38 protein-coding genes are annotated in these 41,713 nt (G+C 67.2%); 28 read left to right on the top strand and 10 right to left on the bottom strand.

The window, feature by feature from the left end:
- Positions 1 to 38: 38 nt before the first annotated feature.
- Positions 39 to 2,090, bottom strand: coding sequence for a glycoside hydrolase family 97 protein (locus tag QRO93_RS12185; RefSeq protein WP_180880530.1), 2,052 nt, complete (start codon positions 2,088 to 2,090; stop codon positions 39 to 41).
- A 237-nt stretch (positions 2,091 to 2,327) separates the two neighbouring features.
- On the opposite strand from QRO93_RS12185, the gene QRO93_RS12190 reads away from it, so the two are divergent.
- From QRO93_RS12190 to QRO93_RS12215, 6 genes are all read left to right on the top strand, one after another.
- Complete coding sequence (locus tag QRO93_RS12190; protein WP_180880531.1) at positions 2,328 to 4,520, top strand: Six-hairpin glycosidase-like protein; 2,193 nt, start codon at positions 2,328 to 2,330, stop codon at positions 4,518 to 4,520.
- Positions 4,517 to 6,004, top strand: a complete 1,488-nt coding sequence (locus QRO93_RS12195) for an MFS transporter (RefSeq protein WP_180880532.1) — start codon at positions 4,517 to 4,519, stop codon at positions 6,002 to 6,004. The genes QRO93_RS12190 and QRO93_RS12195 overlap by 4 nt, the downstream gene beginning before the upstream one ends.
- Entirely contained in the window at positions 6,004 to 7,719 is a 1,716-nt protein-coding gene (locus QRO93_RS12200; RefSeq protein WP_180880533.1) for an alpha-amylase family glycosyl hydrolase, read from the top strand. Before QRO93_RS12195 ends, QRO93_RS12200 begins: the two co-directional genes overlap by 1 nt.
- A gap of 140 nt (positions 7,720 to 7,859) precedes the next feature.
- A complete protein-coding gene (locus QRO93_RS12205; protein WP_049458914.1) occupies positions 7,860 to 8,246 on the top strand; it encodes an SseB family protein in 387 nt (128 codons plus the stop codon).
- Positions 8,247 to 8,359: 113 nt separating this feature from the next.
- Entirely contained in the window at positions 8,360 to 8,824 is a 465-nt protein-coding gene (locus QRO93_RS12210; RefSeq protein ID WP_053449057.1) for a GNAT family N-acetyltransferase, read from the top strand.
- Positions 8,821 to 9,114, top strand: a complete 294-nt coding sequence (locus QRO93_RS12215; RefSeq protein WP_180880534.1) for a hypothetical protein — start codon at positions 8,821 to 8,823, stop codon at positions 9,112 to 9,114. Before QRO93_RS12210 ends, QRO93_RS12215 begins: the two co-directional genes overlap by 4 nt.
- A gap of 84 nt (positions 9,115 to 9,198) precedes the next feature.
- Here the strand turns inward: QRO93_RS12215 and QRO93_RS12220 are convergent, their stop codons facing one another.
- The 3 genes from QRO93_RS12220 to QRO93_RS12230 form a co-directional block, all read right to left on the bottom strand.
- Positions 9,199 to 12,783 carry an ABC transporter permease subunit gene (locus tag QRO93_RS12220; protein ID WP_285304236.1) on the bottom strand — a complete coding sequence of 1,195 codons (3,585 nt, stop codon included), beginning with the start codon at positions 12,781 to 12,783 and terminating at the stop codon, positions 9,199 to 9,201.
- Between the two features lie 12 nt (positions 12,784 to 12,795).
- Entirely contained in the window at positions 12,796 to 13,698 is a 903-nt protein-coding gene (locus QRO93_RS12225; protein WP_049458910.1) for an ABC transporter ATP-binding protein, read from the bottom strand.
- A gap of 129 nt (positions 13,699 to 13,827) precedes the next feature.
- Positions 13,828 to 14,859, bottom strand: a complete 1,032-nt coding sequence (locus QRO93_RS12230; protein ID WP_180880537.1) for a LacI family DNA-binding transcriptional regulator — start codon at positions 14,857 to 14,859, stop codon at positions 13,828 to 13,830.
- Between the two features lie 292 nt (positions 14,860 to 15,151).
- Between QRO93_RS12230 and QRO93_RS12235 the strand changes: the two genes are divergently transcribed.
- From QRO93_RS12235 to QRO93_RS12255, 5 genes are all read left to right on the top strand, one after another.
- The gene (locus QRO93_RS12235; RefSeq protein WP_133934055.1) at positions 15,152 to 15,733 is read left to right on the top strand and encodes a single-stranded DNA-binding protein; all 582 of its coding nucleotides are present in this window, start codon (positions 15,152 to 15,154) and stop codon (positions 15,731 to 15,733) included.
- Positions 15,734 to 15,933: 200 nt separating this feature from the next.
- On the top strand, positions 15,934 to 16,830 hold the full coding sequence (locus tag QRO93_RS12240) for a hydroxypyruvate isomerase family protein (RefSeq protein ID WP_180880546.1): 897 nt from the start codon (positions 15,934 to 15,936) through the stop codon (positions 16,828 to 16,830).
- A 27-nt stretch (positions 16,831 to 16,857) separates the two neighbouring features.
- Complete coding sequence (locus QRO93_RS12245) at positions 16,858 to 18,543, top strand: GMC oxidoreductase (protein ID WP_285304237.1); 1,686 nt, start codon at positions 16,858 to 16,860, stop codon at positions 18,541 to 18,543.
- Positions 18,543 to 19,118: a gluconate 2-dehydrogenase subunit 3 family protein gene (locus QRO93_RS12250; RefSeq protein WP_053449063.1), complete on the top strand. Its 576-nt coding sequence runs from the start codon at positions 18,543 to 18,545 to the stop codon at positions 19,116 to 19,118. Before QRO93_RS12245 ends, QRO93_RS12250 begins: the two co-directional genes overlap by 1 nt.
- A gap of 14 nt (positions 19,119 to 19,132) precedes the next feature.
- On the top strand, positions 19,133 to 19,876 hold the full coding sequence (locus QRO93_RS12255; RefSeq protein WP_404830600.1) for a DUF1080 domain-containing protein: 744 nt from the start codon (positions 19,133 to 19,135) through the stop codon (positions 19,874 to 19,876).
- A gap of 30 nt (positions 19,877 to 19,906) precedes the next feature.
- Here the strand turns inward: QRO93_RS12255 and QRO93_RS12260 are convergent, their stop codons facing one another.
- The 5 genes from QRO93_RS12260 to QRO93_RS12280 are packed head-to-tail and all read right to left on the bottom strand — an operon-like array spanning position 19,907 to position 24,542.
- Positions 19,907 to 20,203 (bottom strand): cytochrome c, encoded by a 297-nt coding sequence (locus QRO93_RS12260; protein ID WP_040008546.1) that lies wholly within the window; start codon positions 20,201 to 20,203, stop codon positions 19,907 to 19,909.
- 18 nt (positions 20,204 to 20,221) lie between these two features.
- Complete coding sequence (locus QRO93_RS12265) at positions 20,222 to 21,088, bottom strand: sugar phosphate isomerase/epimerase (protein WP_053449065.1); 867 nt, start codon at positions 21,086 to 21,088, stop codon at positions 20,222 to 20,224.
- 19 nt (positions 21,089 to 21,107) lie between these two features.
- Positions 21,108 to 22,232 (bottom strand): Gfo/Idh/MocA family protein, encoded by a 1,125-nt coding sequence (locus QRO93_RS12270; protein ID WP_053449066.1) that lies wholly within the window; start codon positions 22,230 to 22,232, stop codon positions 21,108 to 21,110.
- Between the two features lie 12 nt (positions 22,233 to 22,244).
- Entirely contained in the window at positions 22,245 to 23,462 is a 1,218-nt protein-coding gene (locus QRO93_RS12275) for a nucleoside permease (RefSeq protein ID WP_180880548.1), read from the bottom strand.
- Positions 23,463 to 23,489: 27 nt separating this feature from the next.
- Positions 23,490 to 24,542 (bottom strand): sugar phosphate isomerase/epimerase, encoded by a 1,053-nt coding sequence (locus tag QRO93_RS12280; RefSeq protein ID WP_180880550.1) that lies wholly within the window; start codon positions 24,540 to 24,542, stop codon positions 23,490 to 23,492.
- Between the two features lie 95 nt (positions 24,543 to 24,637).
- Here QRO93_RS12280 and QRO93_RS12285 point away from each other — a divergent pair, with 95 nt between their 5' ends.
- The 6 genes from QRO93_RS12285 (at position 24,638) to QRO93_RS12310 (ending at position 30,888) form a co-directional block, all read left to right on the top strand.
- Positions 24,638 to 25,672 (top strand): LacI family DNA-binding transcriptional regulator, encoded by a 1,035-nt coding sequence (locus QRO93_RS12285; RefSeq protein ID WP_285304238.1) that lies wholly within the window; start codon positions 24,638 to 24,640, stop codon positions 25,670 to 25,672.
- Between the two features lie 116 nt (positions 25,673 to 25,788).
- A complete protein-coding gene (locus QRO93_RS12290; protein WP_180880555.1) occupies positions 25,789 to 26,856 on the top strand; it encodes a sensor domain-containing diguanylate cyclase in 1,068 nt (355 codons plus the stop codon).
- A gap of 81 nt (positions 26,857 to 26,937) precedes the next feature.
- Positions 26,938 to 27,963: an AI-2E family transporter gene (locus QRO93_RS12295; protein ID WP_053508333.1), complete on the top strand. Its 1,026-nt coding sequence runs from the start codon at positions 26,938 to 26,940 to the stop codon at positions 27,961 to 27,963.
- A gap of 160 nt (positions 27,964 to 28,123) precedes the next feature.
- Positions 28,124 to 29,866, top strand: a complete 1,743-nt coding sequence (locus tag QRO93_RS12300; RefSeq protein WP_180880562.1) for a diguanylate cyclase — start codon at positions 28,124 to 28,126, stop codon at positions 29,864 to 29,866.
- 70 nt (positions 29,867 to 29,936) lie between these two features.
- The gene (locus QRO93_RS12305) at positions 29,937 to 30,374 is read left to right on the top strand and encodes a hypothetical protein (RefSeq protein ID WP_049458897.1); all 438 of its coding nucleotides are present in this window, start codon (positions 29,937 to 29,939) and stop codon (positions 30,372 to 30,374) included.
- Between the two features lie 13 nt (positions 30,375 to 30,387).
- The gene (locus tag QRO93_RS12310) at positions 30,388 to 30,888 is read left to right on the top strand and encodes a GNAT family N-acetyltransferase (RefSeq protein WP_049458896.1); all 501 of its coding nucleotides are present in this window, start codon (positions 30,388 to 30,390) and stop codon (positions 30,886 to 30,888) included.
- A gap of 3 nt (positions 30,889 to 30,891) precedes the next feature.
- Here QRO93_RS12310 and QRO93_RS12315 read toward each other — a convergent pair whose 3' ends face one another.
- Positions 30,892 to 31,866 (bottom strand): LysR family transcriptional regulator, encoded by a 975-nt coding sequence (locus QRO93_RS12315; RefSeq protein ID WP_180880564.1) that lies wholly within the window; start codon positions 31,864 to 31,866, stop codon positions 30,892 to 30,894.
- 151 nt (positions 31,867 to 32,017) lie between these two features.
- Between QRO93_RS12315 and QRO93_RS12320 the strand changes: the two genes are divergently transcribed.
- The 11 genes from QRO93_RS12320 to QRO93_RS12370 all read left to right on the top strand — a co-directional run.
- Complete coding sequence (locus QRO93_RS12320) at positions 32,018 to 32,941, top strand: alpha/beta hydrolase (protein WP_164085654.1); 924 nt, start codon at positions 32,018 to 32,020, stop codon at positions 32,939 to 32,941.
- Between the two features lie 250 nt (positions 32,942 to 33,191).
- Positions 33,192 to 33,659 carry a DUF2975 domain-containing protein gene (locus QRO93_RS12325; protein WP_180880574.1) on the top strand — a complete coding sequence of 156 codons (468 nt, stop codon included), beginning with the start codon at positions 33,192 to 33,194 and terminating at the stop codon, positions 33,657 to 33,659.
- A 13-nt stretch (positions 33,660 to 33,672) separates the two neighbouring features.
- Positions 33,673 to 33,897 carry a helix-turn-helix transcriptional regulator gene (locus QRO93_RS12330; protein WP_133934070.1) on the top strand — a complete coding sequence of 75 codons (225 nt, stop codon included), beginning with the start codon at positions 33,673 to 33,675 and terminating at the stop codon, positions 33,895 to 33,897.
- 43 nt (positions 33,898 to 33,940) lie between these two features.
- Entirely contained in the window at positions 33,941 to 35,479 is a 1,539-nt protein-coding gene (locus QRO93_RS12335; RefSeq protein WP_180880566.1) for a TerC family protein, read from the top strand.
- A gap of 61 nt (positions 35,480 to 35,540) precedes the next feature.
- A complete protein-coding gene (locus QRO93_RS12340) occupies positions 35,541 to 36,677 on the top strand; it encodes a metallophosphoesterase (RefSeq protein WP_180880568.1) in 1,137 nt (378 codons plus the stop codon).
- A 31-nt stretch (positions 36,678 to 36,708) separates the two neighbouring features.
- On the top strand, positions 36,709 to 37,119 hold the full coding sequence (locus QRO93_RS12345; protein WP_180880570.1) for a hypothetical protein: 411 nt from the start codon (positions 36,709 to 36,711) through the stop codon (positions 37,117 to 37,119).
- Positions 37,120 to 37,216: 97 nt separating this feature from the next.
- Positions 37,217 to 38,230 (top strand): hypothetical protein, encoded by a 1,014-nt coding sequence (locus QRO93_RS12350; protein WP_180880571.1) that lies wholly within the window; start codon positions 37,217 to 37,219, stop codon positions 38,228 to 38,230.
- A 134-nt stretch (positions 38,231 to 38,364) separates the two neighbouring features.
- A complete protein-coding gene (locus tag QRO93_RS12355) occupies positions 38,365 to 39,225 on the top strand; it encodes a DUF2306 domain-containing protein (RefSeq protein WP_180880572.1) in 861 nt (286 codons plus the stop codon).
- 34 nt (positions 39,226 to 39,259) lie between these two features.
- On the top strand, positions 39,260 to 40,321 hold the full coding sequence (locus tag QRO93_RS12360) for a sensor histidine kinase (RefSeq protein WP_238581858.1): 1,062 nt from the start codon (positions 39,260 to 39,262) through the stop codon (positions 40,319 to 40,321).
- Positions 40,318 to 41,091, top strand: a complete 774-nt coding sequence (locus tag QRO93_RS12365; protein ID WP_053449082.1) for a LytTR family DNA-binding domain-containing protein — start codon at positions 40,318 to 40,320, stop codon at positions 41,089 to 41,091. The genes QRO93_RS12360 and QRO93_RS12365 overlap by 4 nt, the downstream gene beginning before the upstream one ends.
- A gap of 55 nt (positions 41,092 to 41,146) precedes the next feature.
- On the top strand, positions 41,147 to 41,713 hold a 567-nt coding region (locus QRO93_RS12370; RefSeq protein ID WP_285304239.1), incomplete at its 3' end, for an MFS transporter.

Here is a 41,713-nt window from a genome sequence, read left to right on the forward strand (position 1 = left end):
ACCGGTTTGCCGGCCAGCGGCCGGCACTACCGGTGCATTCAAAGCGGAGTGAATCGGATGGCCTGCCCACCCCCCGGTGCCAGCACCAGCGTCAGTGCGTCGGCGCTGGTCACCTCGCGGGTTTCGCGCACGAACGCGAACGGATTGGCGCGGAAGTCGGCGCCCTCGCCATCGCGGTAGATCTCGGCGCGATAGCGCACGCCTGGCTCGAGGAAGCCCAGCGACACCGGCAGCACGCGGCCGTGCTCGTCGGTGATGCTGCCGAGGAACCAGTCGCGGCTGTTGCGGTCGAGGCGCACGATCGTCACGTAGTCGCCCACTTCGCCATCAAGCACGCGGCTCTGCTCCCAGTCCACCGCCACGTCTTCGATGAAGCGGAACGCCTCGCGGTGCTGCAGGTAGTGCTCGGGCAGGTCGGCGGCCATCTGGATCGGGCTGTACAGCACCACGTACAGCGCCAGCTGCCGCGCCAGCGTGCTGGGAATGGCCTGGCCGTGGCGGCCCTTCAGGCTGAGGATGCCGGGGGTGTAGTCCATCGGACCGGCCAGCATGCGGGTGAACACCAGGTTGACCTCATGCTCGGGCGGGTTCGGTGGCTGGCCCCAGGCGTTGTACTCCATGCCGCGCGCGCCTTCGCGCGAGATCCAGTTCGGGTAGGTGCGGCGCAGGCCGGTGTCCTTGATCGGCTCATGCGGGTTCACCGACAGGTGCCGGCGCGCCGCCTCCTGCACCACCTTCAGGTGGTGGCGGGCCATGAACTGCCCGTCGTGCCACTCGCGCCACAGCGGGCCGCCGCTCGGATTGCGACGGTCAACCTGGCCGTCGTCGCAGACGTAACCGGTCTTGAACTGGTCTACGCCCAACCGTGCGTACAGGTCCAGCGCAGCATCCAGCTGGTCCTCGTAGTGTTCGATGGCACAGCCGGTTTCGTGGTGGCCGATCAGGTGCACCCCCTTCTTCAGGCCATATGCCGACAGTACCTCGATATCGAAATCGGGCGTGGCGCGGGTGAAATCGAAGTCGTAACCGTTGCCCACCCACATACCGTCCCAGCCGGGATTCCAGCCTTCCACCAGCACGCCGCGGAAGCCATGCGCAGCGGCGAAGTCGATCACCTTCTTCGTTTTCGCGGTGGTGGCCGCGTGCTTCGGGCCGCTCGCCCAGCTCTCGTTGTCCAGGTGCATCGACCACCACACGCCCAGGTATTTGGCCGGCTTCACCCAGCTCACATCGCCCAGCGCATTGGGTTCGTTGAGGTTGAGGATCAGGTCCGATTCGACCAGCCCGCCGGCACGGTCGGCGATCTGCAGCGTGCGCCACGGCGTGGCAAAGGGCAGGGCGCGGCGCACCTTCCAGCCTTCGGCCGAGGGCGAAAGCTGCGCGCGCAGGCGCTGGCCCTCGGTGCGGCGCAGCCACATGCCGGCATAGTCCACCAGCGCCGCCTCATGGATCGCCACGTGCAGGCCATCGCGGCTGCGCAGGGTCATCGGCGTATGCACCAGCGGCACCTCACGCAGCGGCGTGCGCTGGTACAGGTATTCGTAGTGGATCGGCTCGCCGGCGGGAATCCACCAGGCGGTCGATTCCGGCGCAATGGCGAACTCGGTCAGCTCGTCATCGATGATCGCCTCGCGCAGGCTCGGCTGCTCGGGGAACACGTAGCGGAAGCCCAGGCCATCGTCGTAGACGCGGAACACCACATCCAGCCGGCGCTTGCTGCCGCTGGTCTCGGCCAGCTGCACGGTCAGCTCGTTGAAGTGGTTGCGGGTGACCCGGCGTTCGCCCCAGGGTTGTTCCCAGCTGTCATCGACGCTGCGCCGCTGCTGGCCGAGTACGGTGAAATCACGGTCCAGGCGGCCGTCGCGCAGGGCGAAGCCGAGCTTCGAATCCTCCACCACGGTCTCGCCGAAACGCTCGACGCGGTAGCGGGCGGTGCCGCCGTCCAGTACCAGGCTGGCCTTGAGCACCTTGCCCGGCGATTCGACACTGACGACCTGCGGCGCGGCCTGCGCCAACGCGGCCATTGCCAGCAACGCCAGGCCGAACACGAGCGCGAGCATGGGCCGTACAGCAGTGGGTGACATCGGCATTTCCCCTCCCAAGGCGCCGTTGGCAGACCCGGACCATAAGCCAGTGCGACAGGTGCGCTACCGCACGACGCCATGAATACGTATGCAGCCGGACGCAGCCGACAGCCCCGCGTCTACCATGGGGCCAAGGCACCTTGAGGGAGGAGCCGTGCCCGCCCGTCGGCAACGATGGTGCGGACCTACAACGCGTGCAGAGAGGGAGGGAGGCCGACGGGCGCAAGCCGGTCCGCCGCTTCGATGCTGAAGATCATTTGCCTGACCGCTGCCCTGGGGGCAGCGCTGGGTTCGACCGCGCAGGCGGCCGACCTGCAATTCGACGGCCGCCGGGCGCGCGCCGAAGCCGCTGCCGGCGGCAGCTTCGCGCTGCATGCGCCGAAGGGCGCAGTGCAGATCGCAGCCGCACCGATGCGCAGCCAGACCGGCAGCGTGATGTTCGATGCGCTGTTCGCGCTGGCCCAGCAGGAGATGGACCAGGATCGCGTGGATGCGATCCGCGATCCTGCATTCGACGAGGGCCGACCGGTACCGTGCGAATGCTTCCAGACCGGCGCGCGCTGGCCCTATGTGTGGACCCGCGATGTCAGCTTCGCCGCCGACCTGGCGTTGGCACGGCTGGATCCGCAGCGCACCCGGCAATCGCTGCAGTTCAAGCTGTCGGCCGCGCGCGATGGGCATACGCCCGGCCTGTTCGTCGCGCAGGACACCGGGTCCGGCGGCAGCTGGCCGATCAGCAGCGACCGCGTGGTGTGGTTCCTGGCCGCACGCCACCTGCTGGATGATCCGGCGTTTGCCGACCAGGTCTGGCAGGCGCTGCAGGGCACGCTGGCGCAGGACCGTGCGATGGTGTTCGACGCGCAGATGGGCCTGTACCGCGGCGAGACCTCGTTCCTCGATTGGCGCGAGCAGACCTATCCGGACTGGACGCGCGAGGACGTGCGCTTCATCGGTGACTCGTACGCACTGTCCACCAACGTGCTGCACTACCAGGCGCTGCGCCTGGCCGAACGCCTGGCCGGCCAGCAGGGCGATGCCCGCGCGGCGGACTACAAGGGGTGGGCCGATGCGTTGGCGAAGCAGATCGATGCGCGCTTCTGGCGCGAGGATATCGGCCAGTACATGAGCTACATCGGCGAAGCCGCGCACCCGGTGCCGTACGCCAAGGTCGATCTGCTGGGCCTGTCGCTCGGCATCCTCGCCGAGGTGTTGCCGGCCGAGCGCGCGCGGCGCGCGCTGGCGACGTACCCGATGGGGCCGGCCGGCAGCCCGGTGGTCTGGCCGCAGGAAGCGCAGCAGCCGATCTACCACAACCGCGCGATCTGGCCATTCGTCAGCGCCTACTCGCTGCGTGCCGCGCGCCAGCTGGACGATGCGCCACGCATTGCCGCCGAGATCCGTTCGCTGATGCAGGGCGCGGCGCTGGCCGGTTCCAACATGGAGAACTATGAGCTGGTCAGCCTGGCCGTGCATGTCGATGAAGGCAAGCTCAGTGGGCCGGTGGTCAACTCCGAGCGCCAGCTGTGGTCGGTGGCGGGGTACCTGTCGATGGTGATCGAGGGCGTGTTCGGCGTGCAGGACGATGGTCGTGTGCAGCCCAAGCTGCCGGCGGTGCTGGTGCCGGAGTTGTTCGGCACGCAGCGTCGCATCAGCCTGGAAGCCGGCGGCAAGCGCTACGTGCTGGAGCGCCCGGCGTCGCTGGGGGCTGGCCTGCTGGTAGCCGGCAGCACGCAGACCCACGGCAACACGACCACGGTGCAGCTGGTGGCCGCACCGGCCGCGGCGGGAGGCCGCGGCATGACCGCCGACGCCAATGCCCGTGCGCCGGCCACGCCGCCTGCACCGCAGGCCACGCGCACTGGCGCCGGCTGGACCGTGCCGGTGGCGGCCGGTCAGCGGCTGTGGAAGGACGGCAAGCAGGTCGCCGCCAGCAGTGGCCAGGTGCACGTCAGCGACGATGGCCTGCAGCATTGCCTCAGCCTGACCCGGCGCGAGGGCGCATTGGAATCACTGCACGGCCCGACGGTCTGCGTCGGGCCGCAGCAGCTGTTGCAGGGCGAGCAGCGCTGGCAGTTCGCTACGGCCAACGCCGGGCGGGTGCGCCTGCGCCTGCAGTACAGCAACCCGAACGGGCCGATCAACACCGGCGTCACCGCGGTGGTGAAGCAGGTGGTGCTGCAGTGCCCGGGCCAGCCTATGCAGAAGCAGACGGTCACGATGCCGCACAGCGTGGGCGTACAGGACTCGACCTCGGCAACGTTCACGGTGCCCAAGGGGCAGTGCATGGTCACGCTTGAAGAGGGCTTCAACATGAGCGTGCTGCAGCACTTCGCGCACTACACCGGGGGCAAGGGCGGCCGCGAGGGCGTGCTCAACCAGGCCCAGGTGCAGGCGCTGAAGGTCGCCCAGGTGGCAACGGAAGAGGACGCACGATGAACCGTCCTGCCAAGCCGCAGCTGTCGTTCTGGCAGATCTGGAACATGTGTTTCGGCTTCCTCGGCATCCAGTTCGGGTTCGCCCTGCAGAACGCCAATGCCAGCCGCATCTTCGAGACCCTGGGCGCGGACATGGACGCGGTGCCAGGGCTGTGGATCGCTGCGCCGCTGACCGGCCTGCTGGTGCAGCCGGTGATCGGCTACCTGTCCGACCGCACCTGGACGCGCTGGGGCCGCCGCCGTCCGTTCTTCATGATCGGTGCGGTGCTGACCACGCTGGCGCTGCTGGTGATGCCGAATTCGCCCGCGCTGTGGATCGCCGCCGGCACGTTGTGGGTGCTGGACGCGTCCATCAACGTATCGATGGAGCCGTTCCGCGCCTTCGTCGGCGACCAGCTGGCGCCGCGCCAGCGTCCCGCCGGCTACGCGATGCAGAGCTTCTTCATCGGCGTCGGCGCCATCGTGGCCAGCTTCCTGCCGTTCCTCCTGGCCCACTTCGGCGTGGCCAACACCGCTGCTGCCGGCGAGGTGCCGGATACGGTGCGCTATGCGTTCTACTTCGGTGCGGTGGTGCTGCTGGCGGCGATCACCTGGACGGTGCTCAGCACCCGCGAGTATTCCCCGGCGGAACTGGCCGGCTTCGAGGATGCCGAGCCACCGGCGCACCATGCCGGCACCGCAGTCATCGGGCCCGCATCGTGGGGCCAGGTGGCCCTGTGGCTGGGAATCGGCGTGCTGCTGGCGCTGCTGATTGCCTGGCGCCAGGGCGACAAGATGCTGTACGTGCTGGCCGGCCTGTGCGCCGGCTACGGCCTGCTGCTGGCACTGGCGCGCGCGTTGCCGGGCACGCACATGCTGGCGGCCATCGTCGGCGACCTGCGCGCGATGCCGGTGACCATGCGTCGGCTGGCGTGGGTGCAGTTCTTCTCGTGGTTCGCGTTGTTTGCGATGTGGATCTACACCACCGCCGCGGTGGCCGGTACCCACTTCGGTTCGACCGATCCGCAGTCGGTGGCCTACAACGAAGGCGCCAACTGGGTGGGCGTGCTGTTTGGTGCCTACAACGGTTTCGCCGCGCTGGCTGCGGTACTGATCCCGCCGATGGTGCGGATGATCGGCCTGCGCTGGAGCCACCTGGTCAATCTGTGGCTGGGCGGTGCCGGGCTGGTCTCGCTGATGTTCATCCGCGATCCACACTGGCTGCTGCTGTCGATGGTCGGCGTCGGCTTCGCCTGGGCATCGATCCTGTCGCTGCCCTATGCGTTGCTGTCCGACAGTGTGCCCGCGTCGAAGATGGGCGTGTACATGGGCATCTTCAATTTCTTCATCGTGATCCCGCAGCTGGTCGCGGCCAGTGCGCTCGGCTTTGCCCTGCGTACCTGGCTGGGTGGCCAGCCAATGCATGTGCTGGTGCTGGGTGGCTGCAGCCTGTTCGTCGCCGGCCTGTGCGTGCTGCGGGTCCCGTCCCGTCCGGAGGTGGTGTGATGCGTAGTGCGCTGTCTGTTGCTGTTTCCCTGGTGCTGCTGGCCGGCCATGCGGCGGCTGCGCCGCGCCCGGATTACGTGGGTACCACCGAGCCGTTCGCCAGCGATGCGGTGTACTTCGTGGTCACCGACCGTTTCGTCAACGGCGACCCGTCCAACGATCATCGCGACCAGGGCGGCACGCATCGTACCTTCGATATCCCGGTGCCATGCCCGGACAAGGTGGACGGCAACATCGGCTACCTTGGCGGTGATTTCCGCGGCGTGCTCGACAATGCGCAGTACATCCGCAATCTTGGCTTCGGCGCGGTGTGGATCACGCCGATCGTCGACAACCCCGATGAAGCCTTCACCGGCAGCAAGCCGATCAGCTGCACCAGCACGCTGACCGACCGTGGCAAGACCGGCTACCACGGCTACTGGGGCATCAACTTCTACAAGCTCGATGAGCACCTCCCCAGCAAGGACCTGGATTTCGCCGGGCTGACCAAGGGCCTGCACGGCGCCGGCCTGAAGGTGGTGCTGGACATCGTCGGCAACCATGGCTCGCCGGCCTGGACCATGCCGACGCGGCAGCCGCAGTTCGGCCAGATCTTCGACAAGGACGGAAAGCTGATCGCCGACCACCAGAACCTGCCGCCGCAGAAGCTGGACCCGAAGCACAATCCGCTGCATGCGTTCTACAACAGCATCGGCCCGGTCGACAGCAAGGACGGTTCGATCTTCGATGGCAATCTCGCCGAGCTGTCCGACTTCAACCAGGACAACCCGGCGGTGATGGACTACCTGGTCGGCGCCTACCTGCAGTGGACCGCGCAGGGCGTGGACGCGCTGCGCATCGACACCATCGGCTGGCTGCCGCATCCGTGGTGGCATGCCTTCGTCAAGCGCATCCGCGCCGAGCATCCTGGCATGTTCATGTTCGGCGAAGCGTTCGATTACGATGCCGCGCGCATTGCCGAGCACACCTGGCCGGCCAACGCCAATGTGAGCGTGCTGGACTTCCCGCTGCGCGGTGCCCTGGAACAGACCTTCGGCACCGCAGGAAAGGGCTTTGAGACCCTGGCCGAGCCGCTGCACCTGAGCGGTGGGCCGTACGCCAACCCGTACGAGCTGATGAGCTTCTACGACAACCATGACATGCCACGCCTGCAGGCCAGCGACACCGGCTTCATCGATGCGCACAACTGGCTGTTCACCGCGCGCGGCATCCCCGTGGTCTATTACGGTTCGGAAACCGGATTCATGCGCGGCCGCGCCGAGCATGCCGGCAACCGCGCCTTCTTCGGCCAGCCGCGCGTGGATGCCGCGCCGCAGAGCCCGATCTTCGCGCCGCTGCAGCGCATCGCCCGGCTGCGTGAGGCCACCCCGGCGCTGCAGCGCGGCCTGCAGGTCAACGAGCGCCTGCAAGGCGACGAGGCGGTGTTCTTCCGGGTGCTGCAGCACAGCGATGTGGCACAGACCGCGCTGGTGCTGCTGAACAAGGGCGACCGGGCCAAGGCCTTCAGCGTGACGCGCTTCGTTCAGGCCGGTCGCTGGCGCGATGCGCTGGACGGCGGCGAGCTGAAGGTGAAGGAGGCGCTGACGGCGGAAGTGCCGGCGCACGGGGTGAAGGTCTATGTGCTGGAGGCTGCCGTACAGCAGCCGGCGCTGCAGGCCGAGCTGGACAAGGCGATGGCCGACCAACGGGCACGGGACCAGCGGCTGGGGCGGTAGTGCCGGCCGGCTGGCCGACCCCCGGATTCCTGGCGCCTGCCTACCGCTCTGGTGGGTGCCAACCTTGGTTGGCACGTTTCTCGAGCAGTCGAGCAAGCTCGACTCTACAATAGCCCCCTCCCGCAGCCTGCCGTACCGCCATGACCGACCTCGCCCCGCAGACCCCGATCGAAACCCTGCTGAAGGCGGCGATGGACGGGGCGGTGCCGATCCGCGCTTTCATGGAGGCCTTCGTCGCCTCCGAGGTGGTGCTGTTGACCGGCAGCCTGGTCACCCCCGACGGCAGCGGCTTCGACCCGCTGCTGTTCGACAAGCAGGGCACCCTGCACGTGGCCGTGTTCACCGATCCGTCGCGGGTCGGCATCTACAGCCAACAGGCCCCGCACCAGATCCGCTGGCTCATGCTGGACGTGCTGCGCCGCGTGCCGGGTGGCTACGGCGTGGTGATCAACCCGGGTACCCCGCTGGGCTTCGAAATTTCGCCCAGCGGCGTCGGCGAGATCCTGAAGGATTTCGCGCAGGGCTGAACCGCCGCCGCGCATTCTGTAGAGTCGAGCCCTGCTCGACTGCATTTCGCGAAATACCGGATGAGTCGAGCATGGCTCGACACTACAGAACGCTTCCCCATCAAGGCATGGCCATGGAATTCAGGGTATTACCCGCCGGGGCACCGGAACGGCAGCAGTTGGCGCAGTGGTATCACGCGCAATGGGGCCGCGACGCCGGCCTGTCTCTGGAACAGGAACTGCAACGGCTCAACCCAGTGCAGGATGCCGACGGCTTCCCGCATCTGATCGCCGCCTTCGATGGCGGCCAGTTGGTCGGCGCAGTGCAGCTCAAGCGCCGCGAGATGCAGGCCTTTCCGCAGTACGAGCACTGGCTGGGCAGCGTGTTCGTGGCCGATAGTCATCGCGGGCGTGGGCTGGCTGGCGCGCTGGTGGAACAGGCGGCGGCGCGGGCGGCGCGGATGGGGGTTACCGACCTGTACCTGCAGACCGAAGCGCTGGATGGCGGCCTTTACGCCCGGCTGGGCTGGAAGCCGCTGCAGGAAGCCGACAACCGCAGCCATCGCGTACTGGTGATGGTGCGCAGGATTTCCGCATGAACACGCTCGCACCGGGCCATTCCCGCTCTGCGCTGATCTTCCTGATCGCGGCGATCGTCGTCGCGCTGGTGTCCATGCCCGTGCTGCGCGCGGTGGGCATGGTGCTATGGCCGGTGTTCGTCATTGCCTGGTTGATCAACCTGGGCGCGGCCTGGCATCTGGCGCAATGGGCGCGCCAGCAGGGGCGCTCGGCCTGGGCGTTCGGCTTGCCGGCGGCGCTCGGCACCGTTGCCTCGATCGTGGTCTTCGTGCTGCTGGCGGTGCTGGGGCCGAAGCCCCCGGTGCGCTGAACCTTCGCGGCTCTCGTCGACAGCATGCCTCGGCACTAAAGGTTCCACGCGGAGCGCCGGCAAGGGGGCCGGCGCTCGATCACCTCACATCGTCACCTTGCGCCGGTTGTCACTGCTCACCCGGTCGATCAGCTTGTTGTACGGGTCGAAGCCCGCCTCATCCGGCTTCTCGTCCACGGTCACGGTGATTTTCGGCGCGGCGCCGGTGATGTGGTGGCGCTGCAGGTACAGCACTTTCTGGTCGCGTTCCTTGCCCGAAGGCCCGTTGGCGAACACGCCGATCTCGACCCAGTCATCCATCGTGCCGTCGCTTTCCTTGCCCTTGCCATCGGCGTACTGCTTGGCCGCGTGCAGGTCCAGGGTCACGTCGTAGCGACCGTCATCGCGCTTGCGCGCGCTGGCGGCCATCACCCGGTTGTCGTAGAAACTGATCTTCTCGAACAGGTCGGTGACCAGCTGCTGGCGATCGGCCGGGGTCTCTGCACGGATGTAGCCCAGCAGTTCGCGCGAGGTGGTGTAGGGCGGCTGCTGGAACCCCTTGTCCTGCAGGAAACGCTTCAACGCGCGGTTCAGCGCCTGCTCGCCGATTTCCTCGCGCAGCCGGTAGAACACCAGCGAACCCTTCTGGTAATGGATGTACTGCTGGTTCTCCACGCGCTCCAGCGGCTGCTCTTCGATGGCTTCGCCACCACGCCCGGACAGGTAGCCATCCAGTTCGCGCTTGAGGAACTGGCGCATGTGCTGGCGGCCATACTCCTGCTCCATCACCATCAGCGCCGAGTACTGCGACAGCGATTCGGAAAGGACCGTTGCGCCCTGCACGTTGGCACCGATCACCTGGTGCGCCCACCACTGGTGGGCGATCTCGTGCGCGGTGACGTAGAACACGTAGTCCACCTTGTCCGGATCACGCAGGTCGGCGATGAAGCCGATGGCCTCGGAGTAGGGGATGGTGTTGGCGAACGACTGCGCGAAGCGGGCATAGCCCGGGAACTCGATGATGCGTACCTGGCGGTGCTGGTAGGGCGTGAAGTTGGCCTCGTAGTAGGCCAGCGATTTCTGCACCGCTTCGATCATCCGGTCCACGTTGTAGCCGTGCGCCGGGTCGAAGTAGACCTCCACCGGGATGCCCTTGTACGTCGCCTTGCGCACCTCCCAGCGTGCCGACAGGTAGGCATAGAAGTTCAGCATCGGCCGGTCCATGGCATAGCTGAAGCAGCGCCGGCCGTTCACTGAGGTCTCATGCTTCAGGTAGCCCGGCGCCAGCGCGATCTGGTCCGGCGCGGTGCAGACCGTGGTACGGAAGTCGAGCCAGTCGGCATCATTGGAGATGTAGGTGTTGGCACGTGCGGCTTGGTCTTCCAGCTTGGGCATGCGCCGCGGTTCGCCGAGGTCGCGTTTGCGGCGCTCGTTGCGATCGCTGATCTCGGCACCTTCGTTGTAACCGAACGAGGGCAGTACGCGGCTGTTGAAGAAAGTTCCGTTGTCGACGATGTTGCTCGGCGCCTGGCCGGCAGTGATGCCGTTGGGTTTCTGCACCACCCGGAAGTGGACGTTGCGGCTTTCACCCGGTTGCAGTGGCGTGGCCAGACGGTAGATGCGGTAGCCAAGATCGGCGTCGTGCATCGACAAGGTCTGCCCACCCAGGTCAACCGCGACCAGCTGCTTGTCATCGCCCATCGAGACATGCACGTCCTGGATCGGCACGGCATGCGTGTTGCGCACCGTCCAGTTCGCATCGATCACCATCGACTGCGATTCCGGGAACAGGTCCACGCGGTTGTCCACCGCCACGATGCGCGGCTGCGGCAGGTTCCGGTACTTCGACAGTTCACGCTCATAGCGCGCCTGCAGGTCCAGCTGCTGGTCGGGCGATATGAATTCGTTGCGGATGTTGGTGCTCCAGTACAGCCAGCCGCCCACGCCGATGAAGGCCAGCGCCGCCAGCCCGGCAAGGGCGCCGGTGGGCCCGCGCAGGCGACGACCAGCCAGGGCCAGGCGCTGGCGCAGGCCCTGGCTGACGCCGCGCACCCAGAACGCAGAGGCCAGGCACATCAGGGTCAGCAGGAACAGTGCCCAGTAGCCCTGGAACGCCAGCTGGCCGGTCAGGAAGTGGCCGTAGCCATTCATGTCCGAATAGGGGGCGATCGGCCAGCTGCCGAAGTTGTAGATGTTCTGCGTGTAGTCGAGCATGCCCAGCACGCCCTGGCCGATCATCACCACGATCAGCAGCGCGTAGCCGACGAACTTGTTGTTGGTCAGTACCTGGAGCACCAGCGCCAGGCCTCCCATCAGGATGTAGACCACCGAATCCAGCGCCAGGCTGCGCAGGTACAGCAATGGCTCCAGATGGGTGTAGCCCTTGGCCAGCTGCACGCCCATCGCGGCCAGTGCGCCGGCTGCCTGGAAGCAGATGATCACCGCCAGCAGCGCAGTGAACTTGGCCAGCAGCGGCACCCAGTTCGGCACCGGCATGGCATCGGTCACTTCGTTGATGCGCGCACTGCGTTCCTTCCAGACCAGTTCGCCGGCGAAGAACAGCACGATGATCACCAGCAGCCAGCTGAAGGCACCCTGCAGGCCCATGATCATCTGCGAGGTGACCGGCCAGATCGAGGTGCCGTACAGGGTTTGCCGGAACAGCGCACTGGGCAGGAAGTTGGCCAGGCCCAGCACCAGCAGCACGATGAACGGCACGCTGCGCAGCACGCCGCCCGTGTCGAAACGCACCTGGCGCAGGAACTGCTGCCAGGCCGTGGTCGCGGTGAATGCCGGAACCACGCGTGGCAGGTCCGCGCGGGCAGGACGGACCGCGACGGCATCCGCAGCGGGCAGGGTAGGCTTGCGGCCCCATCGACGGCGGCCGCTGCCGCTGCGCTCGGTGCGGAACAGGGCAAACGTGGCGGCAAACAGCAGCGCGGCCACGCCCAGCCACAGCGCGCGGTTGGCCAGCAGGTAGCCAGCCAGTTCCGGAATGCCGCTGTTGCGTTCAGCGGTGGACCAGTAGCGGATGGTGCGGCCCAGCGCGCGCATGCCCAACGGCTCGCTCAGCACCGCGATCCACGTATTGTCGATGTCTCGCAGCAGGGCGGCGCTGGCGCCGAACAGCACCAGGTAGGCGACCAGGCCGATGTACACCCACAGGATCGAGCGGGTCAGTGCCGCCAGCAGTGAAAGCAGTGCGGTGGTGAACAGCAGGTTGGGAATGACGATGACCGCGAAGGTCCAGGCATAGCCCCGCCAGCTGATCGGCCCCATGCGCTCAGGATCGACCCAGGGCATGAACGGTGCCAGCCACAGGCCGAACGCGATCACGACGTAGACCAGCAACCCCGCAGCCAGGGCTGCCGCGATGCGGCCGGCCAGGTAGTCGCGACGCTTCACCGGGCTGGCGAAGATCAGTTCGGCGGTGCCGAGTTCGAAGTCACGCAGCAGCGCGTTGCTGACGAACAGGGCGGTGACCAGCATGCCGAGCAGGGTGAAGATGCCCAGCATCTGCGCGATCACCGTCGGCGCATTGCTGTGCACGTTGCCGGTGCCACCCCCTATCTGTACGGCATCGCTGGAGGCGGCGGCGAAGGCGAGCAGGGCGAACAGCCCGGCCAGCAGCCACAGCAGCGGAGAACGCAGCTGCTCGCGCAGCTCGAACCGGAAGAAGTTGAGGATCATGGCGCGCTCCGCTCAGGCCGCCGCGCGGGCACGGGCCTGCAGGCGCAGGCGCTGGAAGTACACGTCCTCGAGGTCGGGCGCCACCGCCGCGAAGCCGTCGCCGGGGTCGTTGGCGCTGTGCACGTGGATCACCGGGCGGCCACCCACCAGTCGCGTGGACAGCACCACGTAGCGCGCCTCATGGTCGGCCAGTTCCGAAGGATCGACCTGCTTGCGCCAGACCTGGTGCTGCAGCGCGTCGATCGCTTCGGCCGGGCGCCCGGTCAACAGCACCTGGCCCTTGTTCATGATCGCCATCGTCGGGCACAGGTCAGTCACGTCCTCGACGATGTGGGTGGACAGGATCACCGCCACGTTCTCGCCGATCGCCGCCAGCAGGTTGAGGAATCGGTTGCGCTCCTCCGGGTCGAGGCCGGCGGTGGGTTCATCGACGATCACCAGCCGCGGGTCGCCCAGCAGCGCCTGGGCAATGCCGAAGCGCTGGCGCATGCCGCCGGAGAACGTGCCGAGCTTGCGCTTGCGCGCATCCCACAGGTTCACCTGCTGCAGCAGCCCATCGACCACTTCGCGGCGCTGCGCACGCTGGGTCAGCCCCTTGAGTACTGCGAAATGCTCCAGCAGGTCCAGCGCGCTGACCTTTGGATACACGCCAAAATCCTGCGGCAGGTAGCCCAGCCGGCGGCGCACGGCGTCCTTGTCGCGCAGCACGTCGATTGGCGCTTCGCCGGGGATGCTGAGCGTGGCCGTACCACTGTCGGCCTCCTGCAGGGTGGACAGTGTGCGCATCAGCGAGGACTTGCCCGCGCCGTTCGGGCCGAGCAGGCCGAACATGCCGCGCGGGATGTCCAGGCTGACGTTGTTGAGTGCGTGCACGCCGTTGGCGTACGTCTTGGACAGCGAATCGATCTTCAGCATGCGACGTACACCTTTCCCTGGGCGATGTCTGCGCGTTATCCGCGCATCCGCGTCCGTGCGCATCCGCCGTTGGTCATGGGGGGGGAATCCGGCTGTCGCGCGTTGGCAGGGCCAGTGGCCCTTCGCTGCCTACCCGCGCTGCGACGAATCGCGTACCACCAGCTTCACCGGGATGCTCTGGCTGTCCACCGGCTGCCGGCCGATCAGTGCCAGCAGGCGCTCCACCAGCAGCTGGCCGGCCTGCTTGGTGTCCTGCTGCACGGTGGTCAGCGCCGGCGACACCGAAGCCGCCAGCGGAATGTCGTCGAAGCCGGTGACCGCCACGTCCTGCGGCACCCGCAGCCCGGCCCCGCGCAGGGCCCGCATCGCACCGATGGCGATCAGGTCGCTGGCCGCGCAGATCGCATCGATCGGTTCGCCGCGCGCCAGCAGCGCCTGGCAGGCCTGCTGGCCGGAAGCCTCGGTGGTGATGGCATCGTGCTGCAGCGCTGGCTCGGCGCTCAGGCCGCGCTCCTGCAGCGCCGCCACATGGCCGCGGTAGCGCTCCTGGAATTCGGGGTAATGGCTGGAGGCATGGCCGAGGAAGGCGATCCGGCGGCAGCCCTGCTGCAGCAGGTGGGTGGTGATGTCGTGCCCGCCCTGGAAGTTGTCGCTGCCGATCGACACGCCGGGCTGGCCGGGCAGGGCGGCGCCCCAGCGCACGAAGTGCGTACCCTGTTCGACCAGCCGCTGCAGGCGGTCGCGCGATTCGTGGTAGTCGCCGTAGCCCAGCAGGATGATGCCGTCGGCCTTGTTGCTGTCTTCGTAATCGGCCTGCCAGTCGGTGGAGAGCTGCTGGAACGAGACCAGCAGGTCCTGCCCGTGCAGGGCGCAGGCGCGGGTGATCGAGCCCAGCATCGAATGGAAGAACGGGTTGATCAGCGAATCGTCGTTGGTCGGGTCCTCGAAGAACAGCAGGGCCAGGGTGCCGGCATTGCGCAGGCGCAGGCTGGAGGCGTTCTTGTCGACCTTGTAGTTCAGCTCGCGGGCGATGCGCAGGATGCGCTCGCGGGTCTCGGCGTTGACCATCGGGCTGCCACGCAGGGCCCGCGACACGGTGGGCTGGGAGACCCCGGCCAGGTGGGCGATGTCCAGGGAGGTGGCTTTGCCTTTGATGATCATGGGGCGCGGAAGGGGCCAGGTGGAAGGTGCCTGGGCATGATGCCATGGGCAGACGCGAATGCCCCTGCGGTAGGTCGACGGGATGGCGGTAAGTCATTGCCGGACAAGGAAATCAGCCCGAATCTCAGGTGCCGCCGGGGTCTTCCGGCCGGGCGGATGGCGGCGGCAATGCTAAGATGCCTCGTTCTCGCATTCCCCCAAATTTCAACAGGGGCGGCCCAGCGTACTGCACCCCCGCCCGGGGCTGTGCTATCACTGGCGGTCTGCCCCTGGACAACGGACGAAGGTACCTATGGCGCGCGGCATCAACAAAGTCATCCTGGTCGGCAATCTCGGCAACGACCCGGACGTGAAGTACACCCAGGGCGGCATGGCGATCACCCGCATCAGCCTGGCCACCACCAGCGTCCGCAAGGACAAGGATGGCAACCAGCAGGAGCGCACCGAATGGCACCGCGTGGTGTTCTTCGGCAAGCTCGGCGAGATCGCCGGCGAGTACCTGCGCAAGGGCAGCTCGGTCTACGTCGAAGGCAGCCTGCGCTACGACAAGTACACCGGCCAGGACGGCGTGGAGAAGTACTCCACCGATATCATCGCCGATGAAATGCAGATGCTGGGCGGCCGCGGTGAAGGCGGCGGCGGTGGTGGCGGTGGTGGCAACTACGGCGGCGATCGTCCGCAGCGCCAGCAGGCGCCGCGCCAGGAGTACGGCGGCGGCGGTGGCGGTGGCCAGCGTGGCGGCCAGGGCGGTGGCTATGGCAACCAGGGCGGCAACCAGGGCGGCGGCTACGGCAACCAGGGTGGCAACCAGCGCCCGCAGCCGCAGCAGGCGCCGCCGATGGACGACTTCGCTGACGACGATATTCCGTTCTGATCGGGCGCTCGCCTGTTGCAGAAAAGAAAGCCCCGCCATGCGGGGCTTTTCTTTTTTCACCTGTACTTGCGGTCGTGCTCCCGCAGCATTGAATTTCTTGCAGCGCAACTTGCAAACCGGCAATTCCCTCCCCTATGGTGCAATCGATTGCATTGCTGTGAATCGTTGCGTTTGATACCGGTTGGGAGGCCGGCAGGTGGATGTCCATCCATTCGATCAGACCGGCCCCGGCGACGGGCCTCACGCGGCGCGATGCGTTGCGCCTTGCGGTTGCCGGTGGCATTGGCCTGGGGGCGGCAGGCGTGCTCCCTGCGTTCGCCGCCGATGCACCGCTCAAGGGCCAGCTGAAGCACTCCGTCGCGCGCTGGACCTTCCCGCAGTTGTCGGTGGCCCAGCTCTGCAGCACGGTGAAGGACATCGGCTTCGCCGCCATCGACCTGGTCGGCCCGGAGGACTGGCCGACGCTGAAGGCCCATGACGTGTACAGCTCGATGTGCAACGGCGCAGAGCTGGGCCTGACCCAGGGCTTTGCCGGCCGCCAGTTCCACGATCAACTGGTGGAGCGCTACACGCGGCACATCGATCTGGTCGCCGATGCGGGCTATCGCAATCTCATCTGCTTCTCCGGAAATCGCAACGGCATGGACCCGCAGGACGGCATGGCCAATGCCGAGGCCGGCCTCAAGCGCATCCTCGGCCATGCCGAGAAGCGCGGCGTGGTGCTGGTGATGGAGCTGCTGAATTCCAGGGTCGATCATCACGACTACCTGTGCGACCACTCCGCCTGGGGCGTAGAGCTGTGCCAGCGGCTGGGCTCGGACAACTTCGGCCTGCTGTACGACATCTACCACATGCAGATCATGGAGGGCGACATCATCGCCACCATCGGCAGGCATCACGCCTGGTTCAAGCATTACCACACCGCAGGCGTGCCCGGCCGGAATGAGATCGGAGACCAGCAGGAACTCCAGTATCCGGCCATCTGTCGCGCGATCCGCGATACCGGTTTTGAGGGCTATCTGGCGCAGGAATTCATGCCTGCGGCGCCAGACCCCATCAACTCTCTGCGCGAGGCGATCCGCCTCTGCGACGTCTGAAACGATATCCACCCAGGTGAGAAACCCATGGCAGATAATCACTACGACGCCATCGTTGTTGGCTCGGGAATCAGTGGCGGTTGGGCGGCGAAGGAGCTGACCGAGAAGGGACTGAAGGTCCTGATGCTGGAACGTGGCCGCAACATCGAGCACGTCAAGGACTATGTGAACGCGATGAAGGAAGCGTGGGACTTCCCGCATCGCAACCGGCCCACCCAGGCGATGAAGGCCGACTTTCCTGTGCTGATGCGCGACTACGGCCTGGCCGAAAACCTGGAAGGGATGTGGGCCAACGAACAGGACTCGCCCTACATCGAGACCCAGCGCTTCGACTGGTTTCGTGGCTATCACGTCGGTGGCCGCTCATTGCTGTGGGGGCGGCAGAGCTATCGCTTCTCCGATCTGGATTTCGAGGCGAACCTGAAGGACGGCATCGCCACCGACTGGCCGATCCGCTACGCCGACATCGCGCCGTGGTACGACCATGTGGAGAAGTTCGCCGGCATCGCCGGCACGCGCGAAGGCCTGGACGTGTTGCCGGACGGCGAATTCCTGCCGCCGATCCCGTTGAACATCGTCGAGAAGGACGTGGCCGCACGGATCAAGAAAGCCTTCGGCGGCACCCGCCACATGATCCACTCGCGCACCGCCAACATCACCCAGCCGATGCCCGAGCAGGGTCGCGTCAACTGCCAGTACCGCAACAAGTGCATTCTGGGTTGTCCTTTCGGTGCCTATTTCTCGACCCAGGCGGCGACGCTGCCGGCGGCGGTGAAAACCGGCAACCTGACGCTGCGGCCGTTCTCGATCGTCAAGGAAGTGCTCTATGACAAGGATCGCAAGCGTGCGCGCGGCGTGGAGGTCATCGATGCCGAGACTGGCCAGACCTACCAGTACACCGCCAAGGTGATCTTCCTCAACGCCTCCTCCTTCAACTCGACCTGGCTGCTGATGAACTCGGCCACCGATGTCTGGGAGGGCGGCCTGGGTTCCTCGTCCGGCGAGCTGGGGCATAACGTGATGGACCATCATTTCGGAGCGGGTGCTTCCGGCCGCGTCGAGGGCTACGAAGACAAGTACTACTTCGGCCGTCGACCCTGCGGTTTCTATATTCCGCGGTTCCGTAACGTCGCCGCCGACAAGCGCGGTTACCTGCGCGGGTTCGGCTACCAGGGCGGTGCCAGCCGCACAGGCTGGTCGCGCGAGATCGCCGAGCTGAACATTGGTGCCGACCTGAAGGATGCGCTGACCGTGCCCGGCGACTGGCGCATCGGCATGACCGGGTTCGGTGAAATGCTGCCGCACCACGACAATACGATCCGCCTGGACCGCGAGCGCAAGGACAAGTGGGGACTGCCGGTGCTGGCGATGGACGTTGCCATGCGCGCCAATGAACTGGCGATGCGCAAGGACATGGCCGCCGATGCCGCCGAGATGCTGGAGGCGGCCGGGGTCAAGGACGTGAAGATGCACGACAACGACTACGCGCCGGGCAAGGGCATCCATGAAATGGGAACCGCGCGCATGGGCCGTGATCGGAAGAGCTCGGTATTGAACCAGCACAATCAGGTGTGGGATGCACCCAACGTCTATGTCACCGACGGTGCCTGCATGACCTCCAGCGCGTGCGTGAATCCGTCGCTGACCTACATGGCGCTGACCGCCCGCGCCGCCGACCATGCCGTGCGTGAACTGAAAGCGGGGAACCTCTGATGGATCGTCGCGAACTGTTGAAGATGATCGTTGCTGCCACGGGTGCGGCCATGGTCGGTCTGCCGGCGCTGGTACAGGGCAAGGCACCGGCTGCCGGGGCGATGCCTGCCTTCTCCGACGCCGATATCGCCTTGCTGGACGAGATCGCCGAGACCATCCTGCCACGGACGAAAACACCGGGAGCGAAGGATGCCGGTGCGGGTCCGTTCATGGCGACCTTCGTTGCCGACTGCTACACCGCCCGGCAGCAGGCGACGTTCCGCGCCGGCCTCTCCGACATCGACGCGCGCTCCGGTGGCCGCTTCGCATCGCTCACGCCAGACGCCCGTAACACGCTGCTGCGCACGCTGGATGCAGAAGCAAAGGCACGCACGGCCGAGGTGACCGAGACGGGCACTCCGGAAGAGGGCGAGGCGATGCCGCATTACTTCACGATGCTCAAGCAGCTGGCCATCTTCGGCTTCTTCACTTCGAAGGTGGGCGCGACTGAAGTGCTGCACTACGTTGCGGTACCGGGTCGCTACGATGGCGACCTGGCCTATGTTGCCGGCACGCCTGCATGGGGGACCAGCTGATGGAGCGCTGCATGATGATCAAGCCGCTGCTGATCGCGGCCGGTGTACTGGCCGCCGGTTCCGCGTTCGCACAGGAGGGCGCCGACCCTGCGCGCGATCCGAAGAAGACCGAGGTGTGGACGCCGGTGCCTGCAACCGTGGCCACGCCGCCAGGCAAGGCGCCGTCCGACGCCATCGTATTGTTCGATGGCAAGGATGTCTCGGCCTGGGAATCGGAGCAGGGTGGGCAAGTGCCCTGGAAAGTTGCCGATGGCGCCATGACTGTTGTGCCGGGCAGCAAGGGCATTCGCACAAAGCAACGTTTCTGCGACGTGCAGCTGCATGTCGAGTGGCGCACGCCCACCGATACGAAGGGCTTCGATGGACAGAACCGCGGCAACAGCGGCATCTTCCTGCAGGAGCTGTATGAGCTGCAGGTGCTGGACAGCTACAACAATCCGACTTATGCCAACGGCCAGGCGGGCTCGATCTACAAGCAGGCCATGCCGCTGGTGAATGCCTCGCGCGCGCCGGGCCAGTGGCAGGCCTACGACATCCTCTGGAAGGCACCGCGCTTCTCGGCGGGCGGAGGGCTGGTGTCGCCCGCGCGCATCACGGTGCTGCACAACGGCGTGCTGGTGCAGGACGACACCGTGCTGGCGGGCAGGACCGAATACATCGGTGCACCTTCCTATGCGCCACACGCGTGCGCACCGCTCTATCTGCAGGAACATGATTCCAGGGTCAGCTACCGCAACATCTGGGTGCGCGAACTGTAGTGGCATACGGCCGGCGTGGTCGCCGGCCGCTTACTTCGCCAGGTAGCTGGCGATGTCGTTGATTTCCTGCTGCGAGAGCTGGGAGAAGGGCGGCATCAGCCCACCGCCCTTGCTGATCTTTTCCTTGATCTGCGCCGGTGCCATGCGCTTGCCGATGTCGGTGAGCGCCGGGAAAGCGCCCGGCATGCCCGCACGATCGGCGCCGTGGCAGGCCACGCAGTTCGCGGTGTAGAGCTTTGCACCTGCAGCCGGGTCGTCCTTGCACCAGGCGGCCGTTGCGGAGCCCAGGCCGCCCAGGGCCACGGCCATTGCCAGGATCATTTTCATGTGGGGCTCCTTCATGCGTCAGGGCTGCGCAGGGGCGGGCGCATTGACGGTCAGGTGTTCACGCAGATAGTCCGCGCCGGTCTGGATGACCTTGGCCGGATCGCGCGGCTGGTCATGTTCGACGATGTACCAGTGCACGCCAGCGGCCGCTGCGGCCGGCAGGATCGCGTTCCAGTCCAGCACGCCCTGGCCGACCGCGGCGAATCCGCCCTCGTCTTCGGCCCGGCCCTTGGGGGCATTGTCCTTGGCGTGAACCGCGAAGACATGCCCGCGGAACCTGCCCAGCATCACCGCAGGGTCCAGGCCGGCACGCGCGACCCAGGCCAGGTCCAGCTCGGTCTGCAGGTCGGGACCGGCGGCGGCGAACAGCAGTTCCAGCCCCGTCCTGCCGTTGAAGTCGACCAGCTCGAAGTCGTGGTTGTGGTAGGCCAGGTACATGCCCTTGGCCCGCACCTGTTTGGCGATGCGGCCCAGTTCCTGGCCCAGTGCGGTCCAGCCTGCGGCATCGGCCGGCCGGTCCTTCTGGTCCAGGTAGGGCACCACCAGCGTGCTGTTGCCGATCGCGCGGTTGAAGGTCACTACGCCGTCCAGGTTGTTGCGCAGCTCGGCCAATGGCACGTGCGACGAAATGGCCCTGATCGAATAGCGGTCCAGCAGCTGCTTGAGGTCCGCCGCGCTGGTGTTCTGCGTGCCGACCGTTTCCACCGCATGCACGCCCGCGTCGTGGACGATCTTCAACTGCTGCTCGAGCGAGCCGGCGTTGCGCAGGGTGTACATCTGCACCGCGATCGGCTTCTGCGTGCCTGCCACTTCGCCCGCGAAGGCGGGCAGGGCAGCGAGCAGCAGCAGGACGAGGCCTGCGGTTCTACGGACAGGGGCTTTCATCAAGAGATCCTCCCGGGTTTCAAGCGATGGTGGTCCAGGCGCGTGTCCTGGCCGATGTGATGACACGGTCGACGATCAGCGCCGAGCGCAGGCCATCGTCGAAGGTAGGCAGCCCCTCGGGCCGCTCGCCGTCGATGGCGCGATAGGTGTCGGCGACAAAGGCCTCGAAGCACTGGGCGTAACCCTGTGCGTGCCCGGCCGGCAACACCGACAACCGGCGCTGTTCGGCACTGCCGGCTCCCGGCCCACGCACGAAGGTTTCTTCGCGCTGGTCGGGCCACCCGATCCACAGCCGCTCGGCATCTTCCTGGTTGAACGCCACGCTGGCCCGGGCGCCATCGATCTCGAACCAGAGACGGTTGCGGCGTCCGGCAGAGACCTGGCTGACCGTCAGTGATGCCAGCGTGCCGTTGCCGGTGCGGAACATCGCCGCCGCCACGTCCTCGCTGGCGACCGCCTGCATCGCACCGCCGGCTGCCGGGGTGCTGAAACTCTGCGCGCCGGAGGCGCTGCGCTCGGCGATCACCGTGTCGAACGCCGCGCTGACCTCGGCGAAGCGTTCACCGCTGACCCATTCCACCAGGTCACACCAGTGCGAACCGATGTCGGCGAACACACGCGAAGCGCCGCCCAGCGCCGGATCGACGCGCCAGTTGTTGCTGGCCGGGTCCAGCAGCCAGTCCTGCAGGTAACTGCCATGGATGAGGTGCAGGGGGCCGATGTCGCCTGCGGCGATGCGCGCGCGTGCTTCCCGCACCACCGGGTGGTAGCGGTAGACGAAGGGAACCGTGGCGACCAGGCCGCTCGAGCTGGCCAGTGCGGCCAGCGCCTGCGCGTCTTCCAGCGTGGTCGCCAGTGGCTTCTCGCAGACCACGTGCTTGCCGGCCCGCAGTGCAGCTTCGGCCATGGGCCGGTGCAGGTGGTTGGGCGTGCAGACGTGCACGACCTGCACCTGCGGGTCGGCCACCACCTCCTCGATATCGCGATAGCCGCGCGGGACACCCCACGCCTGCGCTACCTCGGCGGCGCGCTGCGCGGAAGAGGCGGCCACGCCACGGATGTCGGCACCGGCCAGCAAGGCGGCGCGACGATGCACGGCCGCGATCATGCCGGTACCGATGATGGCGATTCCAGGCTTGGGCATCGGCTGCAGTCCTCAGGGCGTGGACGCTGCGGCCGCAACCACCGGCCGGTCGCGGAACAGCAGCAGGAAGGCGATCAGCACGATGAGTGCGACGCCGGCCGGGAACAGCCAGATCTGCTGCCAGTCGGGCCCTGCGGCGGTGGTGTAGTGCTCCACCACCGCGCCGGACAGGAAGGTGCCGATCAGCATGCCCACGCCATAGGTGGCCAGGGTGATGAAGCCCTGCGCACTGCTGCGTGCGTCGGGACCGGCATGGGCATCGGTGTAGATCTGGCCGGTGACGAAGAAGAAGTCGTAGCAGATGCCATGCAGCACGATGCCGATCACCAGCAGCGAGAAGCCACTGCCGGCATCGCCAAAGGCGAACATGCCGTAGCGCACGACCCACGCTGCCATGCCCACCGCCAGCATCGTCTTGACCCCCAGCCGCACGAACAGAAACGGCATGGCCAGCATCAGCAGCACTTCCGAAACCTGGCCCAGCGACTGCAGGCCCGCGGCGCCGCGCACGCCCAGATCGTTGAGATAGGGGTTGGTGAAGTTGTAGTAGAACGACAGCGGGATGCAGATGGCGATGGAGGCCAGGAAGAACACCAGATAGGACCGCGACTTCAGCAACCGCAGTGAATCCAGCCCGAGGATCTGACCCAGCCCGGCGTCACGTTGCCGGGCCAGCGGCGGCGTGTGCGGCAGAGTGAAGGCATACAGGCCGAGCAGCAGCGATGCCAGCGCGGCCATCTGGAAGGTCAGCTCGAGCCGGTGTGCCTGCTCCCAGCCCATCCAGCCGATCAGCACGCCGGCGATGATCCAGCCGATGCTGCCGGCGACCCGCACCAGCGGGAACTGTTTTTCAGGCGATTGCATGTGCCGCATCGCCACGCTGTTGGCCAGTGCCAGCGTCGGCATGAACAGCAGCATGTAGCCCAGCACGCAGGCGGAGAATGTGGTGAAGTCCGTCGCGGTGGACGCCAGCCACAGCAGCACCGCACCGGCCAGGTGCAGGACCGCGAGGATGCGCTGCGCCGCGAAGTAGCGATCGGCGATCAGCCCGACCAGGAAGGGCGCGACGATGGCCCCGATCGACTGGCTGAGGAAGGCGGTCGCGACCTGGCTCGCGCTGGCCTGCAACGGGCCCTGCACCAGGTACGTGCCCAGGGTGACGAACCACGCTCCCCAGATGAAGAACTGCAGAAACATCATCGCGCCCAAGCGCGACATGGCGTGCGTCATGGCTTGCCCTCCCGGGGCGGTAATGACTCAGATTCCCAGCATGCGATGCAGTGAAGCGGCGTGGGTGCCGCTGTCGGCGAAATCATCGAAGGCGCGTTCGGTCACGCGGATGATGTGGTCGCGGATGAAGGCAGCGCCTTCGCGCGCGCCGTCCTCGGGGTGTTTCAGGCAGCACTCCCACTCCAGCACCGCCCAGCCCGGAAAGTCGTACTGCGCCATCTTCGAAAAGATCGCCTTGAAGTCGATCTGGCCATCGCCGAGCGAGCGGAACCGGCCCGGACGATCGATCCAGTCCTGGTAGCCGCCATACACGCCGCTGCGGGCGCTCGCACGGTACTCGGCGTCCTTGACGTGGAAGATGCCGATGCGGTCGTGATAGCGGTCGATGAAGCCCAGGTAGTCCATCTGCTGCAGCAGCAGGTGGCTGGGGTCATACAGGATCTTCGCCCGCGGGTGATGATCCACCACGTCGAGGAAGCGCTCGAAGGTGGCGCCGTCGTGCAGGTCTTCGCCGGGGTGGATCTCGAAGCACAGGTCCACGCCGCAGGCGTCGAACGCATCCAGGATCGGGCGCCAGCGGCGGCCGAGTTCGGCGAAGGCTTCGTCCACCAGGCCGGGCGGGCGCTGCGGCCAGGGATAGAAGTACGGCCAGGCCAGCGCACCGGAAAAGGTCGCGTGCGCGGTCAGTCCCAGATGCTGGCTGGCTTTGGCCGCCAGCATCAGCTGATCGACCGCCCAGGCCTGGCGGGCGGCGGGGTTGCCGTGCACCGCAGGCGGTGCGAAGCCGTCAAAGAGGCTGTCATAGGCGGGGTGGACGGCGACCAGCTGTCCCTGCAGATGGGTCGACAGTTCGGTGATCTGCACACCGTGTCCGGCCAGCATGCCGGCAACATCATCGCAGTAGGCCTGGCTGTGTGCTGCTTGGGCCAGATCGAACAGGTGGGGCGCCGTGGTGGGTACTTGTACGCCAGAATAGCCCAGCCCCGCGGCCCATCCGGCCAACGTGTCCAGCCGATCAAAAGGAGCTTTGTCGCCGATGAACTGCGCCAGGAACAGCGCTGGACCCTTGAGCGTCTTCAAGATGATTCGCCCTCGATGCAATCGATTGCATTACCCTAGCATGGGCCTCCCGCAGACCCGTTGTGCAGTGCACAGCGGAAACAAGAGCTGAAACCATGGCAACCATCTACGACATCGCCAAGCACGTGGGCGTCTCTGCCGGTACGGTGTCGCGGGCACTTTCCCGGCCGGACAAGGTGCTGCCCGCCACGCGCGCGCGCATCGAGCAGGCGGCTGCCGCGCTCGGCTACGTGCCCAATACGGTGGCCAGGACGCTCAAGACCCAGCGCAGCGGCAAGATCCTGGTCACCGTGCCGGATATCGCCAATCCATTTTTCGCCCAGATCCTGCAAGGCGCAGAAGAGGCGGCACAGGCGGTTGGCTACGCGGTGCTGCTGGGCGATACCCAGCACCAGCCCGACCGCGAGGAGCGCTATGCGCAGATGCTCCGGCGCAACGAGGCCGACGGCATGATCGTGCTGGGGCATCGATTGCCGCCGACGGCGCGCGAGATCGTGCAGCAGCGCGGCGCCGCCGCACCGGTGGTCAATGGATGCGAGTTCGATCCTGCGCTGGGCATTCCCAGCGTCCACATCGACAACGCGGCGGCTGCACGCGCGGTGATGGAACACCTCTACGGATTGGGTCACGAGCAGATCGCCGTGGTCGGCGGGCCGCCCGACAACCCCCTGCACCAGCATCGGCTGCAGGGCGTCCGGGCCGCGGGCAAGGCGCGCGGAAGGCTGCGCCAGCAGCGCATCGTGCCAGGCGACTTTTCCGTGGAATCCGGCCACGCGGCGGCAATGGCGTTGCTGGACGTGGCACCGGCACCGACCGCGATCTTCTGCTTCAGCGACCAGATGGCGCTGGGCGCCCTGGCGGCCTGCCGTGAGCGGGGTATCCGCGTGCCGGATGACCTGTCCATCGTGGGGTTCGACGACCTGGCGTCCTCCCGTTACCTCACGCCGCCGTTGACGACCATCCGGCAGCCGATGCGCGAGATCGGCGAGCGCGCGGTCAAGCTGCTGCTGGCGATCATCGAGCATGCCGATGTGCCGCTCCAGCAGACGCTGGATTTCAGCCTGATGCTGCGGGGCTCGACGGCGGCGCCCAGGCCAGGTCGCAACCTTGATCCCTTGATCCCGAATTGACGCGAAGCTGTCAGACTCACGCCAGGCAGCCCGGCACGCGTCGAGGTGGAGTGCCGGGCTGGAGTGCTGAGGTGGAGTTCTGAGATGGAACGTGCGATCGCGCAAGGGGGTCGGCAATGCCGTTCTTGACTGACTCGACCGAGGTCGCGGTCGAGGGCATCGGCGCGGCGCGGCGCATCGGCTGGATGCGCTTCGTGGGCAATGGCCTGGGCGCGATCCCGATCGCCTCGATCATCCTGGAACGCCATGACGGTGCGCTGGCCTGGGTTCTGCTGCTGCTCAATGCACTGGCCTGGCCCGCGCTCGCGCTGCTGCTGACCCACCGGTCCCGGCAGCCTGCCGTGGTCCAGTTCCGCTGCATGGTGGCCGATTCGTTGTTCGGCGGTGGCTGGATCGCCTTCATGGGGTTGAGCGCGGTGCCCAGTGCACTGTTCGCGGCGCTGCTGGTCGCCGACAAGATCGCTGCCGGCGGCGTGCGCCTGGCGATGCGCGCCACGCTGGCACTGGTGCTGGGTTTTGCGATCACCTGGTGGGCCCTCGGGTTTCCCTATCAGCCGCTGACCTCGCAACGCACGATCGTGCTCAGCGTGCCGTTCCTGTTCGTCTACGGCATCGGTCTGAGCATCCTCAGCTGGCAGCTGGCGCGTCGGGTGAAATCGCAGAACCGGCAGCTGCAGCGCTTGAGCCGGATGGACCCGCTGGTCGAGCTGGCCAACCGCGGCTTCCTGATCCTGCGCGCGCAACAGGCGCTGGACAAGGCGCAGCGGCAGGGCGGCTTTGCCTGCCTGCTGATGCTGGACGTGGATGATTTCAAGCGAATCAATGACTCGCATGGCCACCGCGCCGGTGATGAGGTCCTGCGGCACATCGCCTCGACCCTGCGCGCGTTTGCCCGGCCGGGTGATACCCCGGCCCGCCTCGGTGGCGATGAGTTCGTCGTGCTGCTGCACGACTGCGCGCCGGTGGATGCGATGCATGTGGCCGAGCGGGTGCGCCTGCACCTGCTCGAGGCCGCCCGCCAGGCCACCCCGGGCGTGGAGTTCAGCGTCAGCATCGGCATTGCCGCCACGCCGCGCGGCGGTAGCGTGGAGGACTGGCTGGCGCAGGCCGACCGGGCGCTGTACCACGCCAAGCGGCAGGGCAAGAACAACGCCAGCTATGGCGAACACGGCGCCGCCCAATGACGGCGTAACGGCCGTTCATCCTGCACACGGAATCGCACGGCCAATCCTCTACCATGGGCCACCCCGCCCGGACGTGCCCCCATGCAAGACGCCCTCGTTGTGCAGCCCAAGCCCCCCGTTCCGAGGATCGCGGCCTGGCTGATGATGCTGCTGGGCATGTGGCTGGCGCTGAAGCTGGGGCTGGTGGTGACGCTGCTGTCGGGCCTGCTGGTGTTCCAGCTGACCCACCTGCTGGCCTCCACCGTGGAAGGCCGGTTGCCACCGGGGCGGGCACGGGCGATCGCGGTGATCGTGCTGTCGGCGGTCATCATCAGCGCGCTGGTACTGGCCGGGATCGGCGTGGCCTCGTTCTTCCGCAACGAGACCGGCGGGCCAGACGCGCTGCTGGCACGGCTGATGGAGATCCTCAATTCGTCGCGGCACCAGGTGCCGGCGCTGTTGCAGCCCTACATTCCCGAAGACATGCCGGCGCTGCGCGCAGCGCTGAACGACTGGGCCGCCGAGCACCAGCGCCAGCTGGGCGTGGCCGGTACATCGGTGGTGCAGGTGGGCGTGCGCGTGCTGATCGGCATGGTGCTGGGCGCGATGATCGCGCTGTATGACGAACTGCCGCTGCCGAAAATGGGGCCGCTGGCGCAGGAACTGATCGGCCGCACCAGCCGCCTGGCCACTGCGTTCCGCCAGGTGGTGTTCGCGCAGGTGAAGATCTCGCTGCTCAACACCGTGTTCACCGCCATTTTCCTGCTGGGTGTGCTGCCCTTGTTCGGCGTGCACCTGCCGTTGTCGAAGACGCTGGTGCTGATCACCTTCGTCGCCGGGCTGCTGCCGGTGGTGGGCAACATCATCTCCAATACCATCATCACCATCGTCGCGTTGTCGGTCTCGTTCTACGTGGCGGTGGCGGCGCTGCTGTACCTGATCGTCATCCACAAGCTGGAGTATTTCCTCAATGCGCGCATCGTCGGCGGCGAGATCCAGGCGCGCGCCTGGGAACTGCTGCTGGCCATGCTGGTGATGGAGGCGGCGTTCGGCCTGCCGGGGCTGGTGGCCGCGCCGGTGTTCTACGCCTATGTGAAGCGGGAACTGGTGGATCAACGCTGGATCTGACCCCGCTGACGTGACGGATTTGTTTCGGCGAGCCGGATGCCGCCTCTTGGCGGCACGTTCGCGATGACTGGGGTATACGCAGGGGCAGGGGCTGCGTAGCGCTGGCTTGGCACTGCCGGGGCCGCTCAGTACAGTGATCCGCACGTCAGGGGAAAGTTGAATGGCCGGCAAGGTATCGCCCATCGGGTTGCGGACCTGGGTCTGGATCCTGGCGGGACTGTTCGTGGTCTGCACCCTGCCGCTGATGGTCATCGCCCTGGTCCAGGGCACGATGCGCTATGCCGCCGCCGAGGACAATCTGGTCAGCCTTCGCCAGCTGCGGCAGACGTTTGATCTGGCCAACCTGGTCTCCTCCGAACGCGGCCCGGCCAACAGCCTGCTGGGCGCGCGCGCGGACGAAAGCGCCGAGCAGGCGCGGCTGGCCATGCAGCTGGCCGTGGTGCGGCGGCGGGTCGACGCCGCCATGCTGCAGCTGGACACCGCGTTCAAGGCCCATCCGGGCGAGGTGGATGCGCATGCGATGCTGGCCGATGCGCAACGCCGCCTGAAGTTGGCACGTGCCAGCGTGGACCGGGTAGCGGCGCAGCCGCAGGACGCACGCCGGGTCGAAGACGTGGAGCGCGCGATCAGCAGCATGTTCGCGGTGGTCGACCGCCTGCATCTGCTGACGTCCGCACAGATCAACGTGCTGGTCCGCGCCGATCGCGAGGCAGCGATTCCGGCGATGCAGGGCCAGGTGCTGATCGACCTGCGCGAGCACGGCGGGCGTTTGGCCTCCAACGTGATGGCGCCGGTGGCGGTGCCGGGTGCGTGGCGCAACGAGCAGGTGCGCGCGGCGCTGCAGACCGAGGGCCGCCTGCTGGAGCTGTGGCGGCTGGCCGGCAGCCACGAGGCGGTGTTCCGCAGTGACCCGGCGTTGTCCTGGCACTGGGACATGGCGCGGCGGCAGTTTTTCGGTGAATCGCTGCCGATGGTCGAGCAGTTGATCGAAGGCGGTCGTCGTGGTGTACCTCCGCCGTGGACCGCTGCCAAGTTCACCCGGCGCTATGTGCCGACGCTGCAGTCGCTGGAGGCGCTGCGCGATGGCTACCTGAGTGTGTCCATTGCCCGCTTCGAACATACCCGCAACCGCGCGGCCATGCGCCTGGCAGTGCTGGTAGCGACGGTCGTGGGTACGCTGCTGGTGCTGGGCGTGGCCCTGCGCATTGCCCATGTGCAGATCCTGCGCCCGCTGTTGCAGGCACAGCGGCAGGTGATCCAGATCGCCTCCGACGCGCCGGGGCCGGAGCAGCACGTCACCCATCCGCTGGCGGAAATGCAGCGCCTGTTCGATGCGATCGAGGTCCTGCGCGAAACCTCGCGCGAACGCTCGGCGCTGACCAGTGAGCTGCGGCAGCTTGCGGGTACCGATGAACTGACCGGGCTGTTGAACCGCCGCGCGCTGGACCAGCGGGTGCAGCAGCGCCATGCCGAGGGCGCTGCGGCGGCGGTGGTGATCCTGCTGGACGTGGACCGCTTCAAGTCGATCAATGACGGCCATGGGCATGATGCCGGCGACAAGGTGCTGGTGCAGGTCGCGCAGCTGCTGCAGCGCCACCTGCGCCGCAGCGACAGCATCGCCCGCTACGGTGGCGAAGAGTTCCTGGTGCTGCTGGCCGATGGCGATCTGGATGCCGGTCGCCGGCTGGCCGAATCGCTGCGGTTGGCGCTGCAGCAGCTGGACATCGTGGTGGGCGGCGATAGCACGCTGCGCGTGACCGCCAGCTTCGGCGTGGCCGAGGGCGGTACCGACGCACTGGGCTGGCGCACCCTGCTGCGCGCGGCCGATGCGGCGATGTACCAGGCCAAGGCACAGGGCCGCGACCGCGTGCGGGTTGCCGGTGGGGGACGCACCTCACGTTGACCGGTCATGTTCATCGCCGGCGCACGTGGCGCGCCCTACACTGGCGGCCCGATCGCTGCAGGAGCCCACCATGACCGTGCATCCCCTTGCCTTCGCCGCGCTGCTTGCGGGCCTGCTGGCCGGCTGCGCCAGCCCCGCATCGAAGACCACGGCCGATGAGCCGCGCCCTCCCTCGATCGCGGCCGGCATGAGCCCGGTGCCTGCGTTCACCGGTGGCGGGGCAGGGTGGAGCATCGAGATCGCGTCCACCGGCAACGGCAACCACGATGCCAGCCTCAGCGCCGATGGCCGTACCCAAAAGGGTACGTTGCGCTATCTCGGGCAGCCGGCCGATGCGCCCAGTTCGCTGATCGTGCTCAATGGTGAGCTGGGCAGGCAGCCCGCCGTTGTCGAGATCAAGCGCGAGTCGTGCCGCAATGCCGAAGGTGTCGACACCCTGGCCAGCGTGCAGGTGACGATGGAAGGGCAACCGCAGCGACGCGGTTGCGGCCACCTCGCGGTGTACTGAGCCGACCGGCAGCATGCTCGATATTCCCACCCTGCACACCGCGCGCCTGCGGCTGCGTCCGCAACAGCTGGATGACTTCGGCATCTATGCGGCGTTCCTTGCGTCGCCGCGCGCGCGCGGCATGGGCGGTCCATTCGATGAGGTTGCCGCGTGGGGCCAGTTCTGCCATGACCTGGCGAGCTGGCATCTGTTCGGCCATGGTGCGTTGATGATCGAACGGGCCGACACCGGTGCCTGCATCGGCCAGGTGGGTATCAACCATGGCCCGCTGTTTCCGGAGAAGGAACTGGGTTGGCTACTGTATGACGGCCACGAAGGGCAGGGCTTCGCCACTGAAGCGGCCGAGGCACTGCGCGACTGGGCCTTCGTGGTGGCACAGCTGCCGACGCTGGTCAGCTACATGGCGCCCGACAACCTGGCATCGCAGGCCGTTGCGCAGCGGCTGGGCGGCGTGCTCGACGCCCAGGCCGTGCGCAGTGATGCCGATGACCTGGTCTATCGTTACCTGCGCTGACGCCTAGCCGCCGGTGGCCGGTGCCTGCACGGGGCGGCCGAGCGCTTTGGCGACGCCCTCGCGCTTCTCGACCAGGAATTCCATCAGCGCGCGCACGCGGGGTGGCATCTGCTCACGCGATGGCACGTACAGGTAGAAGCCGGGGAACGGCGCGGACCATTCCGGCATCAACCGCAGCAGGCGCCCATCTGCCAGCATCGGCTGCAGTGACAGGTCGATGTGCTGCATCACGCCCAGTCCCTGCAGCGCGGCGCGGATCATGGCTTCGTCATCATTGGTGACATAGCGTCCGCGCGGTTCCACTTCAAAGTCGTGTCCATGCTGGCCGGGCGTGCTGAACTCCCAGGCATAGACCGTGCCGCTGCCGGTCTGGCGGTAGCCCAGGCATTCATGCCCGGCCAGTTCGGCGGGCGTGCTGGGCGTGCCATGCCGGGCCAGGTAGGCCGGCGAGGCGACCACCACCATTTCCAGCATCGGCGTCACCGGCACGGCGATCATGCCTTCGGCCAGGCGTTCCCCCAGCCGGATGCCGGCGTCGCAGCCTTCGGCGACGATGCTGGACAGGCCATCGTCCATCACCAGCTCCACGCGCAGCTCGGGGTAGCGCGCGAAGAATTCAGGCAGGTGTGGTTCGATCAGCGTCTTGGCGGTCAGGCGTGCGGTGTTGATGCGCAGCAGGCCGGAGGGGGCGTCATGGCTGGCGCGCAGGTCGCGTACTGCGCTGTCGATGGTGCTCAGCGATGGCTGCACTGCGTCGAACAGGCGCTGGCCTTCCTCGGTCAGCGACATCTCGCGGGTGGTCCGGTGCAGAAGGCGCACGCCCAGTTGCTTCTCCAGCGTCTTCAGGCTCTGCGACAGCGCGGGGCGCGAGACCCCCATCTCTTCGGCCGCCTTGGTGAAGCTGCGATGGTGGGCAATGTGGGCAAACCAGGCCAGCTGCGGCAGCAGGGCCGGGTTGATCGCGGTGGGGGCACTCATGGGGGCTCGGTCGGGCGCCACGCCCGTCGCATTCTGGTAATCACAGCTTACTACTGTGGTTGAGATTGGCGTCTTTTCTGCTCCCAATCCCAGGTCTATCGTGCTTGCAACGGCGACACCGGTCGCCCTGCCGCAAACGAGGAGCCACCGCATGGAAACCGTCAAGATCCAGAACCCGGACATGGCCTGGCATATCGCTGCCGACCTGCACTTTCCGCCGGACTTCGACCGCAACCGGGCCTACCCCACGATCATCAGCATGCACCCGATCGGCAGCTGCAAGGAGCAGACGTCCGGCAACGTCTACGGTGAGGCGCTGGCCCGCGAGGGTTACGTGGTGATCGCCTACGACGCCAGCTTCCAGGGCGCCAGCGGGGGTGAACCGCGACGGATCGAAGACCCGACCCAGCGCGTGGAGGATGTACGCCGCGTGGTCGACTATCTGGTCACCCTGCCGTACGTGGACGCCGCACGCATCGGTGTGCTCGGCATCTGTGGTGGTGGTGGCTATGCGATCAACGCCACCATGACCGAGCGCCGCATCAAGGCGGTCACCAGCATCACCGGCGTCAACTTCGGCCGGCTCAGCCGCGAGGGCTTTGGCGGCTTCGATCCGATTGGTTCGCTGGAGGCCATCGCCGCACAGCGCACCGCCGAGATGCGTGGCGGCGAGGCACGCGTGGACCTGTTCCTGCCACCGTCGGTGGAGCAGGGGCGCGCTGCCGGCATCACCGATATCGACGTGCTGGAGGCCACGGACTACTACCGCACGCGCGGGCCGCAGCCCAACGGCGTGGTCAGCGCGCTGTTCTCGCATCGTGGTGCAGCGGTGGGCTGGGATGCCTTCCATCTGGCCGAAGTGCTGCTGACCCAGCCGCTGCTGGTGGTGATTGGTGACAAGCCGGGGGCGTTTGGTGCCTACCGCGATGGCCTGGAGATCCATGGCCGTGCGGCTTCGAAGCACAAGCAGCTGAAGGTGGTGGAGGGTGGGTCGCACTACGACCTGTATGACCAGCCGGAGCCGGTCCGGCAGGCACTGGCGGCGGTGATTCCGTTCTTCAGCCAGCATCTGTGAGCTGATGGCACTGGGGTGGTGCCGGCGGCGGGCCGGCACCTGCACGCCCTATGCGCCCGGGTAGCGGTTCGCGCCACGCCCGCGATTCAGCCTTTCGCGCAGGATGTGGTATATCGTTTATCGATAAATCCATCCCGGGGCGGCATGCCACCCCAATGCCGGAGGCCGCTTGACCGCTCGACCCGCCCGCGCCAGACCCGCGCGAGGCTTGTTCACCCTGGCCCAGGCCGCCGTGCAGGCCGTGCGCGCGATGTGCTGGCTGGGCATCCTGGCCGCACTGCTGGCCATTCCCCTGGTTGCCCACGACCGCCGCTGGCTGTTGGACAGCGTGCATGATGCCGCTGCTGCGGCCGCGCATGGAAACGATCTGTTCCTGCATTTCTGCCTGGGGCTGGGCGCCATCGTCGTGCTGCTGGTGCTGTGCCTGGTGTTCCTGCGCCATCTGCTGCGGCTGCTGGACTCGGCGGCGCGCGAGCAGCCGTTCACCCACACCAATGCACAGCGCCTGCAGCGCATGGCGTGGTTGATGCTGGCGATGGAGCTGCTGTCGATCCTGATCGGTGCCTATGCGGCCTGGATGGGCCCGGACTTCACCTGGATGGAGGTCGGCGGCGGCATGTCGATCACCGGCCTGGTCGCGGTGCTGATGCTGTTCGTACTGGCGCGCGTGTTTGCCGTAGGCGCGGCGATGCGCGATGACCTGGACGGTCTGGTCTGATGGGCACGCGCTGATGGCGATCGTCATCACCCTCGACCGCATCCTGCAGGAGCGCGGCATGACCCTGTCCGAGCTGGCCGGGCGCATCGACATAACCCTGGCCAACCTGTCGATCCTGAAGACCGGCAAGGCACGCGCCATCCGCTTTTCCACCCTCGATGCGATCTGCCGCGAGCTGCAGTGCACGCCCGGCGACCTGCTCGGTCATGACCCGGCGCAGGCGCAGGATGCCGATTGAATGACTGCTTTTCTCCCTTACCTACTGACGAAACGGACCTGAAATGGAATGGTTGGCTGACCCCTCGATATGGATGGGCCTTGCAACCCTGGTCGTGCTGGAGATCGTTCTCGGCATCGACAACCTGGTGTTCATCGCGATCCTGGCTGACAAGCTGCCGCCGCACCAGCGCGACCGCGCACGGGTGATCGGCCTCACCCTGGCCCTGTTGATGCGGCTGGTGCTGCTGGCGGCGCTGGCCTGGATCATGAAGCTGACCGAGCCGCTGCTTACGCTGTTCGATCACAGCTTCTCCGGGCGTGACCTGATCCTGCTGGGCGGTGGCCTGTTCCTGCTGTTCAAGGGCACGATGGAACTGCACGAACGGCTGGAAGGCCGCGAGCACCACGAGGATGGAAAGAAGGTCTATGCCAGCTTCGCGATGGTGGTGGCGCAGATCGTGGTGCTCGACGCAGTGTTCTCGCTGGACTCGGTGATCACCGCGGTCGGCATGGTCGACAACCTCGGCGTGATGTATGCCGCGGTGACCATCGCGATGGCGCTGATGCTGGTGGCCAGCAAGCCGCTGACCCGTTTCGTCAACAAGCATCCCACGGTGGTGGTGCTGTGCCTGGGCTTCCTGCTGATGATCGGCTTCAGCCTGGTGGCCGAGGGCCTGGGCTACAAGATCCCGAAGGGCTACCTGTACGCGGCCATTGCCTTCTCGATCCTGGTCGAAGCGTTCAACCAGTGGGTGCGTTTCAACCGCGAGCGCAACGAGCGGCGCCAGCCGTTCCGCCAGCGTACCGCCGACGCCGTGCTGCGGATGCTGGGGGCGCGTCCGGCCAACGGGCACGACGACGAAAGCGAGGACGCACACGCCGATGCCGAAGAGCGGCTGCAGCCGGCCGAGCACGAAATGATCCGCAGCGTGCTGGGGCTGGCCGATCGCCCGGTGTCGAGCGTGATGACCGTGCGTGCCGACGTGCAATGGATCGACCTGGCACGCGGGCAGGATGATGTGGTGGCGCGCCTGGTGGCCTCGCCGCATACCCGCCTGCTGGTCGGCGACGGCGATCTGGACAGCCTGCGTGGCGTGGTGCAGAGCCGCGACCTGCTGGCCGACCTGCTGCAGGGCAGGCCGCTGCTGCTGGAAGGCAACCTGCGCGAGCCGCAGTACGTGCTGTCCAGTGCCAGTGCGCTGCAGGCGCTGGAGCTGATCCGCCAGCACCCGGTGCCGCTGGCGGTGGCGGTGGACGAGTACGGCAGCGTGGAAGGCCTGGTGACGGCCAACGACCTGCTGGCCGCGATTGCCGGTGACCTGGTGGATACCCAGGACGAGCGCTATGGTGTGGTCGCGCAGGGCGAAGGCCAGTGGGAGGCCGACGGTGCGCTGACCCTGGATGACCTGCAGCGCCTGGCGGGCGTCTCGCTGCCGCGCAGTGCCGACTACATGACCATCTCCGGGCTGGTGCTGGAGCGGTTGGGCCGCCTGCCGGACATCGGCGACGCGGTGGAGATCGCCGACGTGCGCATCACCGTACTGGCGATGGAGAAGCGCCGCATCGCCCGCCTGCGGGTGGAGCGCCTGCCCGGGGCGTGATGCTGCCTCTACCCAATGACACGCGGGCCCGTCACCATGGCGGGCCCGCTTTTCTTCCTGGATGGTTGCAGTGCTGAGTACGATCGGTTTGTTGATGGGCCTGTACGTGGCCTGGCGCCTGTTCTGGCCGCTGCGCCTGCCCACCGCATTGAAGGTCGTGCTGTCGCTGCTGCTGGTGGCTGTGGCCGTGCAGCTGCGCATCGTCGCCACCTTCTGGGGCACGATGGCCTCGCCGGAGATACCGAAGCTGGCGATCGCCACGCTGGCCACCGGCTCGACGGCGGTGCTGCTGCTTGCGCTGGTGATGCTGGTGCTGGACGCAGGACTGCTGCTGTCGCGCCTGCTCCGCCGGCCGCGCGCGGTATCGGCATTGCGCGCCCCCAGGCTGCGTCCCGTGGCCGCTGTGCTGGCGCTGCTGGTCAGCGGCTATGGCGTCAGCCAGGGCATGGCGGTGCCCAAGCCGCGGCAGATCGACGTGGCGATCAAGGATCTGCCGGCTGCGTTCGACGGCTACCGCGTGCTGCAGCTGACCGACATCCATGCCAGCCGCCTGCTGACCGGCGACTGGGTGCGCAGGGTGGTGGAGCAGAGCAATGCGCTGAAGCCGGACCTGATCGTGATCACCGGCGACCTGATCGATGGCAGCGTCGAGGCCCGTCGCGACGACGCACGCCCGCTGGCCGAACTGCATGCGCCGGACGGCGTCATCGCGATCACCGGCAACCACGAGTACTACGCGCAGTACCAGGACTGGATGCAGGCGTTCCGCGCGCTGCACATGCAGGTGCTGGAAAACAGCCATCTGCAGGTGCGTCGTGGTGAGGCCGCGTTGACCATCGCTGGTGTCACCGACCCGGTGGCGGCACGCTATGGACTGCCGTTGCCGGATCTGGACGCTGCGCTGGCCGGGGCCGATCCGTCCGCGCCGGTGATCCTGCTCGACCATCGCCCGCGCAATGCGCGCGAGGCCGCCGCGCGCGGCGTCACGCTGCAGCTGTCCGGGCATACCCACGGCGGCCAGATCATCGGTATGGACCAGCTGGTGAAGCGCGCCAATGGCGGCTATGTCTCCGGCCGCTACGAAGTGGACGGCATGACCCTGTACGTGAGCAACGGTGCCGGCCTGTGGGCCGGGTTCCCTGCGCGCATCGGCGTGCCGTCCGAAATCACCCTGCTGACCTTGCGCCGCGCGCCGTGATGCTGCGCACGCCTTCATGGAGGAAGGAGCCATGGCGCATCCCCGCGCTCCGATGGAACGCCTGATCCGCGCCAATGCCGATGAGATAAACCGGCTTCGCCAGGTGATCCGCGATACCGCAGGTACGCGTTGGCGTGGGCCGGAGCAGCGGGCGCTGCACGCTGCGGCCTGCGCCGAGTATCAACTGCGCTACGATCAGCTTGCCTTTCCGGGCGGCTATGACCAAGCGTTGAAACTGCTGGCCGAGCATGACCCCGGCACGCTGGATGTAGTGCTTACTTTCCTCGAAGTGCGGCCCTACTTCTTCCGGTCCGGCTACATGTGGAAGACATTGTTGAAGCGCGTGCAGCGGGTGCCGATGGGCGTTAAGCAGCAGGCGCGGATGCAGAGAATCCTCGATGCCTACGGCGCTTACCGGGTGGCACGCCTGCACTCCCGTTAGCTCCAGGCCATCCAGCAAGATCGCCCTGCATCCAGCATTCAAACGGGCTCCGGATCAGAGATCATCTGCACGGGGTTCTCAAATAGGGAAAGACACCATGCAGGAAGCACATCACTCACGCGGGCGTTCGCGCTTCGTCGCACTGCTGGTCGGTGCACTGCTGCTGGCCGGTTGCCAGCGCACACCGGAGGTGCCTGGCGAGGCACCCGCGGCAGACACGCCGGTTGCCGCGACAGTGGCCAGCACCGACCTCTCCCCGCTGCTCGATGCCCTGCCGACGTGTGCGCTGGAGGGCTGGTACATCGATCAACAAACCGATCGCCCGGCCCACCCCTGGTTGGCCGCGAATGCACCAACGCCCTGCCGGGAGGACGCGGAGAACGAGATCGCCACGTTCTGCGTACAGGGCCAGTGGAAGGGGCTGCCGGTGGACGAAGTGATCCTGCCGACGATGACGTTCGTTTCGTTCCGTGGGGCGAAGATCGGCCTGCCGCTGGAGAAGGCGCGCCCGATCGTCCGCCAGCGCTTCGGGCAGGATTTTCCAGGCGGTGCCGCCTACGAGGAGGGCCGCGAGCCGAAGCTGATGGCCGACCCCGAGGATGCGCAGCGTTCGTGGCTGCTGTGCAGCACCCCGGAACTGGGGCACGACGTGGACAGCCAGGGAAGCCTCCGCTATGCCGGCATGAACCTGCCCTACGACCACGACGGTTGCAGCTACCGCTACAGCCCGGTCGACTTCTGCGATGCGCGGCATCGCGCGCGCATCGAGGATGCGCTGCAGAACCAGAAGCCCAATTTCAACCAGCACTATCTGCTGGTGCAGATCGATGATCGCCCTGAGTACTTCCAGCGCACGGTGGTGCTGGTCGATACCCGCACCGGCGAGGCAACACCGCTGCCGATCGATGCCTTCACCGGAGCAGCGGGGAAGGGCGGAGAGGCTACCGGCTACGGGACTCTGGAGACGGGCGTGGACCAGCCGCAGTTCTGCCTCGATGGCGCGTTGCTGGTCTATCGCGTGTTCGAGGAAGGCCGCTTCTGCTTCGGCTTTGACGGTGAACGCTTCACCGGCCATGAAACCCAGTACATGCAGGCAGCCGCATCTCCCTGACCGGAACAGGGTTGCCAAACCAGCGATCGCCGCCTGGCGTCACTGGTCGGCGCTGGCCGTCACTGATCGCGGTCACCGCCTCCATGCCCGTGGCAACGACCAACAATGGCGCACTCCCTGAAGGAAGCGCTGCCATGTCCTTGCCTGCTGTTGCCATCACCACACGCCGGGCGCTGCGCGACGGGCAGGTGCCCGCATCGCGCCGCCAGCGCCTGCTGCGTATCGGAGCCCTGGCCTGGTTGGGCAGTGCCGCACTCGGGCAGCTGCTGTTCGCCGTCTACATCGTGGGCTTCTACGGACGCAGCACGCTGGCGGGCCAGCCACTGCGCTGGAACGAGGTGATGCCGCACGGTTACGTCGCCGGGGCGACCACCTTCAACGCCGTGCTGGCGCTGCACCTGCTGCTGGCAGCGGGCATCGTGCTGGGGGGATGGTTGCAGTTGTGGCCAGCGCTGCGGCGCTGGGCACCGGCCGTGCACCGCTGGAACGGCCGGCTCTACGTGTTGGCCGCGGTACTGCTGGCACTGGGTGGCCTGGCGATGGTGTGGGTCCGCGGTGGCGCTGCCGGTGATGTTTCGCAGCATCTGGGCACCTCGCTCAATGCCCTGCTGATCCTGTGGTTCGCGGCGGCCACGTGGTGGCGCGCACGCCAGCAACGTCTGGGTGAGCACCGCGCATGGGCGCTGCGCCTGTTCCTGGCGGTGGGGGGCGTGTGGTTCTTCCGCATCGGCCTGATGCTGTGGCTGCTGCTCAACCAGGGGCCGGCGGGTTTCGATCCGGAAACCTTCACCGGCCCCGCGTTGACCGTGCTGGCGTTTGCACAGACCCTTCTGCCCCTGGCAGTGCTGGAACTGTATCTGCGTGCCCAACGCTCTGCAGGGGCGGCGCATGCCTGGCGGGTCGGCGTGGTCCTGCTGGTTGCGGCTGTGGCCACCCTGGCCGGCAGCCTCGCCGCGGCGGCACTGATGTGGTGGCCACCGCTTGCGGCCGGCTGACGTGGGTGCACGGCAAGGCGCTATGCTGCCGGCCATGTCCGATGTGCTGTCGCCACCGCCGGTTTCGCTGCTGCGCCGAACGCTGTGGTGCGCAGGTATCTCGCTCGCGCTCGGCGCGCTGCTGGTCATCGACTGGCATCCGTGGTGGACGGTGCTGCCGCGCGCGCTGGCATTGGGCCTGGCGGCGATGCTGGTGTTCACCGTGCTGGAGCGCTGGCCCGGATCGCTGCCGCGGTGGCTGTCACGCTGGGTCGTGCAGATCCTCGCGGTGGCGGCGGTGATTCCGCTGGGAACCCTGATGATCTATCTTGCGGGCACCGACGCGGGCGCACCGCCATTCTGGCAGGACGCAGATCGCTGGACCGGGTTCCTGACCCTCAACGTGGTTGGCCTGCTGGTTGCACCGTGGGTGGCGCTGGCGGCACTGGTGAGGCACAAGGACGCACTGGCACGGCACCAGGCCCTGGCCTTCGCGCTGGAACGCAGCGAGCTGGAGCGGCAGGCGCTGGAAGCTCGCGTGCAGCTGCTGCAACGGCAGGTTGCGCCGCATTTCCTGTTCAACACCCTGGCCAACCTGCAGGCGCTGGTGGACAGCGGTTCACCGCAGGCATCGGTGGTGATGCGCCATCTGGTGGCCTACCTGCGCGGCAGCGTGCCACGCCTGCAGCAGCCGGTGGTACGGATGGAGGACGAGATCGCATTGGTAAGCGCCTATCTGGAACTGATGCATATGCGGATGCCGGATCGGCTGCGGTTCCGCCTGGATGTTGCCGAGCAGGTGCGCGCGCTGGGTTGCCCGGGCCTGTCCGTGCTGACCCTGGTGGAGAACGCGATCCGCCATGGCATCGACCCCTGCGAAGACGGTGGCGAGGTGGTGGTGCAGGTGCGGCGCGACGGGGCGTGTTGCGAGGTCTGCGTGGTTGACGACGGCCGAGGCCTGTCAGCTGTGGCGCCGGGCCTGGGCACCGGCCTGCAGACACTGCGCCAGCGGCTGCAGCTGCTGTATGGCGATGCCGCGTCCCTGCAGTTGCAGGCGGGCCCAGAGCGCGGCGCGATCGCGCGCCTGCGGTTGCCGGCGCGGGAGCTGCCCGCGTGATCGCCAACGCACTGATTGCCGACGACGAACCGTTGCTGCGGCAGGCGCTGGCCGCACAGCTGGCGCAGGCTTGGCCGCAGCTGCAGGTGGTGGCGCAGGCGCGTAATGGGCGCGAGGCGCTGCAGGCCTTCGAAACCCTGCAGCCACAGGTCTGCTTCCTCGACATCCACATGCCCGGCCTGTCCGGCATCGACGTCGCCGCACGCATCGCGCGGCGCGCGCAGGTGGTGTTCGTCACCGCCTACGACGCGTATGCGGTGCAGGCATTCGCGCAGGGCGCGCTGGATTACCTGGTGAAGCCGGTGGATGCACAGCGCCTGCACGATACGGTGCAACGGCTGCAGCAGCGCCTGCAGCAACCTCCGCCCCTGCAGGACCTGCAGAAGCAACTGCAGCAGCTGGCCGAACGCCTGTCGCTGCCGGCGCCGACGCCGCTGCGCTGGCTGCACGCGCAGGTTGGCAACGTGCTGCGGGTGATTCCCTGCAGCGCGGTGGATTTCCTGCGCGCCGACAGCAAGTACACCCAGGTCGGCTGGCGCGACGACGACGGTCGTCCCGGCGAGGCGGTGATCACGCTGCCGTTGAAGGAGCTGGTGCAACAGCTGGATCCGGACAGCTTCGTGCAGGTGCACCGCTCGGCGGTGGTCAACCGGCACGCGGTGAAGCTGCTGGTGCGCGGTGACAACGAGACCGCCCAGCTGTACCTGCGCGGTCGTGATGACGTACTGCCGGTCAGCCGCCGCTATCTGGGTGCGTTCCGCGCCATGTAGGCCGGTCCTGACCCGCGTTTCACCCGGCGCATGACACCCTCCGCCCATGAATGAAATGACCGTGGCGCGGCAGCGCTCGATGTGGGTGGCCGGCCTGTCCACGGTGGTGGAGTGGTACGACTTCACCCTGTACCTGTACTTCGCCACGGTGCTGTCGCGGGTGTTCTTTGGCGGTGGCGAGCAGGCGATGCTGGTCACCCTGGCCGGCTTCGCGGTGTCCTACCTGATGCGTCCGCTCGGCGCGCTGTGCTTTGGCCACCTGGGTGACCGGCTGGGCCGGCGCTGGATGCTGCTGGCCTCGATGGCGCTGATGGCGGCAGCGATGCTGGCCACCGCCCTGCTGCCGACCGCCGCAACGGCGGGCACCACCGCCGGCGTGCTGCTGCTGGTGCTGCGCTGCGTGATGGCGTTCTCGGTGGGCGGTGAATACACCGGTGTGGTCGCGTATCTGCTGGAAAGCGCGCCGGAACGGCGACGCGGCCTGGTGACCTCGCTGGCGTCGGCAGCCAGTGAAGTCGGTGCGCTGCTGGCGGTGGCGATCTCGGCGGCGACGGTGGCGCTGCTGGCACCTGCGCAGCTGGACAGCTGGGGTTGGCGCATTCCGTTCTTCGTCGGCGCGGCG

The organism is Stenotrophomonas maltophilia group sp. Smal17, from assembly GCF_030237045.1.
GTDB lineage: Bacteria > Pseudomonadota > Gammaproteobacteria > Xanthomonadales > Xanthomonadaceae > Stenotrophomonas > Stenotrophomonas forensis.

Bases quoted from the DNA above. Each gene is read 5' to 3' on its own strand.
- QRO93_RS12260 (WP_040008546.1), bottom strand. From the start codon at position 20,203: ATGAAAATGATCCTGGCAATGGCCGTGGCCCTGGGCGGCCTGGGCTCC.
- QRO93_RS12205 (WP_049458914.1), top strand. From the start codon at position 7,860: ATGACCGACCTCGCCCCGCAGACCCCGATCGAAACCCTGCTGAAGGCG.
- QRO93_RS12210 (WP_053449057.1), top strand. From the start codon at position 8,360: ATGGAATTCAGGGTATTACCCGCCGGGGCACCGGAACGGCAGCAGTTG.
- QRO93_RS12190 (WP_180880531.1), top strand. From the start codon at position 2,328: ATGCTGAAGATCATTTGCCTGACCGCTGCCCTGGGGGCAGCGCTGGGT.
- QRO93_RS12245 (WP_285304237.1), top strand. From the start codon at position 16,858: ATGGCAGATAATCACTACGACGCCATCGTTGTTGGCTCGGGAATCAGT.
- QRO93_RS12240 (WP_180880546.1), top strand. From the start codon at position 15,934: ATGTCCATCCATTCGATCAGACCGGCCCCGGCGACGGGCCTCACGCGG.
- QRO93_RS12330 (WP_133934070.1), top strand. From the start codon at position 33,673: ATGGCGATCGTCATCACCCTCGACCGCATCCTGCAGGAGCGCGGCATG.
- QRO93_RS12220 (WP_285304236.1), bottom strand. From the start codon at position 12,783: ATGATCCTCAACTTCTTCCGGTTCGAGCTGCGCGAGCAGCTGCGTTCT.
- QRO93_RS12255 (WP_404830600.1), top strand. From the start codon at position 19,133: ATGATCAAGCCGCTGCTGATCGCGGCCGGTGTACTGGCCGCCGGTTCC.
- QRO93_RS12295 (WP_053508333.1), top strand. From the start codon at position 26,938: ATGCAAGACGCCCTCGTTGTGCAGCCCAAGCCCCCCGTTCCGAGGATC.
- QRO93_RS12250 (WP_053449063.1), top strand. From the start codon at position 18,543: ATGGATCGTCGCGAACTGTTGAAGATGATCGTTGCTGCCACGGGTGCG.
- QRO93_RS12215 (WP_180880534.1), top strand. From the start codon at position 8,821: ATGAACACGCTCGCACCGGGCCATTCCCGCTCTGCGCTGATCTTCCTG.
- QRO93_RS12340 (WP_180880568.1), top strand. From the start codon at position 35,541: ATGGTTGCAGTGCTGAGTACGATCGGTTTGTTGATGGGCCTGTACGTG.
- QRO93_RS12270 (WP_053449066.1), bottom strand. From the start codon at position 22,232: ATGCCCAAGCCTGGAATCGCCATCATCGGTACCGGCATGATCGCGGCC.
- QRO93_RS12345 (WP_180880570.1), top strand. From the start codon at position 36,709: ATGGCGCATCCCCGCGCTCCGATGGAACGCCTGATCCGCGCCAATGCC.
- QRO93_RS12265 (WP_053449065.1), bottom strand. From the start codon at position 21,088: ATGAAAGCCCCTGTCCGTAGAACCGCAGGCCTCGTCCTGCTGCTGCTC.
- QRO93_RS12335 (WP_180880566.1), top strand. From the start codon at position 33,941: ATGGAATGGTTGGCTGACCCCTCGATATGGATGGGCCTTGCAACCCTG.
- QRO93_RS12325 (WP_180880574.1), top strand. From the start codon at position 33,192: ATGTGCTGGCTGGGCATCCTGGCCGCACTGCTGGCCATTCCCCTGGTT.
- QRO93_RS12305 (WP_049458897.1), top strand. From the start codon at position 29,937: ATGACCGTGCATCCCCTTGCCTTCGCCGCGCTGCTTGCGGGCCTGCTG.
- QRO93_RS12235 (WP_133934055.1), top strand. From the start codon at position 15,152: ATGGCGCGCGGCATCAACAAAGTCATCCTGGTCGGCAATCTCGGCAAC.
- QRO93_RS12315 (WP_180880564.1), bottom strand. From the start codon at position 31,866: ATGAGTGCCCCCACCGCGATCAACCCGGCCCTGCTGCCGCAGCTGGCC.
- QRO93_RS12320 (WP_164085654.1), top strand. From the start codon at position 32,018: ATGGAAACCGTCAAGATCCAGAACCCGGACATGGCCTGGCATATCGCT.
- QRO93_RS12310 (WP_049458896.1), top strand. From the start codon at position 30,388: ATGCTCGATATTCCCACCCTGCACACCGCGCGCCTGCGGCTGCGTCCG.
- QRO93_RS12300 (WP_180880562.1), top strand. From the start codon at position 28,124: ATGGCCGGCAAGGTATCGCCCATCGGGTTGCGGACCTGGGTCTGGATC.
- QRO93_RS12195 (WP_180880532.1), top strand. From the start codon at position 4,517: ATGAACCGTCCTGCCAAGCCGCAGCTGTCGTTCTGGCAGATCTGGAAC.
- QRO93_RS12200 (WP_180880533.1), top strand. From the start codon at position 6,004: ATGCGTAGTGCGCTGTCTGTTGCTGTTTCCCTGGTGCTGCTGGCCGGC.
- QRO93_RS12360 (WP_238581858.1), top strand. From the start codon at position 39,260: ATGTCCGATGTGCTGTCGCCACCGCCGGTTTCGCTGCTGCGCCGAACG.
- QRO93_RS12275 (WP_180880548.1), bottom strand. From the start codon at position 23,462: ATGACGCACGCCATGTCGCGCTTGGGCGCGATGATGTTTCTGCAGTTC.
- QRO93_RS12185 (WP_180880530.1), bottom strand. From the start codon at position 2,090: ATGCCGATGTCACCCACTGCTGTACGGCCCATGCTCGCGCTCGTGTTC.
- QRO93_RS12290 (WP_180880555.1), top strand. From the start codon at position 25,789: ATGCCGTTCTTGACTGACTCGACCGAGGTCGCGGTCGAGGGCATCGGC.
- QRO93_RS12350 (WP_180880571.1), top strand. From the start codon at position 37,217: ATGCAGGAAGCACATCACTCACGCGGGCGTTCGCGCTTCGTCGCACTG.
- QRO93_RS12355 (WP_180880572.1), top strand. From the start codon at position 38,365: ATGTCCTTGCCTGCTGTTGCCATCACCACACGCCGGGCGCTGCGCGAC.
- QRO93_RS12225 (WP_049458910.1), bottom strand. From the start codon at position 13,698: ATGCTGAAGATCGATTCGCTGTCCAAGACGTACGCCAACGGCGTGCAC.
- QRO93_RS12230 (WP_180880537.1), bottom strand. From the start codon at position 14,859: ATGATCATCAAAGGCAAAGCCACCTCCCTGGACATCGCCCACCTGGCC.
- QRO93_RS12285 (WP_285304238.1), top strand. From the start codon at position 24,638: ATGGCAACCATCTACGACATCGCCAAGCACGTGGGCGTCTCTGCCGGT.